Below are 57525 nucleotides of genomic sequence, written 5' to 3'. Positions count from 1 at the left end.
ACGATTTCAGACACACGCGTGGCAAGCCGTTTGCCGGTGCGGATGTAGAAGGGAACACCTGCCCAGCGCCAGTTGCCGATTTCCGCCTTGAGAGCGACGAAGGTCTCCGTGTTGGAAACGCCGCCTTCAAGCTCTTCCAGATAGCCCTTCACCGCGCCGCCTGCCGATGCGCCTGCGCGATATTGTCCGCGCACGGTGTTCTTTTCGACATTGGATTGGTTGATTGGCTTGAGCGCGCGCAACACTTTCAGTTTCTCGTCGCGCACCGCTTCGGCGTTCATAGAGGAAGGGGGCTCCATTGCCACAAGGCAAAGCAGCTGAAGAATATGGTTCTGCACCATATCGCGAAGCGCGCCAGCCTTGTCGTAGTAACCTGCGCGGCCTTCAAGCCCGACGGATTCCGCGACCGTGATCTGCACGTGGTCGATATGTGTGGAATTCCACAGCGGCTCGAACAGGGCGTTGGCAAAGCGCAGAACCATCAGGTTCTGAACGGTTTCCTTGCCGAGATAATGGTCGATACGGAAGATCTGCTCTTCCTTGAATACGTTGCCGAGCGTGTCGTTCAACTCCAGCGCGGAAGCCAGGTCGCGACCAATCGGCTTTTCCACCACGATGCGAGTGGATTTGGTGATCAGCTTGTGGTCACGGATCTTGGACGCGATATCGCCGAAAATTCCCGGTGCGACTGCAAGGTAGAATGCACGGATGCGATCCTTGCCTTCGTCAAGAAGCTTCTTCAGCTTGTCCCAGCCATCGTCTGACTTGGCATCGACCGGAATATAGAAGAGGCGCGCGCAAAACTTGGCAACCTGCTCCTCATCATATTCGCCAGACTTCAGATGCTCCTTCAGAGCGTCCTGTGCGAATTTGCGATATTCCTCATGTGTCATGACAGAGCGGGAGGCGCCGATGATGCGGGTCGGCTCAGTCAACTGCCCTTCCACCTGGCGGTGGTAAAGGGCAGGCAGAAGCTTGCGTTCTGCCAGATCGCCAGTGCCGCCGAAGACGACGCAATCAAAGGGGTCAACGGGAATAATTTGACTGCTCATGTCGATTCTCTCGATCTCTACACGTTAGGGGCATCCATAATCTAATCGATTTAAAAATGCCAGAGTTGATGTAACAAATAATGAATTTTGCCGCTGGCCAGTTATTCCACTGAGGGGTCCAACCGGCACTTTTGCACAATGCGGAGGCAGACCAGTTTAAAACCTGTCTCTCAACGCATACCACGTCAGTGCCAGGAACAGGAGTGGCGCCCTCAGCGATGCCCCACCCGGAAACGATGGTACGTCGAGCGCGGCAAACTGATCCAGCGCCTTGTCCTTGTTGATCACCATATCGGCGTAAAGCTTGCCGCAATAGTTGGACAGCATTACCCCATGGCCGGAATAGCCGCCAATGGAGAGCACGCCGGGCATGACTTCGCGCACGAATGGCTGGCGTGTCATGGTTATTCCGACGGAGCCACCCCAGGCGTGGGTCATCTCGACATTGCCAAGTGCCGGATAGATTTCTGCAATCTGCTTGCGGATGTGCTTGGAGATGTCGCGCGGCGAATCGGCCGTGTATGCTTCACGCCCGCCGAAGAGCAGGCGGTTGTCCGGCGTCTTGCGGAAGTATCGCACGACGAAGCGCGAATCGGCGACCGCTTCCTTGTCCGGAATGATGGATGGGAACTCGTCGAGCGGTGCCGTTGCCCCGATGAAGGAGCGGATCGGCATAACATGTGCTGCGGTGACAGGCTCCAGATTGCCGATATAGGCATTGGTCGCGATCAATACCCGGGTTGCGGTGATCGTGCCGGTACGTGTCTCGATCAGCGTCTTGCCGCCCGACTGGCGGATCGCCGTGGCCGGCGTCATTTCGAAAATGTCGGCGCCCGCCGCCTTTGCGGCCCTCGCCAGTCCGACCAGCAGTTTCAATGGGTGAATATGGCCGGTGCCGGTATCGCGCACACCGCAATGATAGTGGGACGACCCCAAGCGATCTGCAGTTTCCGCCTTCTCCATGAAGGCAATCTGCTCATAGCCATAACGGCCTGTCATGGCATCAACGCTGTCGCGATAGCTCTTCTCGTAGGCGCGCTTGTGCGACACGTTCAACTGGCCGGGCAGAAACTCCATGTCGATCTGGTTGTCACGGGCAAAATCCAGCACATAGTGCTTGGCGTTTTCTGCAAGATCGAAGAGCGCCTTGGAGCGCTCGAAGCCGATCTTCTCTTCAAGCTCATCCGGCCAAGCGCGCTGCCCGGTGCCGAACTGCCCGCCATTGCGACCAGAGGCGCCATCGCCAAACCGATGCGCTTCGATCAGCGTGACGGAAATGCCTGCACGCGCCAGAGTGTAGGCCGCCTGAAGACCGGTGAAGCCGCCGCCGATAATGGCGACGTCCGCAGTCCGCGAACCATCCATCGCCGGATAGGTCGGCCTTTCGGCAACCGTATGCTGATACCATGAAACGCCCGGCGCTATCGGGCTCTGCCATGCCATATCGTTCACCTCAAACGTTCAGCAGTAGGAACTCGCGCTCCCAAGGACTGATCACCTGCATGAAGGTTTCGAATTCGCCACGCTTCAGGCCAGCGTAAAGACCGACGAATTCGTTGCCGAAGATGCGCTCGAACTGCTGCTCCTGCTCGAGCAACGCAACAGCCTCGAGCAGACCACGCGGAAGCTCGATCGAGCCTTCATTCGCCGTCTCGTAGGTCGGCTCGGTCGGCTCGATATTGTTCATGATGCCGAGCCAACCGCAGCCGAGCGAGGCCGCGAGCGCGAGATACGGATTGGCGTCCGAACTTGGCAAGCGGTTTTCCACGCGCCGCGCCTGCGGGCCCGAGATCGGCACGCGAAAAGCGGTGGTACGGTTGTCGTAACCCCAGGCATTGTTGACCGGGCAGGCCATGTCCGGCGTCAGGCGTCGATAGGAATTCACATAGGGGGCAAGCATCACCAGCGCGTTGGGAACGTAGCGCTGCATTCCACCGACGAAGGAGAAGAACTCTTTCGATGGGCTGCCGTCCTTGTTGGAAAACACGTTTTGTCCGGTCTCGATATCGATGACGGACTGGTGAATATGCATGGCCGAACCGGGCTGGGCCTGCATAGGCTTGGCCATGAAGGTCGCGTAGATCCCGTGTTTAAGCGCCGCCTCGCGAATGGTGCGCTTGAAGAGAAACACCTGATCGGCAAGCTCGACCGGATCGCCATGGCGAAGGTTGATTTCCAGCTGTGCCGGACCCTCTTCGTGGATGAGGGTGTCGATCTCCAACCCCTGCTTCTCGGAGAAGTGATAGATGTCATCGATCAACTCGTCGAATTCGTTGATGCCGGCGATCGAATAGCTCTGTCCGCCGACGATGGAGCGGCCTGAACGGCCCTTCGGCGGATGCAGTGGGTAATCGGGGTCGTCGTTCATTGCCACGAGATAGAATTCGATTTCCGGCGCAACGACCGGCTTCCAGCCCTTCTCCTGATAAAGAGCGAGCACGTTCTTCAAGACGTTGCGAGGCGTATAGGAAACGGGTTTGCCTTCCTGATCCACCACGTCGCAGATGACCTGCGCAGTCGGATCGCTCTCCCATGGAACGACCGAGAGCGTGGAGAGATCGGGGACCAGCTTCAGGTCACTGTCACGTGGCTCGTAGCGGAAATTCGCGGTCTCGTCCGGATAATCGCCGGAAATCGTATGGCGATAAAGTGCGGATGGGAGTGCAAGAGATGTGTCACCGGTGAACTTCGCCGTCGGCATCATCTTGCCGCGTGGCACGCCAGCGAGGTCGGGGGTGATGCATTCAATGTCTTCGATGCCGCGTGCCTTCAGCCATTGCGCCGCTTCGCGCCAGGTGGAGACGCCGCGGGTAGAGGAGAGCTCAACGGTTGGTTTCTTCGCCATGGTTGCCGGTTTCTTCGGGCGGAGCATGGTTTTCTTGGGGGGCATAAATCACCGGGGTCTGTTTCGACTGGGGCCATAATAGTCAGACTTTGACAATTGGCGAGAGGGGAATGCGCATTGACAAGAAGCCTGACTTCGAAAAGAGGAAGTGCAACAAGGATAAGGAAAATCCATGACGGAAAAATGTGATGTGCTGATTTTGGGGGCGGGCGCCGCAGGCATGATGTGCGCTATCCGCGCCGGTCAGCGCGGCCGCTCCGTCATCATTCTCGACCACGCCAAGGCGCCAGGCGAGAAAATCCGCATCTCCGGCGGCGGGCGCTGCAACTTCACCAACATCCATGCAGGACCTAAGAACTACCTGTCGCAAAACCCCCACTTCGCCAAATCGGCGCTCGCCCGCTATACGCCGCGTGACTTTCTAGATCTGGTCGAGAAGCACAAGATCGCGTGGCACGAGAAGACACTTGGTCAGCTTTTCTGCGACGACAGCGCCAAAGACATTATCCGCATGTTGCTGACGGAGATGCAGGCGGTGAATGCCAAGCTGCGGCTCCAGTGCGAGATCACATTGGTAGAAGGTATGGCAACGGGCGGTTTCCGCGTGACGACGTCGCAGGGAGCGATCGAGGCGAAAAGCCTCGTCGTCGCCACGGGCGGGAAATCCATACCCAAGATGGGCTCCACCGGTTTCGCCTATCGTCTCGCCGAGCAATTCGGTCTCTCGCTGGTCGAGCCGCGCCCTGGTCTTGTGCCACTGACGCTCGATCCGGCACAGTTGGAACGGCTGTCGCCTCTCTCTGGCGTTGCGGTCCCGGCAGATGTCTCGCACGGGAAAACGGAGTTTCGCGAGGCGCTACTCTTTACCCATCGCGGCTTGAGCGGCCCGGCCATTTTGCAGATCTCCTCTTATTGGCGAGAAGGGGATACGGTTCGCCTGAAGCTTGAGCCGGAACAGGACATTGCCGAAAAGCTCAAAGCCGCCAAGAAAGCCAATGGGCGTCAATCCGCCCAGACGGCGCTTGGAGAGATTTTGCCAAAGCGGCTTGCGCAGTATCTCGTAGAGCAATCGAGCCTCACCAAACCTCTTGCCGATCTTTCGGACAAGATGCTGAGCGCTCTTGCGGCAAGCGCACAGGATTGGCAGATCACGCCCTCCGGTTCAGAAGGATATCGCACTGCCGAAGTTACCCTCGGCGGCGTCGATACCAGCGACCTCGACTCCAGGACCATGCAGGCAAAATCGGTGCCCGGGCTCTATTTCGTCGGCGAGGGTGTGGATGTGACTGGCTGGCTTGGAGGCTATAATTTTCAGTGGGCATGGGCGTCCGGTTACGCCGCAGGAGAGACCGTCTAGCGGCAATTCCAGTCAGCCTGCGTCCAGGGAATTGCTCGAACGCCTTTCTCTGACGCATCCATAATGTAGAGCGAAAACCACTTTCGCCAGAATTGCTGCAGTGCCGCGATCCTTTAACATCTTGTTAAGAGGCCCGAGTCATGCTGACCTCTATGCCAGCACAACGCGAGTTGGAACATGAGGTCTCGCTGGACGCCGGAACCCGGCATTGAACGGTCAAGTTTTTCGTTGGAAGCCGCTCATGATGATGTCCAGAAATCGCGCTCGCGCCGTCGCTATTGCCCGTGCCCGCAATGACAACCTCCTTTTTGCCTTTCGTCTCAGCCTGATCGCGGCTGGTGCTGTCGCGGCATTGCTGGCCATTGCGTTTTAAGGCTTCAAGGCAAGACGTCAGTGCTGCAAATGCGCGCCGGATGATGCCTGGTGCGCAGGTTTCAGCGTAAAATTTTTCCTCTGCTTCCCGTCTTGCTTTCTGACCTTCAGGTGCTGGCACCTTGATGAGGGCAAAGGCCACAAAAATATGCTGCATGATGAACTCCTTCCGATGAGCTTCATCATGTTGCACCGCCATTTCTGCTTTATCTGCCGCCGAAAGCGCCTTATGTTTTTCATTTATGAAAAACATTGGATGGGACACGTTTCAGCTTTTTCTTGACGTTGCACGGGGAGGCGGGCTGACTGGCGCGGCAAGCACCTCGGGCTTTAGCCCTGCGACGATCGGTCGCAAAATGCTTGAGCTTGAGCAGAAGCTTGGTAAGGCACTCTTCGTCAGGAGCCAGACGGGATATGCGCTGACGGGCGACGGTCGCACTCTTTTCGATAGTCTCCTTGCTATGGAGGAGGCCGCCGGAACGATCGATGGCTGGCTAAAATCGAGCGTCGCCACGTCTCTCGTCCGGATCGCGCTTGGCACATGGAATGCGCAGCTGATGATGAGCAACTTCGCAGCCATTTGCAGCGAACGAGATAGCTTTCGCATCGACCTCTTCATTGCCGAGCAAAGAGCGACGCTCGCACACCGCGAAAACGATATCGGCATCCGCGCTTTTGAGCCGCATGAGCGCAATCTGGCGGCGATCAAGACCGGTGATGTGGCTTATGCGGCCTATCGGTTGCGCAATGCGCCTCAATCGGTCGGGGATCGCTGGATTGCGGTCGACAAGGAGAATGCGATTTCCGCCTACCTGCGGTGGCCGCATGAGGCTGCGCTAGACAAGATCCTGGTAACGGTAAACCGCCCCTCAGCGCTGCGGGAACTCATTCTGTCCGGGGCAGGCTCTGCTGTCCTGCCGTGCTTCATCGGCGATGCGGATGCACGGCTGGTGCGGGAGGGTGCTGAAATTGAGGAGCTCCGTCATCAGCAGTGGGTGGTGATGAACAATGAGGACCGCCACCGCCGCGATATACGGACGGTGGCGGATCGAATGATCAAGTTGATCAGGCAGAATTCAGACCTTTACGCCGGTCGGACTGCTGGGCGTTGAAGCGGATCGCGATCTCTCAGTTGCGCTTTAACGCTTCAGGTCCTTCTTCAGCCGCCTGTCGTTTTCGCTAAAGCCGCTCCCTATATATGCGCGACGTGCTTTAGGCCGCAGCCTTGTTTTGCGCGACGATGACCGGGATCAGCAGATCGCCCCAGTTCCCGTCGCCGCCGTGATGGCGGGCAGAGCGGACAAGCTCGACGGAGATTCCCGCCTCGACCGCATTCATGACCGCCTGATTGAGGCGGTGGAGATCGTTCGCCAGCATGCGGATGGCAGCCTGCTGGTCCTGCGTCATGGCAGAGGACTGTTCTTCTGCCCGTTCTCTAACTCTCGAAATCGAAGCCATTGTCTTTCCTCCTCAAAGAGCATGCCGCAAACTGGCTGAATGACGGCATGCGTTAAAACAAGATCTAAAGCGTCTAAGCTTCAGCGGTTATTCTGCGGCCGGGCGGAACTGGTCGTGCTCGGTCGATTCCTTCATGGCAGTGGTGGATGAGGTGCCGCCGGAAATTGCGACGGAGACCGCATCGAAGTAGCCTGTGCCGACTTCCCGCTGATGCTTTGTTGCGGTGTAGCCGTTGATTTCGGCTGCAAATTCCGCTTCCTGAAGCTCCGAATAGGCGGCCATCTGGCGATCCTTGTAGCCGCGTGCCAATTCGAACATGCCGTAATTCAGCTGGTGGAAACCGGCAAGCGTAATGAACTGGAACTTGTAGCCCATGGCGCCAAGTTCGCGCTGGAACTTGGCAATCGTCGCATCGTCCAGGTTTTTCTTCCAGTTGAAAGATGGCGAACAATTATACGCAAGCTTTTTGCCGGGATGAACCTTGTGAACGCCTTCGGCGAATTTGCGGGCCTGCTCCAGATCCGGCTTGGACGTTTCGCACCAGATCAGGTCGCAATAGGGCGCGTAGGCATTGGCGCGGGCGATGCAGGGCTCAAGCCCGTTCTTCACCTGATAGAAACCTTCGACCGTGCGACCGGCATCGTAATCGACGAAGGGGCGGTCCCGCTCGTCGATATCGGATGTCAGAAGCTTTGCTGCTTCCGCGTCTGTTCTGGCGATGACGAGGGTCGGAACGCCCATGACATCTGCTGCAAGACGCGCTGCCGTCAGATTGCGGATATGCGCTGCCGTGGGGATCAGAACCTTGCCGCCCAGATGACCGCACTTCTTTTCCGATGCCAGCTGGTCTTCATAGTGAACGCCCGCCGCACCCGCCTCGATGAAGGCCTTCATGATTTCGAAGGCGTTGAGCGGACCGCCGAAGCCGGCTTCGGCATCGGCAACGATCGGCGCGAACCATGTGTCGACCGAAAGACCTTTGCCTTCGGCGGTCTCGATCTGGTCGGCGCGCTGAAGCGTGCGGTTGATGCGCTTGGCAAGTTCAGGTGCGGCATTCGCCGGATAGAGCGACTGGTCCGGATACATAGCCGATGCCGTGTTTGCATCGGCAGCGACTTGCCAACCCGACAGGTAGATCGCCTTCAACCCGGCGCGAACCATCTGCATGGCCTGATTGCCGGAGAGCGCGCCGAGAGCATTGACGAAGCTTTCCTCGTTGATGAGCTTCCAAAGGCGGTTCGCGCCCATTTCGGCCAGCGAGTAGCGGATGTCGATCGAGCCGCGCAGCTTCAAAACGTCTTGCGCCGTATAGGTGCGCTCGACGCCATCGAAGCGTCCCTGTGGAGCGTTTGGAACAAGCTTGTAAAAATCAGTCATATCTCTCTCCCATGTCTATGTGCTGTCGATCTTCGTCGCCGCTACTTATCTTGAGCTGCATCGATCTGATGTAACAGAATTTACATCTCTCGATTTCGAATGGCTATATGAAAAGGAAAAACAGTGACTTGAAACGAGTTATGATGTATTGTCTTTGACAGAAGGCACGTGTAAAATTGTAAATTTAGTAAATATGATCTGTGCCGTAACGTTGTTAGCTTTTGTCAAAAGTGGGGGATGATGGCAGAGACCAAGATATTCGCGGGGCCGCGGGTGCGACGGGTGCGCAACGGCTTGGGGCTGACGCAGACTGCCATGGCGGAGGCATTGTCCATTTCTCCGTCTTATCTCAATCTCATCGAACGAAATCAGCGGCCGCTCACGGTGCAGCTGCTGTTGAAGCTCGCATCCGTCTACAAGGTCGATCTCGACGATTTGCAAGGCGAAAGCGGTGGCATTACCAGCCAGCTGCGGGAAGTCTTTGCAGATCCGTTGCTTGCGGATGAGATCCCTTCACCCCAGGAGCTGGTTGAAGTTGCGGAAGCCGCGCCAAATGCTGCCATAGGTGTCGTCAAGCTTTACAGAGCCTATAGCGAGCAGGCGAAGCGTTTAAGCGATCTCTCCGAACTCTTGGCGCGCGAGGGGCATCAGACGACCCTATCGGCTGCCCGCCTGCCCATTGATGAGGTCCGGCAAGTCTTCGAAAGCAGGCCCGGACATTTCCCTGTCATCGACACGGCGGCAGAGGCTTTCCACGCCACGCTCGGCGCTGGCGACGATCTGACCTCGGCGTTGAGGTCGTGGTTGCAGAAAAACCATGGCATCGTCGTGCGTAGTCTGCCCGTGCATGCCATGCCGAACCTTAGACGCCGCTATGACCGGCACTCCATGCGTCTGTTTCTCTCCGAGCGGCTCTCCGGCCACGATCAGCTTCGCGAACTGGCCATGGAGGTCTCGCTGCTCGCGCTGACTTCGGAAATAGCGCAGGAGCTGGAGGGGCTTGCGCTTTCCGGTGAGGAAGCCCGGCGCATTGCCCGGTTCGAGCTGGCGCGCTATGCCGCACATGCCTTGATGATGCCCTATGCGCCCTATCTGGCTGCGGCCCAACGGGCGCGCTACGATATCGATGTGCTGCGCGGGCGCTTCAATGTGTCTTTTGAACAGGCGGCCAATCGCCTCGTTACCCTGGCAAAACCGGGGTCGCACGCGCTACCGTTCTTCATGATGGAAACCGACAGTTCAGGGAACCGCTTCCGCAAGGCTGGGGCGCAAGGCTTTCCGCAGGCAAAATTCGGGGGCCTCTGTCCCCGTCTGAATATTCATGCCGCTTTTGCTCAGCCGGGACAGGTTCTGGTCGAAAGCGTGCAGATGCCGGATCGTGAAACCTATGTGACCATTTCGCGCACACTTGAAGGACCGCAGGCGGGCTTCGGCGAGCGGGTGCGCCGTACTGCATTGATGTTGGTGGTTGAGATGGCGCATGCCAAAGATATCGTCTATGGCGATGCCGCCGGCGCGTCGGGCCTTGCCATCGCTATTGGGCCGTCGTGCAGGCTTTGCGAGAGGCAGGGATGTCTGTCGCGTGCGGAGGCGCCTTTGACGCGCCCGCTTGGTCTCGACGAAATGGTGACCGGTCTCAGCGTCTTCGATTTCCAATAGAACGCCGTGTCTTCTGCTGGACACATTAACGACGCCCGACCCTTTTGGATCGACTTATGGGCGCAAAAATAGGGCCCCGGCTTTCGCAACGATACCATCGGGTGGCCCGGCAAAACCGGCGCCGCGGGGCTTTTGCGGTGATGGGTGGTGGGTCGTGCATATTTGCTCCACAGCGTCCTTTGCTCGAAATTTTCGCACTGCACATTTCTGCTTGCCGAGGCAGCTTTTCCTTTTTAGTCTCACGACAAAACAAAGGGGTTTGCGCAGTTTCTCGTCATGCGCCACATCAGGAGAAATCATGAGTTACCGATCGCTTCGTTTCACTCTGGCTTTTGCCACGGCCGTTCTCTCTGCCGGCGCTGCCTTTGCCCAGGAAAAGGTCGTCCACGTCTATAACTGGTCGGACTACATCGACCCTTCGATCCTTGAGGACTTCACCAAGGAGACTGGCATTAAGGTCGTCTATGACGTGTATGATGGTAACGAGGTGCTGGAAACGAAGCTCCTGGCAGGCAATTCCGGCTACGATGTCGTAGCCCCCACGTCGCCCTTTCTTGCACGCCAGATCAAGGCCGGTGTCTATCAGAAGCTCGACAAGTCGAAGCTTCCGAACCTGAAGAACATGTGGCCGGAAATCACCACGCGTCTTGCGCAGTACGACCCCGGCAATGAATATGCCGTCAACTATATGTGGGGCACCACCGGCATCGGCTATAATGTCGCCAAGGTGAAGGCCGCATTGGGTGACGTGAAGATCGACAGCTGGGACGTCCTGTTCAAGCCGGAAAATGCCAAGAAGCTGCAATCCTGCGGCATCAATATTCTCGACGCTTCCGACGAGACCTTTGCGATCGCCATGAACTACATCGGCAAGAATCCCGACAGCAAGGACACTGCCGATCTCGAGGCTGGCGGCGATGTCTACAAAGCGATCCGCCCTTACGTGAAGACGTTCAACTCATCGGCCTATATCGATGAACTGGCTAATGGCGATAGCTGCATCACCATCGGCTGGTCCGGCGACATCCTGCAGGCCAAGACCCGTGCAGAAGAAGCCAAGAACGGTGTCGAGGTCAATTATGTGATTCCGAAGGAAGGCACCTATATCTGGATGGATTCCTTCGCAATTCCCGCTGATGCCAAGAATGTCGAGGCGGCACACACCTTCATCAACTATATGATGAAGCCGGAAGTGGCTGCCAAGGCTTCCGATTTCGTCCAGTATGCAAACGGCAACCTAGCCTCGCAGGCGGTGATGAATCAAGCGGTTGCGAAAAACCCTTCCGTCTATCCAGACGAGGCGACGATGAAGAAGCTCTTCACCATCTCGCCCTATGGGCCGCGTGAGCAGCGCGTTCTGAACCGCGTCTGGACCCAGATAAAAACCGGAAGCTGATCCGTATTTGGACAGAAGGGGCAGGCAGTGAAAGCCTGCCCCTTTGACGTTCCGCCCTTTTCGCGAAACAACACAGAGCAGGTCATGGCGAAATCACTCGGTCCGGTAAAACGCAAATTCTCTCCCTGGACAGACCCTTCCTCGGTACCTTTCATCCGGTTCGAAAACGTGACCAAGCGGTTTGGTGATTTCACCGCCGTCGATAATCTGACGCTTGACATTTACGAGCGCGAATTCTTCTCGCTGCTGGGACCATCGGGTTGCGGCAAGACCACGCTGATGCGCATGCTGGCAGGCTTCGAGGAGCCGACGTCTGGTCGCATTCTGCTGCAGGGCAAGGACATTTCCGGCGTGCCGCCCTATAAGCGTCCGACCAATATGATGTTCCAGTCCTATGCACTCTTCCCTCACATGTCGGTGGAGAAGAATATCGCCTTCGGCCTGGAGCAGGATGGTCTGCCGAAAGCCGACATCGCTGCGCGCGTCGACGAAATGTTGCGCCTCGTCAAGCTCACCGAATTTGCCAAGCGCAAGCCGAGCCAGCTTTCGGGTGGTCAGCGACAGCGTGTGGCTCTTGCGCGGTCGCTTGCCAAGCGGCCAAAGGTTCTTCTTCTGGACGAACCGCTTGGTGCGCTGGACAAGAAGCTGCGTGAAGAAACCCAGTTCGAGATCATGGATCTGCAGCAGACGCTCGGCCTCACCTTCCTGATCGTCACCCACGATCAAGAGGAAGCCATGACGGTTTCGGACCGGATCGCGGTTATGGACAAGGGTATTGTAGTTCAGGTTGCAACACCTGCCGAAATATATGAGGCGCCGAATAGCCGCTACGTGGCCGACTTCATCGGTGACATCAATATTTTCGAAGCCAAAGTCGAGAGCAAAACGCCTGCCGAAGCCAAGCCCGCGCAGGTAATGTTGGATTGCGAAGGCCTGAAGGTGATGGTGGAGCAGGATTGCGCCGCCGGCGTTGGCAGCCCGGTCGCTTTTGCGGTTCGCCCGGAGAAGGTTCGCATCTCGCTCGATGCGCCTGCCGATGGAACGATGAATGTCGCACATGGCGAGGTTTGGGATATCGGCTATCTCGGGGATTTCTCCATCTTCATCGTCAAGCTGGATGATGGTCGCATCATGCGCGCCGCCCAGGCCAATGTCTCGCGCCTCGTCGATCGCCCCATCACATTCGACGACAAAGTCTGGCTAACCTGGAAAACCGATTCCGGCCTTGTTCTGACCCGATAGGAGAGTGACAGATGGCGATCCCTTCTCCTGAAAGCCGCCGGAATCCACTGCAATGGCTGGTGGTGGCTGTTCCCTATTTCTGGCTCCTGCTGTTCTTTGCGGCCCCCTTCTTCATCATCGTCAAGATATCGCTCTCCGATACGGCTATTGCCATGCCGCCCTATGTGCCGGTCTTCGAAGGCTTTAGCCGGATCGGGGAGTTCTTCTCGCAACTCGATTTCGACAATTACCTGTTTTTGACCGAAGACCCGCTCTATATCGAGGCCTATCTGTCCTCGTTGCGGATTGCGGTCATTTCGACGCTGCTGCTTCTTTTGATCGGCTACCCCATGGCGCTCGCCATGGCGCGGGCACCGAGCCACATTCGCCCGACTTTGGTCATGCTTGTCATCCTGCCGTTCTGGACGTCGTTTCTGATCCGCGTCTACGCCTGGATCGGCATTTTGAAGCCGGAAGGGCTTTTGACGGTTCTGTTCCAAACGCTTGGAATTCTCGGCCCGGACGAGCAGGTCAACATTTTCCGCACCGAGATTTCCGTCTTCATCGGCATCGTCTATTCCTATCTTCCCTTCATGGTGCTGCCGCTCTATTCGGCTCTGGAGAAACTCGACAACACGCTTCTGGAAGCTGCCGCCGATCTTGGCTGCCCGCCCTGGAAGGCCTTCTGGAAAATTACCTTCCCATTATCATTGCCAGGTGTGGTGGCAGGCTCGATGATCTGCTTCATTCCGATCACCGGTGAGTTCGTCATTCCCGATCTTCTCGGCGGCGCTCAGACGCTGATGATCGGCAAGACACTCTGGACCGAATTCTTCGGCAATCGCGATTGGCCGCTTGCCTCGGCGGTAGCCGTCCTGCTCTTGCTGTTGCTGGTCGTGCCGATAGCCATCTTCCAGAACCAGCAGAAAAAGGCGGGATGAGCGATGAAACGCGGTAAGTTCGACACGACTATCCTCACCCTCTGCTTCGCCTTTCTCTACATCCCGATCCTGATCCTGGTGATCTATTCCTTCAATGCCTCGAAGCTGGTGACCGTCTGGGGCGGGTTTTCATTTCACTGGTATCAAGCCATGTGGTCGAATGAAGGGCTGATGGATGCGGCATGGATCACCGTGCGCGTGGCAGTTCTGAGCGCTACCATCGGAACGATCCTTGGGACGCTAGCCGCCCTGTCGCTGACACGCTTTGCGCGCTTCCCGGGACGCATATTGTTTTCCGGAATGATTTATGCGCCGCTCGTCATGCCGGAAGTTATCACCGGCCTGTCTCTCTTGCTTCTCTTCGTGTCTATTGGTGTCGATCGCGGTTTCTGGACGGTGGTCATCGCTCACACGACCTTCACCATGTGCTACGTAGCGATCGTCGTTCAGTCCAGGCTTCTGACGTTCGACCGTAGCCTCGAAGAGGCAGCGCTCGATCTCGGCTGCCCGCCGGTAAAGACCTTCTTCCGCATCACTCTGCCTCTCATTCTGCCAGCGGTCGTTGCAGGCTGGATGCTGGCATTTTCCCTGTCGCTGGACGATCTCGTGATCGCAAGCTTCACCACGGGGCCTGGCGCTACAACGCTGCCGATCAAGATCTATTCGCAGGTCCGACTGGGGGTGACACCGGAAATCAACGCGATCTGCACCATCCTCATTGCGTTGGTGACGATAGGGGTGATCTGCGCTTCGATCACATCCAAGCGGAACGAGCTCCAGCGTATGAGAGATGAGCATGCCGCTGCCAAAGGCTGAATGATATTCAGCATGCCCTACAAAGGCGTATCGTGACTGGGGCGGGAGGAGGCCACCAATGACTGATACAAATCCACTCTGGCTGCCCTCGGCCGAGCGTATTGCGCAATCGCCCATGACGCAATTCATGCAATGGTGCGCCGATCGATACGCATCGAGCTTCGCAAATTATGATTCCTTTCACCGTTGGTCAGTGGATGAGCCTGAAGCCTTCTGGAGCGCTGTTTGGGCCTATTGCGGTGTCATCGGAGAGCCGGGATCACGCGTTCTGATTGAACGCGGGGATATCTTGAAGGCGCGCTTCTTCCCGGATGCCGAGCTGAATTTCGCCGAAAATCTCTTGATCCGCAGCGGGCCTGAAGATGCCACTATCTTTCGTGGCGAAGATAAGGCCGACGAGCGCTGGTCCTGGGATCGGCTAAGCGAGGAAGTCTCGCGGTTGCAGCAAGCGCTTAGCGATAGGGGCATCGCGCCCGGCGATCGGATCGCCGCCATGATGCCAAACATGCCGCAAACGGTCGCGCTGATGCTGGCAGCCACATCGCTCGGTGCGGTCTGGTCGTCATGTTCGCCCGATTTCGGCGAGCAGGGTGTGCTGGACCGTTTCGGCCAGATCGGCCCGAAACTCTTCATCGCCTGTGACGGCTACTGGTACAATGGCAAACGTCAGGAGGTCGTCGGTAAGGCGAAAGCCGTGGCTGAGAAACTTGGCGTGACGCTACTTCTCGTGCCCTATGCAGGTTCTGCCGCCGATGCAGATCGGACGGATGAGCCGGGCCTTGTTCGATATGACGATTTCATTCGGGCCTATCGCGGTAGAAAGCTGCGCTATAGCCGTCAGCCCTTCAACCACCCGCTCTACATTCTCTTTTCTTCCGGCACCACCGGAGTGCCGAAATGCATCGTGCATTCGGCCGGCGGAACGCTTTTGCAGCACCTGAAGGAACATCGTTTCCACTGTGAATTGAAGGAGGGGGAGCGGCTGTTCTACTTCACCACCTGCGGCTGGATGATGTGGAACTGGCTTGTAACCGGGCTTGCCTCCGGCGCCACGCTCTGTCTTTACGACGGTTCGCCTTTCGCACCCGACGGCAACGTGCTGTTCGACTATGCGGAGAAGGAACAGTTTGCGGTCTTCGGCACCTCAGCCAAGTATATCGACGCGGTGCGCAAGGCCGGTCTTGAGCCTGGAAAGACGCATGATCTTTCGGCGCTCAGGCTCGTCACGTCTACGGGGTCGCCGCTATCGCCGGAAGGCTTCTCGTTCGTGTATGATGGTATCAAAAGCGATATACAGCTTGCATCGATCTCGGGCGGAACCGACATCGTCTCCTGCTTCGTGCTCGGCAATCCGGTAAAGGCGGTCTGGAAAGGTGAGATCCAGGGTCCGGGACTTGGTCTTGCTGTGGACGTCTGGGACGACGAGGGCCAGTCTGTTCACGGCGAAAAAGGCGAACTCGTCTGCACCGCTCCCTTTCCCTGCCAGCCCATCATGTTCTGGAACGACGCGGATGGAGAGAAATACCGCGCAGCCTACTTCAGCCGTTTCGAGAATGTCTGGTGCCATGGCGACTTCGCCGAATGGACGGCCCACGGCGGGCTGATTATTCACGGACGCTCGGACGCGACCCTGAACCCGGGCGGCGTGCGCATCGGTACAGCCGAAATCTACAACCAGGTCGAGACGATCGATGAGGTGCTGGAAGCGTTGTGCATCGGCCAGGATTGGGATGGCGATGTGCGCGTGGTACTCTTTGTTCGCCTGAAAGAAGGCGTGGCGCTCGATGATGCCCTCACTGCACGGATCAAGAACCGTATCAGAACGGGCGCTTCGCCGCGACATGTTCCGGCGAAGATCATTGCCGTTGCCGATATCCCGCGAACCAAATCCGGTAAGATCGTTGAACTTGCGGTTCGCGATATTGTCCATGGACGCCCGGTCAAGAACAAGGAAGCGCTGGCCAATCCGGAAGCGCTTTCGCATTTCGAAAACATCGCTGTGCTGCAGAGCTGATGAAGCTTGAAGCTTCGCAAATATTCGATAGATCCACTCTGTTCGCGGCGATTTGGCACTCGCTAGGATTTGTTGCCCGTCAATGGTTGGCTGTGCTTTTAACCTTCTCTTAAATTGAATTGTCCAAAACTGGGTTCAACGCGGGTCCATTCAATGAGCGGATGGAGAGCCGGTGGCTCCAAAAAACATGATGTATTTTTAGATCCTACTCTCGTTGAAAGCACAAATTCAGTGGCAGCGTCAGCTGCCTCTTTTTTGCGCGTCAGTATCCAGAGCGCTCGAAACGAAAACGACCGGGACAAGTCCAGCAGCGATGATGACGAGCGCCGGAAGTGCCGCATCCTGGACGCGCGCGCGCGAAGCGCTTTCATAGACCAGCGTTGCCAGCGTATTGAAGTTGAACGGCCGCAGCATCATCGTGGCGGGAAGTTCCTTCAGCGACTCGATGAAAACCAGAAGAGATGCGGTGATTGCGGCGGGCCGGATGTTGGGAAGCAGTACACCCAACAATGTTTGAAGCCGCGTGCGACCAAGTGTTCGCGATGCCATGTCGAGATGCGGCGACAGTTTCTGGAAGCCGGCATCGACCGTGCCTTCTGCAAGCGTCATGAAACGCACTCCATGGGCATAGATAATGGCAAAGGCCGTGCCGGATAGGAGAAGGCCGGTCGAAATGCCAAGATCGGCGCGCATCAGTCCGTCCACGGCATTGTCCAGACCGGCAAGTGGGATCAATACGCCGATCGCCAGTACCGTGCCGGGAATGCCGTATCCGAGCGAGCCGAGGCGAACCGCAAAACGTGTTGGCCATGCGGGACGCTCCCGTTGCGCATAGGCCAACAGAAATCCGCCCAAAAGAGTGAGAAGCGCGACGGGAATGGAAACCTCGAAACTATGGAGGAGCGCTTTGAACAGTTTCGGATCGGTGATGCTATCCAGGCGTTTGAGCGCATAGCTGCCGAGAACGAGAACGGGAACCGCAAAGCCTGAAAGGAAGGGCAGGGTGCAGGCGAGGCTGGCGAGACACGCTTTCATGGGCGCGAGCTTAACTCTGGCCGCCCGCTGATGCATCGTTGTCGCCTTGCCGGCGGCGAAGCGCTGTTGTCTGCGGGCTCTGCGCTCGATGACGATCAAAGCCGCGACGATGAGGACGAGGCAGGAAGCGATCTGCGCTGCACCTGCAAGATTGCCGCGATTCAGCCACGTCTCGTAAATCGTAAACGTCAGCGTATGGACACCGAGATACTCCACGGCACCAATATCGTTCAGCGTTTCCATCATCACCAGCGCGAGGCCGATGATGATCGCAGGGCGTGCCATCGGCAACTGCACCGATAGAAAAAGCCGTAGCGGCCCCACACCAAGTGTCCTTGCCGCATCTGTTGCGAACCGCCCCTGCAACCCGAAGGCCGCACGCGCCGACAGGTAGATGTAAGGATAAAGCACGGAGCCCAGCACCAGCACGGCCCCACCGAGCGAGCGGATATCGGGAAACCAGTAATCCCGGATGGTCTGATAGCCGAGAAGTGCGCGCAGACCGTTTTGCACCGGTCCGGCAAAATCCAGAAACTCGCCGAAGGCATAAGCTGCGAGGTAGGATGGGATCGCAAGCGGCAACACCAGAGCAAACGACAGCAGCCGCCGGAAGGGAAAGTCGAACATGGTGACGAGCCAGGCCGTCGTCACGCCGACAATCGTGGTGAAGGCACCGGTCATCGCCAGCAGGAGAAGCGTCTGTGCACCCGACCGAGGCAGCACGTTGACGAGCAGATGCTGCCAGCCAACGCAGCCGCCCGTAAGGGCGATGACGATAATGGCGATGAGCGGCATTGCGACCAGCGCAGAGAGAAGCATCGCCGCGATCGTCAGCGGGCTGAAACGCGGTCCACTCCGCATCGATGCGAGGGTTGAATGTTCGGATGGCTGCAAGGCGTTTGTCCCTCCGTGGTCGTGCATTCGTCGACCACGGATGTTGCTAGTCGCTCACCGTGTCAATTCGCAAGAACCCGCTGCGATGGAAAGCTGATTTCCACCAGAGTTCCTTCATTCGGCGTCGAGGTGATGGCGAAATTGGCGCGATTGGCATCCACCATCGCTTTTGTCAGAGGGAGCCCGAGCCCCGTGCCGTCGCCGCGCACCCGGCTGCTGGATGCCGACACCTGACGGAACGGTTTCATGGCGTGTTCCAGTTCCGAGCGCGTCATGCCTATGCCTGTATCGCGGACGCGCAGGACCACGCTGCCATTTGCCTCATAGGCTGTGGACACGACGATCTGGCCGCCGGACGGCGTGAACTTGATAGCGTTCGACAGGATGTTGAGCAGAATCTGCTTGATTGAGCGCAGGTCGGCCACGACAGGCGGTACCGATTGCGACAATGCCGTGCGGATGATCACACGCTGATTGTTGGCTTGTGGCTGAACAAGAGAAACCGCTTCTGCTATGGTTTCGTTGAGGACCACCGCCTTGAAGTCCACATCCATCTGCCCGGCTTCGATCTTGGAGATGTCCAGGAGATCGTTGACGATATCGAGGACGTGGCGGCCAGACCTCACGATGTCGTTCGAATACTCGATATAGCGCGGATTGCCGATCGATCCGAACCGCTCGGTCGCCATCATGTCGGCAAAGCCGATGATGGCATTCAACGGTGTGCGGATTTCATGGCTGACGCGGGCCAGGAAATCGGTCTTGTGCGCATTGGCGGTTTCCGCAGCGCGCTTTGCGTTGCGCAGGTCTTCCTCTGTGCGCTTCCATTGCGTGATGTCGCGGATGACTGCGCAATATCCGTTGGTGGATTTGAGCCTACCGATCGTCATAAACAATGGCAGGAAGCCACCGGAGGCTTCGCGGCCAATGACTTCGCGACCATCATTCAGCACACTGGCGACACCGTTATTGGCAAGGCCAGAAAGATAATCCAAAATGGCGCGCTGGCTTTCATGCGCAAACAGCGTAACGAATGGCCTGTTGGCGATTTCGGCATTGTCGTAATTGAAGAGGGCGCTGGCAGAGCGGTTGAGCGAGCGAATATTGCCGTCTTCGCCCACCAGAACCACGCCGTCCGTCGCCGTTTCGAGGATGGAGTGAAGCTCCTCGATTTCTCCCTTCATCCGCGCCGCATCATGTGCCTCTTCAGGCGCAGAAGCCTCGAGCGGGGTGACGGAATCACGCGCGCCTTCAAACGGGATGAGAGACAGCATCAGGGCGCTGGCGTTTTCCCACCGGACCGACTGGAGCTTTGCCCTCACAGGGATGAGTTCGTTCTCGGCACTAACGGCCACCATGCCACCGCTCTGGTCGGAAAACGTTTCCAGTTCATCCCGCTGAAGAAGCGCATCCAGGCCGCCGAGCGCCGCCAGTTCCTCAACATCTCCATAGCCGGTTAGACGCAGAAATTCCGGATTGGCGTGGATCAACTGATCGCCGCTGTGGATGAGAAGAGCAACCGGCATCTGGTCGACGGTTTCGGCCGTTAATCCCGTCGTCAAACGAGAGGATAGCGCGACTGCTACTTCATCTTCGCCATGGCCTTGCTCTTCATTGTCTGGCGCGACCTGCGCTTCCTCGCTGTCGCCATCCTTGCCGATCATGCGGTTTCCGATTGGCGGATGAGTAAAAGCGAGAGGCGCGTCGCCGCGCGTGTAGTCCTTGAACGCATCGTCATCGGTCTTCGTCGCTGCCTCTTCGTCGGCAATGACGTCGATGGGCGCGTTATCATCCGCCTCGATATGCGGCTCTTCGACCTCTGGCGACGCTGCGACGGCGTCGTCAACAGCTGCTTCGACCGCATTTTCGCTCAGAGGAGAATCCGACTTTGCCGCTTGGGAAACAGAAGTTTTATCGTCCTCAGCCTCGACGGGCTTCAAGGTCCGTCCGATTTCACGAAACGCTGCCTCTTCGCTGGCACTCAGACCATCGCGGCGATTGCGGTGCTCCTCGATGCGCACGACCTTGTCGGAATAGCGCCGGCCCTGTGTCTCAGCTATTTTCAGCACCGGAACCTCATGCTCCGGCGGTTGGTGAAAACGCTTCTGCTGCGTGGCTTGAACAGGGTGCCCGGTTTCCGCTTCAGCCGAAACGTCATCTGCTTCTCTCTCGAAAGAGGAAGGAACGGTTTCAGGCTGAGCTGGTGACTCAACGGTTTCAGATGCACCCGTATCGACCGTGCGCTCCTCGGTCTCCTCACTTTCCTGATCTTCCGGATAGGGTTCTCCACTCAAGGCAAGCCCTGCCGCATGCGGATCTTCGACCGCATCCGCGACACGAACGATACCAAATCCTCTGAAGCCATCGAACTCGCGCGTGCGAGTATAGGTTGGAAGCGCTGCTAGATCGATGGGGACCGCGAGGGAAGTGCCTTCCACCGGCCAAAAGATCGTCTTGCCCGACCACGTGTCGCGACGCTTCAGTAACTCGGCAATCTTGCCTTCCGGATCAAGATTGAAGAGCGCGGCGAGATCGGAAAAGCTCATGCCTTCGACGGCAGCCGCCTTCGGTCCGACGGCTTCTGCAAATTCATGCGAAATGGAACTGAAGCATCCGGCTGCGTCGATTTTCCAGACGAAGCGACTTGCTCGACCGTTGGGGTCAAACTCGAAGCGCGAAGAGCTCGCCGGACCTTTGTCATCGACTTGCGTTTCGGCCCGCGCACCCGTAGGCGGCACATCTTCAACCGCCTTGTCATTCTCCGATTGAGAAGAGCCTTCTTCCGGCGTCCGCATATCCTCGTCGACACTGACAGGCTCGCTGTAGCTGGAACCTTCGTCGGGTGTCGGAGCCACTTGCCGCTCGTCATCGTCTACCGTCGCAACATCGTCTGCGGAGGAAGCTCTCTCAGACACCTCCAACTCTTCGTCCGTATCCTGCTTGTAGGCCAGTGAAACCGACAGGTCGTCCTCGTCAAAAAGCGCGTCGGCAATACCGTCATCATCCGCGTCCTGCCGCGCTTCGTCCGTTTCTTCGATCTGCTGGACTGCATCGAGAACGCTTTCGAACGCCAGTTGCTGCGCGAGGGATGGTTCCGGCGATGGTTCTGGCGCTCTTTCCGCTCTCTCTTCGGCAACCTCGATCTGGGGTTCGGGCCGCACCTCCATAAAATCGGAGGACGGGTCGAGCGTGCCGAGCGCGGTTTCAACCACGAAGACCAGATTGAGGGCCGGGTCCTGTGTCAACTGCGCGGTCGCTGCGGGCATATATCCCTTGCCGGTAGGGACGGGACGCTTCACCAGGTTACTCCCGTGGCGCGCCGCCATGGAGATCAGCGTTCGGGCGGTCTGCGGCGCGATCGCAAGATCGCCGAACCTGGGCGAGGCAGCGATCGTCGCCCCGGTATCATCCATCACCGCCATATGAATATCGGGATCGTCGAAACCCTCGATCATCCGTCTCGCGCGATCTTCGAGCGACGAAATCGACTGGTCCAGCACGGCCGAAAACAGCAATAGCGGCTGCTTCGGCCCCACTTCGATGACTTCGAGAGCCGCAGACACCGCCACGCTGCGGAAGCCGGATAGAATGCGGATCATGAATTGTTGACGATCACCGATCGCATGCAGCCTGCTTGCCGCACCGGCGACCTGCCGGAACGCCACGTCCTGCACCTTCGGCCCATGCTCGATGAAATCATAGATCATCGCTGCGCCGAAAAGAGCAGCACCGCGTCCATTGGCCCAAAGCGCATTTTTGAGGTCCATGGAGAACAGCGCAAGCGCCTCGCCATTGGCGAACTTTTCCCGTACGCGCTCATGCACGGCTATGTCGATAAACGGGTACTGAACGGCGGGCATGTCGGAACCTACTTTGGCACTACGTGACCTTCGCTGCCGCACGGCCTCCTCATGAGGCACAACACAGCCTGCATCGGCGTGACGTTAACAGAATCTTAAATAACTTCACAGGGCCGCTGGGTCCATAATCGCCGCTGGGAATTGGGAAATAGAGTTAATATCACATGGACCGGAGCTCCACCGTTACGGGTGATGGCCCAACCCGGGAAAACAGACTTGCTTTCCATGGGTTTTTTCGCAAAAATTAGAGAAGGACTTGCAAAAGGGAAAAACTCCCCGTATGTGAGCCCCGTAACGCGAAAGCGTCTCTTGTGCGGTTGTAGCTCAGTTGGTTAGAGCGCAGGTTTGTGGCACCTGAGGTCGGTGGTTCGACCCCACTCAACCGTACCATTCTCTTCTCCCCGTTAGTCATTTCGTCACACCGACTTGCGGGGAGAAGAGAATTTTTCTTTTTGATCTATCCCCTGCAGACTGTTCATCCTTGTCCGAAATGACATGCACGATTTTGCGCGCGACCAAAAATCGGTTGGCTAGAATGTCACATACTGGTAAGGTCTCTCCAACGTAACCTTATGAACGCCAGCGGCATGCCTTCGGGCTTTTGCGCGGCGGAGTGGAAAAAACAGTGATTGACCCCGGCAACGGCTCAAAGCCGTCGGAACCAGGGGGGTCGGTGGCAGAAAAAGGGAAAGCGAAGCGTTCCCGTCGTGGCAAGGGCAAGCGAGGCGGCAAGAACCGTTCCGCGTCTGCTTTGCCGCAGCTGCATATTGCCGACTCCCGTCAGGATGCTCCACCACCAGGCGGTATCGAGCCTGGAACGGAGCCGGGCAAACGCAAACGCCGCCGGCGTTCCGGCGGGCAGGGCGCTCAGAAAGCACATCCAGGCATTGCGGCAGACGGTTTGAAGCCGGACCTATCGTCGCGTACCGACCAGTTTCCATCCGGAAAGAAAAAATCGCGCAATCGCAAGCGCCCGCATCGTGATCCGCAGGGAAGGCCACTGGTGCCGAGCCAGGCGCCCCGGCCTGTTGCGAAGCAGAATGGCGCAGGCGCTAATGGTGCAGCGGTGGCAGTCGAGCACACAGGCTTTGCGCATTCGCGGCATGCGGGCGGACGCGAGGCCTTCGAACCCAGCGCGGATATGTATGCCGCGCTCGATCTTGGCACCAACAACTGCCGCCTTCTGATTGCGCAGCCGACACGCCCGGGCCAGTTCCGCGTGGTCGATGCTTTTTCGAGGATCGTTCGCCTCGGGGAAGGGCTGGTTTCCACCGGTCGCCTTTCCGATGACGCGATGGATCGGGCTGTTGAAGCCTTGAAGGTCTGCGCGTCAAAGCTTGCCGGACGGCCCATCCGTCGCATGCGGCTGATTGCCACCGAAGCCTGCCGTGCGGCGACGAATGGCGAAGAGTTTCTCGAACGTGTCACGCGTGAGACAGGCCTCAACCTCGAAATTATCAGCCGTGAGACGGAAGCGCGCCTTGCCGTCTCCGGCTGCTCTTCCCTGGTGGGACGTGAAGCCCGCTCCGTCGTCCTGTTCGATATTGGCGGCGGCTCGTCGGAAATAGCCGTCATTCGGTTGAACGAAAACCGCTCGAACCGGCTTGCCAACCACATCACCCACTGGACCTCATTGCCGGTCGGCGTGGTGACGCTCTCGGAGCGCCATGGTGGTCGCGATGTGACCCCTCAGGTCTTTGAGGCGATGGTAACGGAAGTCGAAGGACTGCTCGGCGCATTTCACTGCCCGCCGCTTTCAGATCAGTCGACGCCTGATGACTTCCATCTGATCGGTACGTCCGGCACGGTGACGACGCTTGCCGGTGTTCACCTCGACTTGCCGCGTTACGACCGCCGCAAGGTCGATGGGCTGTGGCTATCCGATGCCGAAGTCACGGCCATGCAGGAAAAACTCTTGGCCTGGGACTTCGCCGGTCGCGCTGCCAATGCCTGCATCGGGCCGGATCGTGCAGACCTCGTTCTGGCCGGTTGCGCAATCCTGGAAGCGATCCGCAGACGCTGGCCCGCCCGGCGCATGCGGGTTGCAGATCGCGGGCTGCGCGAAGGCCTGTTGACCGATATGATGGCAGATGATGGCGCATGGCGCCGTAACAGGTTACGCCGTATACAGACGCATGGCAAAACAGAGCGGAAGGGTTGATATGAGCAAGGCGCCCACGAGCACCAATCGTACCGGACGCAAGATCGGCCAGAAGGTGAAGAAGACGAAGCTGAAGGCCTCGTCTCGCCGCTGGCTGGAGCGTCATATCAATGACCCTTACGTACAGCGCGCCAAGCTTGAAGGCTACCGCGCGCGCGCGGCTTTCAAGCTGTTGGAAATCAACGATAAGCATCAGATCCTGAAGGATGCGCGTCGCATCATCGATCTGGGTGCAGCGCCGGGCAGCTGGTCGCAGATCGCTGCCAAGGTGACTGATTCCACCGAGGATGATATCCGTGTTGCCGCGATCGACTTTCTGGAACTCGATCCCATACCTGGCGTAAAGATTCTGCAACTCGACTTCCTCGATCCGAAAGCACCGGAGCTTTTGATGGAAGCCGTCGGCGGCACGCCAGATCTCGTGCTTTCCGATATGGCAGCGCCCACCACCGGCCACCAGAAGACCGACCACATCCGCACCATGCATCTGTGCGAGGTCGCAGCCGATTTCGCCGTTCAGGTTCTGGCCGAAGGCGGGCATTTTCTTGCCAAGACCTTTCAGGGCGGCACGGAGAAGCAGCTGCTCGATATGCTGAAGCAGAACTTCAAGCAGGTCATCCACATCAAGCCCGCCTCGTCGCGGTCCGAATCGGTGGAGATGTTTCTGCTCGCCAAGCACTTCAAGGGCCGCAAGACGGTCACGTCAGAGGCGACGGACGCTTAGAATTATTCTGCAGGCTGTGAGACTTTGCGTCTGTGGCCTGACACTTCAGAGCCCGCCCCTTTATCCATCGCCATAAGCGGCAGTGTGGCAAACAGCGATACCAGCGCGACAACCATGAATGCCAGATGGAAGTTGGCAAGCTCGAGGTGGCGACCTGAGAAGTAGGCACTGACCTCAAGGATCGATGCCGCAAAGGCTACGCCAAGCGCCAGGCTGATCTGTTGCAACACGGACGCCATCGATGTCGCTTGGCTGGCTTGACGATCGTCGATATCGGAATAGCTGAGCGCATTGGTGCCAGTGAAGAAGAACGACCGAGCAAAACCTGCTGTTACCAGACAGATCATGATCAGCGAATAAGGCGTCTCGGGCGTGAAAAAGCTGTTGGCAAGCGTTGTACAGGCGCCGACGATGCCAGCGCTGAGCAGGGTTCCCTTGAAGCCGGTTGCGGCGAAAACACGCCGTGCCATGAACTTGGTGGTGATCGCGCCGATGGCGCCCGCGAAGGTGATCATGCCCGATTGAAACGGGTTAAGGCCAAACCCGATCTGCAACATCAGCGGCATCAGGAACGGGATAGCCCCGGTCGAAATGCGAAACACTGTGCCGCTGATCGAGGCGGTTCTGAATGTGGCGTTGCGAAAGATCTTGAAATCCAGGATCGGCGCGGGATGGATTTTTGCATGGCGAACATAAAGCGCGCCGCAGACGAAGCCGATGATGATGGAGGCAATGCCCACAAAGGGCGGCAGAGCGGGGAGGCTGACCACAGAAAGGCCGAACACAACCCCGGAGGCCGCAAGGCCGGACAGCACGAAGCCGGCGATATCCATCGGTGGCGGATTGGTAGTTTCGATTTCCGGCAGGTAGATCGTCGCAAGCCAGATTCCGATAATGCCGATCGGGACATTGATCAGGAAAATCCAGTGCCAAGAAAAGTACGTGGTGATGAAGCCACCGACGGGTGGTCCCGTTAGCGGGCCGACTAGACCCGGAATGGTCAGAAGCGCCATGGCGGAAACGAGATCGGTGCGCTTGGTGGTTCGCAGCAGAACGAGACGACCGACCGGCGTCATCATCGCGCCGCCCATGCCTTGCAGGAAACGTGATACGACGAATTCGACGACAGAGCCTGAGACCGCACAACAGATCGAGCCGACCACGAAGATTGCGATGGCAAAACGGAAAATCTTCTTTGCGCCGAACTTGTCGGCCATCCACCCGCTGATGGGAATGAAAATAGCAAGCGAAACCATATAAGCGGTCAGTGCGAGCTTCAGCGTGATGGGGCCGACATTCAGATCCTTGGCAATTGCAGGCAGTGAGGTCGCAATGACAGTGGAATCCATCTGCTCCATGAAAAGGGCGACGGCAAGGATTAGCGGAATGATTCTGTTCATGGCTTGATTGCGGCCCACCCCGCACCGGCAAAAGTTCGAACCACTTACTACTCCTGGTATCTCGACTTGCCAACTAAACATTTGGCAAGGATTGGCACGCTACCGCCTTCACGAGGCTGTGAGAGCTTGCCACTGAACCGAAATACCTAGACGCTCGTTAAGCTCCTTGGACCCCACAAGCGGAGACTTTCACGATGGACAGGATGAATATCAGCCGACGCACACTTCTGGGAACGGCAGGGGCGGGCGCCGTCGCGCCGTTCGTATTGAGCGGAGCAGCGGTTGCTCAGACTTCACAGCCCCAGACATCTATGGAGATCAATCACGCGATGCCGCCGGAAACCAACCGTTTCAAGCTGGGAGAATTTGAAGTTCTGGTTGTCAAGGATGGTGCTCGTCCTTCCGGCAAGCCGGGTGAAACATTCGGAACGAACCAGAGCCCGGAAACTGTAGCGGAGTTGCTGGAAAAGAATTTCCTGCCCACCGACCAGTTCGTCAACAGCTTTTCTCCTGCCATGATCAATACGGGCAAGGACCTTGTGCTCTTCGATACCGGCTTCGGCGAACAGGGCCGCGAAGCCGGCAATGGCCGTCTGCTCGAGGGTCTTGCTGCTGCGGGATATACGCCGGACGACGTCACCGTCGTGGTCCTGACCCACATGCACGGAGATCACATCGGCGGACTGATGGAGAAGGGCAAGCCAGCCTTTCCGAAGGCCCGTTATGTCTTCGGCCAGAAAGAGTATGATTTCTGGACGGATGAAAAGCGTGCCGGCACGCCCGCTGAAAGTGGTCACAAGGCGGTCCTCGCTAACGTGAAGCCGCTGGCGGAAAAGGCGACATTCATCGATGACGGCGCTGAGGTGGTTCCTGGCATCACCGCCATCGCAGCCTTTGGCCACTCGCCGGGCCATATGATTTTCAACGTGGAATCCGGCAGCAAGCGGCTGATCCTGACGGCTGACACGGCAAACCACTTTGTCCTGTCGCTTCAGCGGCCAGATTGGGAAGTCCGCTTCGATATGGATAAAGCCGCCGCTGCGGCGACCCGCAAGAAAGTCTTCGATATGGTGTCGACCGATCGCGTCCCGTTCCTCGGCTATCACATGCCGTTCCCGTCTGTCGGCTATGCAGAGAAGCTCGAGACTGGATACAGGTTCGTGCCCAAATCCTACCAGTTCGACATCTGATCGGCAGACGCAGCTGAGAGACATCCTAAGCCGCGGTCGATAAAGCTGCGGCTTATCGGCAACATGGTGCATCGCACATGTTTCCCGGTTTTCTCTATTCCCTTCCCGTCATAACCGTGTTACCAGCCCTCGCCAACTTCCAAGCAATCCTTTGCAGGACCGTCGGGGTGAAAATTCGTTCCGGATCGGCCATGCATTTCATACTGAAGGAATTTGGCCATGGCACGCATCATTGAAACTCCCACTGGTCTCGACGCGCTGACGTTCGATGACGTTCTCCTCCAGCCGGGGCACTCCGAAGTCATGCCCGGCCAGACGAATATCGCGACCCGCATTGCGCACGATATCGAGCTCAACCTTCCCATTCTATCTTCCGCGATGGACACGGTCACCGAAAGCCGCCTGGCGATCGCCATGGCGCAAGCCGGCGGCATTGGCGTCATTCATCGTAACCTGACCCCGATCGAACAGGCCGAAGAAGTTCGTCAGGTTAAAAAGTTCGAAAGCGGCATGGTCGTAAATCCCGTGACCATCGGCCCGGATGCAACGCTGGCTGAAGCCCAGTTGCTGATGAAGGCACACGGCATTTCCGGCATTCCGGTCGTGGAAAATGGTGGCAGCGGCGGCCATAAGATTGGTCGTCTCGTCGGCATCCTGACCAACCGCGACGTGCGTTTTGCTTCCGACCCTGCGCAGAAGATTTACGAATTGATGACGCGCGAAAACCTGGTCACCGTCAAGGAAAGCAGCGTCGACCAGCAGGAAGCTCGCCGCCTTCTGCACAAGCACCGCATCGAAAAGCTGCTTGTGGTGGACGGCAAGGGCAACTGCGTTGGCCTCATCACCGTCAAGGATATCGAGAAGTCGCAGTTGAACCCAAATGCCACGAAGGATGCGCAGGGCCGCCTTCGTGCCGCAGCAGCCATCAGCGTCGGTGACGATGCCATCGAGCGCGCCGAGCGTCTGATCGAGGTAGGCGTTGACGTTCTCGTGGTCGACACGGCGCATGGTCACTCGCAGCGCGTTCTCGATGCGGTGAGCCACGTCAAGAAGATGTCGAACTCGGTTCGCGTCATCGCCGGCAACGTTGCGACATCGGCTGGCACCAAAGCGCTGATCGATGCGGGTGCGGATGCCGTCAAGGTCGGTATCGGCCCAGGCTCGATCTGCACAACGCGCATCGTCGCAGGCGTTGGCGTTCCGCAACTGGCGGCCATCATGTCCGCCGTCGAAGCGGCGCATGCGGCAGACATTCCGGTGATCGCCGATGGTGGCATCAAGTTCTCCGGCGACCTTGCCAAGGCAATAGCGGCAGGCGCATCCGCCGTGATGATCGGCTCGCTGCTGGCGGGTACGGATGAAAGCCCAGGCGAAGTGTTCCTATATCAGGGCCGCTCGTTCAAGGCCTATCGTGGCATGGGTTCCGTCGGTGCCATGGCGCGTGGTTCGGCAGACCGTTACTTCCAGGCAGAAGTGCGTGATACGCTGAAGCTCGTGCCGGAGGGCATCGAAGGCCAGGTTCCTTACAAGGGTCCGGTCTCCGGCGTTCTGCACCAGCTGGCCGGTGGCCTGAAGGCGGCGATGGGCTATGTCGGCGGTGGCACAATCAAGGATTTCCAGGAGCGCGCCACTTTCGTGCGCATCTCCGGCGCCGGCCTGCGTGAAAGCCACGCGCATGATGTGACCATCACCCGCGAAAGCCCGAACTACCCGGGTGCCGTTTGATCTGCTGCCTGCTTCAGGTAAAAGCCTGAGATGATTTGAACGCTCTCCAAACGCCGTTTGGAGAGCGTCTTTGTTGATAGGAGAAGAAGTATGTCGCCCACGACTGCCATGTTCTGGCCAATGATCGCTCACGCATTTCTGGTGTTCTGGCTCTATGGGCTGCTGGCATATCGCCGCAAGAAATTTACCTTTGTCGATGGCGACGCCGTGCGCCGTTTCCGTGATGCGGGCGAGGAGGCGCCGGAAAGCAAGCTGGTCAACAAGAACATTGCCAACCAGTTCGAGCTGCCGATGCTCTTCCACGCGGCGTGCCTGCTGCTCTATATCACGGATGCGGACAATATCGTTACCATCGTGCTCGCCTGGATTTTCGTTCTGTCGCGCATTTTCCATTCCTACATCCACGTCACCAGCAACCGTCTGCGCTACCGCGGTCCGGCCTTCATCACAGGTTTCGTGGCATTGCTTCTGATGTGGGGATGGCTCTTCATCTGGCTCGCGCTAGAGTAGGAATTGCGAGCCTAGCGGATAGATTGCCTGATGGCATCGGCAAGAGCGGCGATGTCGCCTTTGCGTCCGCTCGCCATGCGCCAGACAAGGCCGATCTCCCTTGCTGGGGCCGGATCGGCAAAGGGAACGATGCGGAGATTGTTTCGCATCGTCTCCGTGGGAATGGCAATTTCCGGAATCAGCGTCATTCCCATGTCATGCGACACCATCTGCAGCAATGTCGCCATCGAGGTTGCGCCGTAGTTGACGAGGCTGCGCTTGCCCGCGGTGCCGCAGACCGCCAGTGCCTGATCGCGAAGGCAGTGCCCTTCCTCCAGCAGCAGCAGCCGGTCCATGTCGACCTGTCCCTCATTGACGGGGGAGACAAGAACCTTGTCGTCGCTCTTTGCTGTCGCCATGAAGAAGCGATCGGTGAACAGGTGACACGTCTCCAGCCCTTCCCCTTCCACCGGAATTGCGGCAATCACCGCATCGAGCTTGCGAGCGGAAAGATCCGATAAAAGACGGTCGGTGACGGTCTCCTTCAGTTCGATCTCGATCAGGGAATGATGCGCGCGAAGATGCGGTACGAGTTTCGGCACGAGATAGGGCGCTATGGTAGGAATGATCCCAATTCGAACCAATCCTTCCAGGGCGCCTGAGGTTTTTCGCGCCGCTTCTTCCAGCCGTTCCACCTCCAGAAGAATGGCCCGCACGTGCTGCAAGACCTCGTCGCCTTTGGGGGTGATGGTGATATCGCCGCGACTGCGCTCCACAAGTTTGACACCGAGATGCTCCTCCATATCCATGATCTGCACGGAAAGCGCCGGCTGGCTGATATGGGCTTCGGCCGCCGCCTTGCCGAAATGCAGGGTGCGTGCGAGGCAGTCGAAATATCGCATCTGTCTAAGCGTAAGCATGATAGGAGTTTCCTATCAATAAAAGCTCATCTTCGAAAGCTGGAATTATCAACCAAGAAAGAGGCGCGAGAGCTTACCAGCCCGGTGCGACGTAGGTGGATTTGAGCTTTTGCATACCGGGCAGCATCTTCACGCGTGAGTCCAACTCCTCAGGGAGAGGGCTGAGCGTGATATTGTCGAGGCACGCAGTGATGTGATCGGTGATGGCATTGATGAGCGAGGGCGACAGCCCGGGACGCTTCATCAGGCCGATCTGTACCGGCGGCAGAGGCGGAAAGCCATCGGCCGACGTCAGCACCCGCATGCCCGTTCGAAGTGTTGATTCCGGCAAAACCGAGACCGCCATGCCGGCAAGGACGGCAGCGGCAATCACGGTGGAAGACCAACTGGTGAACAGGACTTGATAATCCCGGCCATCAGCATCGAGAGCCGAGCAGGCAAGCTGCCGCCAGTGGCAATCGCGTCGCCCGACAGCGAGCGGCACGGGCGCATCATCGCGCAAGGGATGGTTTGCCGACGTGACCCAGCAAAGAGGCTCGGTACGTACGATATCCGATACTCGCGTCCGTGGATTATGCGTCACCAGCGCGATGTCGAGTTCGCCTCGCGCCATCTTCTCCGCAAGGCTGATCGACGGCTCGCAAACGATGTAGAGCTCGACATTCGGATGCGTCTTGGCAAAGCGTCCTATGATCTCGGGCATGTAGCGGTCGGCATAATCATCAGGCGTGCCAATGCGTAACGTCCCTTCCAGCCGGTTGTCATCGAAGGCTGCAACCGCCTCGTTGTTAAGGCGGATAATACGGCGAGCATAATGCATCAGCTTCTCACCCTCCGCCGTCAGCCTGTTGCCACGCCCGTCCTTGGCGAAAAGCTGCTTGCCTAGCCGCTCTTCGAGCCTTCGCATCTGCATCGAGACTGCCGATTGTGTCTTGAATACCCTGTCCGCAGCCTTGGTGAAGCTGCCCGTATCAACAATGGCGATGAACGTATGAAGCTGGTCAATATCGAGCGGAGCGGTCAAAGCGGCCATCCATAAGAGCAATTGATATCTGACATTAGAAACATTCGTTGGACTGATCAATAGACTTGCGACATTTTGACGCTCAAGACATCCGATCAACCCGGTCAACGCTTTCGAGCGGCGGCCTCAACCTCACCAGTGTCTTCGTGCGAGAGCATGAAGCAATATATTTACGTGCCCAATCGGAAGGACCTTGTCATGCGCACGGCAGAACGGAAAATGGAATTGCAGATTGTCGCCCCCGGAGTCTCGATTGAGACGCGTTGGAACGTGGCTCTCAATCGCGTGGCGAAACTCGCGCGTTCCATCATGAACCGTATGGCCGTGAACAAGCTGACGGACATGACCGATCAGCAGCTCACAGATATCGGACTGACTAGTGGCGATGTGGTGAGCGCGCTGGAGGCCGGCTTTCTAGATGATCCAAGTATGCATCTGGCGCGGGCGGCCAGGACCCATTCAGGTACGCGATTTACGCGGCTTCGCAAGCCGTGACGTCCCATGCCGAGAACGGGATCCCGGCATCAAGTTTCCCCGCAGGGTGATTGCCAATAGCCCTGCCTTTGCCCGGTGTCAGGTCCCAAGCCGCACCGGGCTTTTTTTCGTCCGGATCGTGAATGTCGCGCCGCTGCCCGTGAGGGCAGCGCACTTAATACTGATAGTCTTCGAATACGGGCAGAACCGACTGCTGCCAGCGGCCATGGTAGAGCGCCAGCATGTCGTCTGCGAGCGTCGCCTTTTTGGCAAGAACCTCTTCCAGCGGTGAGAGGAAGACGCTTTCATCCTGTCCATCACGGTTCAGTCGCGCCCGGCTTTGCAAGCCCTTGCGGGATATCGCTACAACGTCGCGTGCCACGTCCAGCAGGTCGCGTCCCGCGATCGTCGCCTTCAGGCCTGCCGTTGGAACGGCATCGCGAAGCGCGATCACATCATCCACTTTCCAGTCCGCGGTGAACTGGTCGGCTGCAGCCAAAGCATCGTCGTCGTAGAGGAGGCCGACCCAGAAGGCCGGCAGCGCACAGATGCGCCGCCATGGACCGCCATCGGCGCCGCGCATTTCGAGGAAACGCTTGAGACGCACGTCCGGGAACAGCGTGGAGAGATGGTTCGTCCAGTCACCCAGATTGGGTTCCCAGTCGGCAATCACACCCTTCAGCGCGCCCGCCATGAACTGGCGGAAGGTGATGTCGGTACAGTCGCGATATTTGCCGTCGCGCACGATGAAGTACATCGGCACGTCCAGCGCCCATTCGACATAGTCCTTGAAGCCGAAATCCGGCTTGAACGTGAAAGGAAGAACGCCGGAACGCTGGTTGTCGGTGTCGCGCCAGATATCGCCGCGCCAGGAGAGCAGCCCGTTCGGCTTGCCTTCGGTAAAGGGCGACGAGGCAAAAAGCGCGGTTGCAAGTGGCTGAAGCTTCATCGAAACGCGCATCTTGCGGCGCATGTCCTCTTCCGAGGAGAAGTCCAAATTAACCTGGATGGTGCAGGTCCGGTACATCATGTCCAGACCCTTGGTGCCGACCTTGGGCATGTAGTTGGTCATGATCGCATAGCGCGACTTCGGCATCTGCGGTGTTTCACCATATGTCCAGAGCGGGCTGCCGCCCACGCCGAGGAATCGAATGCCCATCGGTTCGGCGATCTCGCGCAAGGTCGCCAGGTGCTGGTTGGATTCCCGACAGGTCTCGTGCAGATTTTCCAACGGCGCGCCGGACAGCTCGAACTGGCCGCCGGGCTCGATGGAAATTGCGCCCATGCCGCTCGGTTCGCCAAGGCCGATGATATTGTGCCCATCCATGATCGGCTCCCAGCCGAGCTTTTCCTGCATGCCCTTCAGCAGTGCGGAGATGCTGGCCTCACCGAAATAGGGTACTGGCTTGTTGCCATCACGGAAAAAGGCAAACTTCTCGTGCTCCGTACCGATCCGGAATTTCTCTTTCGGCTTGCAGCCTTCGGCCAGATAGTCTGTCAGTTCCTGTACGGAGGAAATCGGCGTCTGGTCAGTGGTGTCGCGGGCCATGAAATTACCTTGTTGTCTTTGCCGCCTGCGCAGCGATGTTGCCATCGCTGATAGGGTGCCGCCACGGTGCAAGCAAATGAATTTCTTTTAAGCATGAATTCATGCCGGAAATTTGTACGAGCGCGACATCTTCCGCTGGATTATTCCCAGTCGCCGATGCTTGCCTGAATGACTGCAAGCGCTGCGACCGCTGCCGTATCGGCCCGCAATATGCGGGGTCCGAGTGGTATGGGCGTCACCCAGGCCTTGCTGCGCAGCAACTGCCTTTCCTCCTCTGAAAAGCCGCCCTCCGGTCCGACGAGAAGGGCCAGTTGCTTTTCGTTGATCGCTCGAAGCGCGGGCAGGGGATTTTGCCCGGTATCGCCTTCATCGCAATAGATGATACGGCGGTGAGGCGACCAGCTTTCAAGCAGGTCTTTCAGCCGGACAGGTTCTTCGACCTCCGGCACGGCCAGAATACCGCATTGTTCCGCAGCTTCGATGACGTTTGCCCTGAGCTTGTCGAGATTGGTGATCTTGCCCTGTACATGCTGAGTGAAAACCGGCCTCAGAACGCCGGCACCCATTTCCACCGCTTTCTGCACGAGATAGTCCATGCGTCCGGTCTTCAGCGGCGCAAAGATATAATGCAGGTCGGGTGTTTCCGGCTGAGGCCGTGTCTCTTCGAAAGGTCTCAGCACGATCTTCTTGCGCGTTGGGAATGACAGGCTGGCCTTCCATTCTCCATCGCGACCGTTGAAGAGGAGGATTTCTGAGCCATCGCCCATGCGCAGTACATTAGCGAGGTAGTTGAACTGGTAGCTGTCTGCTTCCACGGGCTCGCCGAGCCGCAAGGACTGGCTGACGAAAAGCCGCTGCATTCTGAAATTGGCGCGCATGTTGGTACTTCGATAGGTTGATGATCTGTCCGCTCATATAAACAGAAGATGCATGATTGCGTAGAGCGTTGCTGCCAAGGCCGCACTTGCTGGCAGCGTTACGACCCAGGCGGCGATGATCGTCATAAAATGCGACCGGCGGACAAGATAACGCCGCCGCGTCTCCGAGGTGTTTTCGTCTGGTTCGTCCGCGGAAGAATTGGCTGGCGCAAGGCTCTTTCGCAGCGCTTCCTGTTGCTTTCGGCCCTGCTGCGTATACCACTCGCGAAAGAAGCCGACCCCGAAGACAGCGCCAATTGCAGTATGCGTTGTGCTGACCGGCATGCCGAAATGCGAGGCTGTGAGAACGGTGAGTGCCGTCGAGGTGGACACGCAGAAGGCACGCATCGGGTTGAGCTTGGTGATCTGCTCGCCGACGAGCCTGATCAGGCGCGGTCCAAACAGCAGGATGCCGCAGGACAGCCCGAAAGCACCAATCAGCATGACCCATTGCGGTGCCGGTGCAAAAACCTCGGTGAGGTTGCCATAATCCGCACGCACGATAGCGACCACTGGCCCGATAGCGTTGGAGACATCATTGGCGCCGTGACCGAAGGACATAAGTGCTGCTGCGAAAATCAGCGGCCATTGAAACAGCGTGCGAAGCGATTGATTGCGATTTTCCAGACCCTCGGATTGGTTGCGGATGAGCGGAATACAAAGGCGCCAGCCGATGAGGCCAACGGCGAAGCCTGCTGCGAGCGATACGCCGGTTGGAACATCGATGACCCGATGCAGCCCGAAGCGCATCAGATATGAGGTCATCACTCCTCCCATCACGCCAAGCAGCACCGGTACCCATTTGCGGGCTGCGGCGATCTTGTCATCGCGATAGATGATGAACTCCTTGATGAATGCGAGGAGAGCGATGGCAAAGAAGGCGCTGATAAATGGGGTGAGCACCCAGGTCAGCGCAATGCCGAGCAGCGACGTCCAGTCCACCGCACCAATGCCGAAGGCTGCGGTGCCGGCACCTGCCACCGCGCCAACGATGCTGTGCGTGGTAGAAATTGGCGCCTTGAGCAGGTTGGAAATATTGACCAAAAGAGCGGCTGCTAGGATGGCTCCGAGCATCGCCCAGGCAAAGACATGCGGGTCTGGTACGGTTCTGACATCGACGATGCCGCTGGCAATCGTCTCGACAACATTACCACCGGTGACGAGCGCACCGAAGATTTCACAGATTGCGGCAATGATAAGAGCAGCGGTCAGCGGCAGTGCCTTTGAGCCGACGGCCGGTCCCACATTGTTGGCAACGTCCTTGGCGCCGATATTCATCGCCATATAGGCGCCGATGATGGCTGCGGCGAGCGTGATGACCGCGCCTGGCGTACTGCCGGCATAGGAACTGGCGACCAGCGCGGTCACGACCAGGAACAGAAGTGCAGCGCCCGGTGCTACCAATCGCTGGCCAAGATGATTAACCGCCTCCTCGACGCGGGTCATCTTGTCGAGATCCTTGTCGAGCGTTGGTTTTTTGCGATTTTCAGGTGATTGCGCCATGGAAACGCTCTATGGCGCCAATGGTCGCGAGTGCCTGTCGTAGTGGCACCACATCGTCGTCATTGAGAGCCGACAGCGTGTTGCAGGGCCGACGGCGTTCCCCGAGCCATCTGTTTGCCAAATACGACGAAAAGCTGCTTCAGCTCGGTCTCGTTGACCCGCTTTTGCGCCTCCTCAGGCGAAACCCACTCGAGTGTCCGGCTTTCCTTCTCGGGAAAGTTTTTGATAAGATCCGTCACTTCCAGAAGGTGAACCTGAACAAGACAGGTAACCTTCACACCGTTTTTCAGCTTCTTCTCATAGTGGAAAAATCCGAAAGGCTCTTTCTGTGTGTTGCCCCGGACGCCAGCCTCTTCGAAGGCCTCGCGCTCGGCAACTGCATGAGCCTTCTTGCCCTGCATTGGCCAACCCTTGGGGATAACCCACCGACCTGTGTCCCGGCTGGTCAGCAACAGCACCTCCACATCGCCATTGTGTTTGTTACGGCGGTGGCAGATGGCGCCATATTGCTGGCGTGGGGGACGACGCAGCATCAAGCTGACATCTTTGGCCAATCGGCTCAGGAGCTTCAACGCTAAGTATTCCTTTCGAAGAACGTGAATGAAATCTCAAGCCGATCCGTGTTCGGCAAGTTTCATTTTCTCTTTCCGAAGGAGTCGGGTCAATGCGGATTTGCTGCTCTTGCACCAGTATTTTTGTAATTACTGATGCATGGTGGCAGGGTTCATCCAGTGTTTTAGTCCCGATATAACGCCATCCGCTTCTTCTTCAACCGAAATCACTACATTGTGTCTTCCGGTTGCGTAGGATTTGAGTTCAGGAAGCGCGTTGCCGACAGCGATGCCTCTGGCTTGAGGGAGTTCGAACATCGCACGGTCGTTTCCCGTATCGCCTGCTACGACGGTCTCACCAAGCTCGAAGCCGAGACGATCGCAAAGCCAGCGAATTGCCGCTCCCTTGTCCGCTGCGCGCGGCAGGATGTCGAGGTCGCGACCGCTAGAATAGACGATACGTGCCATGATCCCATTGTCACCCAAACGCCGGTCGATCTCGGACAACAACGCTTGATCGGCGTCGTGTAGATACCAACTCGACTTCAGGCCATGTTGATACTGATCAGGCTGTCGACGGATCTCGGGCACACCTTGCATCACGCGGGCAATTTCATGCGGATCGAACCCCGATCCGAGGAAAGACACATAATCTTTCGACAGTGTCGGGTCATTGGAGCAGAACAGCATCGTGCCCACGCCGCCGATAATGTAGTCGGGGCGGGGCAGCGGCACTGTCTCGATCAGATCGAGTTGATCATCGATCAGTCGACCGCTGTTGAAAACCAACAGCGGGCGTTCGGCATCCGGAAGAGAATGCCAGTAATCGCGAAAGCGTGCCGTCGCCTCGTTATTGCCGACGAGCGTTCCGTCGAGATCGGAGGAAAAAAGCCTTACAGGTTTCAATCGCCATCATTCCATGGTTCGGCCCAATCGGACTCTTCCAGCACGGGCATTATCGGACGCCCTTCGATGACCGAGAGCAACTGTTGGGCAATGCCCGTCCAGGTAAACAGACTGCGGGCCTTGTGCGCGCCCATGCGTGACAGTCGTCCGTAAAGGCGTTCATGCTTGAACGGCTTCATCATGGTAATGCCGAGATCTTCCTTGTCGAAGGGGTCGGCGAAAAGTGCATGACGCCCGTAGCTTACGGCGCGAAACAGTCCGCCGTGGATCGTGACGACCGTGGGTGTTCCACTCGCCATCGCCTCTATCGCCGTCATGCCGAAAGGTTCGTAGCGGCTCGACAGAACGAAGAGATCGGCTGCTCGATAGATATCGGGCAAATCCTCGTCTGAGACGTAACCGGAGAAATCGACCTTCTCCTCAAGTCCGAGTTCATTCACTCGCTCCCTGAGCTGATTGAGGATCGTAGTTTCCTGGTTGTCCATATTCTCGCCGCCGACGGCAAGATGGAGGCGCGCATCGGGTTCACGCTCGGCCAAAACTGAAAAGCCGTCGATCAGTAGGTCGTAACCCTTGTTTGTCGCAAGCCTTCCCAATGCCAGCACCGTCTTGCCCCTGAAGCCGAAGCGCTGGCGCAGCATCTGCCGTGAGGCTTCCGATACGGGGAAGAACCGATTGTCGTCATATCCCGGTGGGATCATGTGGACCTGCTTGCGCTTTAGTCCATAGTCTTCGAGTAGCACGTCGAGCTGCACCGGCGTCGTGGCGATCACCATATCGCAGCTACGGTAGATGATCAGCTCGTGCTGGATGCGTTCCTTGAAGTTGAATTCGAGTTCGAACGTATCCGCCTTCTCGGGGTAGTCGGTTTCCATCTGGCGCTTTTTCCAGATACCGAGCGAGTGGGGCGTGTGAAGGTGCGGGATCTTCAGCGCTTCAGACAGCCTCTGGCCGGCCACGCCCGCATCCCAGTAGTGGCTGTTGATAAAGGAGTAGGTGAGGGCGTTTTTCTTGATGAAGCGCAGCGCGTTCTCGCACCACTCCAGAAGGTGGCGGTGGAGATACTCCTTTGGAATGAATTCCTTTCCGCCGCAGGGAATGCGCACGACGCGAACGCGTTCGTCCACCTCATCAATCTCTGGCTGGTCCTCAAAGCGGCGGGTGTATAGATCGACCGTGTAGCCGAGTTGACCGAGTTTTTTTGCGAGTTCGAGGACATAGACGACCTGTCCTCCCGTGTCGGCTGCGCCAAGCGGCGGGTGTGCGGCGACGTAGCCATGTGTCGATATGAGTGCTATCCGGGGATAGCGTTCAGTTTCGCTCGTGGTAGTCATAGCGTCCCATCTTGGTAGAATTTTCCAATAACCCGTCAAGAACGTCTCAAAGTTGATAAAGTTCCCGGAAAAATTGCGTTAATAGGATTTTCTTTCTTCAGGCGCCAACGACTATATCTCTGGGCAAGGGGTGTTTTAGCAATTTGCCTGCGGCAACTCGGCATCTGCCCATGCGGCTTGCGATTTGATAAATCTGTATGATTGAGACGGAGAGGGCTGATGGCCAGGGGACGATTTGCATTTGCCAGTGCGCCGGAGAGGTCATTGGCGCTAGGGGAAATTCATGCGAGGCCGACCGTATTGCTCGGCTCGTCACGCATTATCATCCAACTGGCCTTCATGATGGATGGTGGCGCCTCCGTACATCATTCGGCGATTGCGGAAATGTCGCGTAGCCGTGGTGTCGCGCCACCGGAACGCGATGCCCGTCACCACGCCATGCCTTGCGGCCTAGGCACGCTCAGATGGGAAAGACACACCGAGTTCTCTACCTGGTTCTGGGATGGGCCGGCGCCGGAAAAGGTTGGCGGCGAGATCGTTGGCGATCCTTTTGGAGATGGCTTTTCGCCGCCCGGCTCGCTGATCTCTGCGGTCAGGCTCGAAATTCGTGACGATGGACCGGAAACCGCCAACGCAGAAAGCCATTTCGATCCGATCAGTCTATGCCACAGCACCGTTCGCGAAGGGCAGGCGTCCATCCTTACGGACTTCCGCCAGGATCGCGATGGGCTGACGCAGTTTCTTCTGCTCGACCGGGGCCTCACCGATTCGGCGCGTGGAGGTATCGTGCAGCGTCTGCTGGACATCGAAACCTACCGGACGCTCGCCATGCTCGGATTGCCGTTGGCCCAGACACTGTCGCCGGAAATCCGTCGTATCGAAGACGGTTTGACCGCGATCACGCAGCGGATGAAGAACGGTGCGCGAGAAGAAGCCGATGCGCTTCTGGCCGAAATGACCCGCCTTGCCGCAGAACTGGAGGCCAACGCGGCGCTTAGCCTCTATCGCTTCGGCGCAAGCCGCGCCTATGACGTCATTGTCCGCGAGCGCATTCGCACACTGGCTGAAACGCCGATCCATGGACACGAAACCATGGCCACCTTTCTGGAACGGCGGCTGGCGCCTGCCATGCGCACCTGCCAGTCGGTTGAGGAACGCCAGGCCAACCTGTCTCGAAAGCTGTATCGTGCCACATCGCTGGTGCGCAGTTGGATCGATGTCGAGCTCGAGCGGCAGAACAGCGTGCTTTTAAACAATATGAACAGGCGTGCTGCCATGCAATTGCGGCTGCAGCAAACAGTCGAAGGCCTTTCTGTCGCTGCCATATCCTATTACGTCGTCGGGCTGATCGGCTATCTCACCAAGGCAGTGACGCATGACCTGCTGCCGATCGATCCGGCCGTGATCACCGGCGCATCGGTTCCCATTGCCGTGATCGGCGTATGGTGGGTGGTGCGCAATATCCGCAAGCACCACGCGGCGGACGCTCCGCATTAGACCGAGATTCCTATTCTGATCAGGTTTTGACCCTAGAATGCATCCGTGTCCCAGTAGGGAACGGGACCATAGAGGTTCGCCAGATAATCGATGAAGAGACGAACCTTCGCTGGCAGGAACCGGCGACTGGAATAGACCGCCGAGAGTGCCACGTTCTTCGATCCTTCATAGGCCGGAAGCACCTGAATGAGCGCGCCGCATTTCAACTCCGGCCCGATATCCCAGGTGGATCGCAGCGCAATGCCAAGCCCGGAAATTACCGCCTCGCGTATCACCTCCGACGAATTGGTCACAAGCAGGCCTTCAGGGCGCAAATTGAACGCTCCGTCCGGTCCTTCCAGCCGCCAAAGATCGTTGTTGTGTGCTGGTAGGCAGCGATGGTTCTTCAAATCCTCAATGGTGTCGGGCAGTCCATGTTCCTCAACATAGGATCGCGAGGCGCACAGCACGCGGCGGACCGGCGCAAGCCGTCGTGCGACAAGGCTGGAATCCGAGAGATCGGCAATGCGGATGGCGAGATCGTAGCCACCCGCGACGATATCGATGAAGTCGTCGCTGAGCGTCAGATTGATGGAGAGCGATGGATGCCTGTCCATGAAGCCTTTGAGATGCGGTGCCACATGCATGCGGCCGAAGGAGGTGGAGGCTGACACCTTCAACGTTCCGGTCAGAGAGTTTGACCGGCCTGAGACGAAGTCTTCCGCCTCTTCCAGCCCCTCCAGGACGGATAGAATTCTCTGATGAAATCCCTGGCCTGCCTCTGTTAACGAGATTTGGCGTGTCGTGCGCTGAAACAGCCGCGCGCCGAGTTTTTCCTCCAGCCGCTTGATGCGCTTCGAAATCACGGCGGGCGAGTAGCCGAGTTCCTTCGCTGCCACCGACATGCTGCCGGAGGCAGCAACGCTGGCAAAGACCTCGAGATCACCAAGATTTGTCATCGGTCCCAGCCATTCTTTCCAAATTGGAAATAATCTCTAGCATTTGCGCAGCTTGCCACCAAGGCCTAAACTCCGCATAGGATGGGTGAGATGAGGGAGGCATCGGCAAATCATGTCGCAAGCAATAGAATTCTTGACGCCACGCGCCTCGGTGCTCTCCAGCCGGGGAAGGATCATTGCCGATCTTGCCGATCTGCTTCCCCCCGAGTGTCTCGTCCACGAGCCGAGAGAGCTCGTACCTTTCGAGACGGACGCCTTTGTTTCCTATCGCAGACTGCCATTGGCTGTAGCGCTTCCAAGAAACACGGCGCAGGTCTCCGCTGTTTTGAAATACTGTCATCGCTACGGCATACCCGTAGTTCCAAGAGGTGCCGGTACGTCGCTCTCCGGCGGTGCGATCCCGCAGGAAGATGCGGTGGTGATCGGCCTCTCGAAAATGTCTTCGATCCTTGAACTGGACTTGTTCAACCGCACCGCAACCGTCCAAGCAGGTGTCACCAACCTCTCCATTTCCGATGCAGCCAGTCCGCAAGGGTTCTTCTACGCGCCCGATCCGAGTTCGCAATTGGCCTGCACTATCGGCGGCAATATCGGCATGAATTCCGGTGGAGCGCATTGCCTGAAATATGGTGTCACCACCAACAATCTGCTTGGGGTGAAAATGGTGCTGGTGGATGGCACGGTGCTGGAACTTGGCGGTAAGCATCTCGACGCATCAGGCTATGATCTTTTGGGTCTCGTCTGTGGCTCGGAAGGTCAACTCGGCATCGTCACCGAAGCCAAGGTGCGCCTGATCGCCAAGCCCGAAGGCGCGCGCCCGGTGCTCTTCGGTTTCGAAAGCTCGGAAGAGGCTGGTTCCTGCGTGGCCGACATTATCGGTTCCGGGATCATTCCAGTGGCGATCGAGTTCATGGACAAGCCGGCCATCGAAATCTGTGAGGCTTTTGCCCACGCAGGTTATCCGCTCGATGTCGGCGCGCTCTTGATCGTCGAGGTTGAGGGCTCTGAAGATGAGATGGATGCCATGCTGGCCGATATCGTCGCAATTGCTCGCCAGCATGCAGTGAAGACCGTGCGCGAGTGTCAGTCGGCGATGGAGGCGGCTGCGATCTGGAAGGGCCGGAAATCCGCTTTCGGTGCAACTGGCCGGATTGCCGATTACATCTGCATGGATGGCACGGTGCCGCTCAGCCAGCTTTCTCATGTGCTGAAGAAGACGAGCGAGATCACCGACGCGCTCGGCCTTCGCGTCGCCAACGTTTTCCATGCCGGTGATGGCAACATGCATCCACTGATCCTGTTCAACGCCAATGATCCAGACGATGCGGCGCGCGCCGAAGAGGCGGGCAACCAGATACTGAAACTCTGCGTCGATGCAGGCGGCTGTCTGACCGGGGAGCATGGTGTCGGCATCGAGAAGCGCGATTTGATGCGGCATCAATATTCAGACGCCGATCTGGCGCAGCAGATGGCAGTCCGCGCCGCCTTTGACGAAGACTGGATATTGAACCCGTCCAAGGTCTTTCCTTTGGAGAGCAGAGCTTGATGGACACCGCATACCCCATTTTCACGCCCCAATCGGAATTAGAGGCGGCAGCTATCATTGGTGAACGCGCAGAAGCAGGACGTCCGATCGCCATCATCGGTGGCAATACGCGTGCTGGCTTTGGCAATTCCGTACAGGCAGATGCGGCATTATCGTCGCGAGCCTTGAGCGGCATCGTTTCTTATAATCCCGCCGAGATGGTGATGACCGTCAAGGCCGGGACGCCAACCGCCGACGTGCAGGCCGCTTTGACCGAGGCCAGGCAGATGATGGCCTTCGAGCCCATGGATCATCGCGCTATCATGGGCACGACAGGCGAACCCACCATTGGCGGCGTTTTTGCAGCCAACGTCTCTGGTCCGCGCCGTTATGTGGCCGGTGCTGCGCGAGACAGTCTGCTCGGCATCCGCTTCGTCAATGGCAGCGGCGAGGCGATCAAGGCCGGTGGGCGCGTGATGAAGAATGTCACCGGTCTAGACCTCGTCAAGCTTCTTGCGGGCTCCTACGGCACGCTCGGTTTGCTGACGGAGGTGACCTTCCGCGTGTTGCCGGTTCCGCCTGCTGAAGTGACGCTTGTTATTTCGGGGCTGGAAGATGAGACAGCGGCCAATGCTATGGCAGCGGCGATGGCAACCAGCCTCGAAATCTCCGGAGCGGCGCATCTGCCGGAAAGTGTTAAGTCCCGCTTCCTCAATGGGCAACTTCCCGAAGGTGCCGCGACCGTGCTTCGACTAGAGGGGCTTGCAGCCTCGGTCGAGGCGAGATCGCAAAAGCTGAAGACGCTTCTGGCATCCTTCGGCACAATGACTTCTCTTGAGCGCGGCGAGAGCCGCACACTCTGGCAGGAAATCCGCGATGTAGCGCCGTACGCGGGCAACGCGTCCAAGCCGCTCTGGCGCGTGTCGATTGCGCCCTCACAGGGCCACAAGCTGGTCGCCGCGCTCCGTCTGGAGGCAGGCATTGATGCCTTCTATGACTGGCAGGGTGGGCTTGTGTGGATGCAGATGGAAGCCGATCCGGAGGCGCAACTGCTGCGCGGTTACATCCGTTCGCTCGGCGGTGGTCACGCCACGCTTCTTCGTGCAGCGGATAATGTGCGACGAACGGTTCCGGCTTTCGAGCCCTTGAATGCGGTCGAATCAGCGCTGTCTCAACGTATCAAGCACAAGCTCGATCCGGCGGGGCTCTTCAATCCAGGCAGAATGGGGATCTGATCATGCAAACCTCCTTCACGGCTGAACAACTGGCCGATCCGCATGTTGCCGAGTCTGAAAAGATCCTGCGTAAATGCGTGCATTGTGGCTTCTGCACGGCCACCTGTCCCACCTATGTCACGCTCGGCAACGAGCTTGATAGCCCGCGCGGGCGCATCTATCTCATCAAGGATATGCTGGAGAATGACCGTCCCGCCGACCGCGAGGTGGTGACACATATCGACCGGTGCCTGTCCTGTCTTGCCTGCACCACCACCTGTCCGTCGGGTGTGGATTACATGCATCTGGTGGATCACGCGCGCGTCCATATCGAAAAGACCTATCGGCGCCCGCTGATGGACCGGTTGATCCGCGGCCTGCTGGCCGCCATCCTGCCCTATCCCGCACGCTTCAGGCTGGCTTTGAAGCTTGCGAAAATCGGGCGCCCGCTGTCACCGCTCCTGCGCAAGGTCTCGGCATTGAAGCCGCTCGCCGCCATGCTCGATCTCGCACCCAATTCGATTTCCGCGCCACCTGTCGCTTGGCATTCCGCTCCCGCCGCTGAAGGGCAGAAGCGAGGCCGGGTCGCAATCCTGACCGGCTGTGCTCAGCCGGTTCTCGACCCGGGCATCAACGAGGCCACTGTCAGGCTCCTGACCCGTCTGGGTATCGAGGTGGTCGCACCGAAAGGGGAGGGCTGTTGCGGTGCGCTGGTCCATCACATGGGGCGCGAAGAACAGGCGCTCGCTTTCGCCCGCCAAAACGTCGATATCTGGATCCGCGAGGTGGAAGAGGGCGGGCTCGATGCGATCGTCATCACGGCATCCGGCTGCGGCACAACGATCAAGGATTATGGCCATATGCTGCGGCTCGATCCGGACTATGTGGAGAAGGCAGCGCGTGTTTCCGCTCTGGCAAAGGACATAACGGAATATCTGTCGACACTCGATTTGCCGGTGTTGGAACGTAACGGGCTATCGGTGGCCTATCACTCTGCTTGCTCAATGCAACATGGCCAGAAAATCACGATGGCGCCGAAGCTATTGTTGAAAAATGCGGGCTTCGTCGTGCGTGATCCCGCAGAGGGACATCTCTGCTGTGGCTCTGCCGGGACCTACAACATCATGCAGCCGGAGATTTCTGGCCAGTTGAAGGCGCGCAAGATTAAGAACATCGAGGCCACCAAGGCCGATATCATCGCAACTGGCAATATTGGCTGCATGACGCAGATCGCCACCGGCACTCCGATGCCGATCCTGCATACGGTCGAGCTGCTGGACTGGGCCTATGGCGGTCAAAAGCCACCGAAGTTAAGCCTGAAACAAAAAACGAGCGGCTGAGCCGCTCGTTTTTCTTCGGTTGCTGCTAAAAGCGCTTACCGTTCCCCCTGGCATCCCCCGCCAAGCTCGTGAAATCAATTTAGCCGTTCCGCCAAAGCTCGCAAGTAGAAGTGTGAAGCGTGATGGTGTCTTGAATCAAACTTACAGCCAGGCGTTGCTATCAGATCACAATAACCCTCGTGCCGACCTTCACGCGCTCGTAAAGGTCAGTGACATCTTCGTTGCGCATGCGGATGCAGCCGGACGAATTGTTGCTGCCGATGGTCCATGGCTGGTTGGTGCCGTGGATGCGGTAGAGCGTCGAGCCCAGATACATTGCGCGCGCGCCCATCGGGTTTTCCGGTCCGCCTTCCATGAAGGCCGGAAGATAATGACCCTTGGCGGCTTCCCGCGTGATCATTTCCTTCGGTGGAGTCCAGGTCGGCCACTCCGTCTTGCGGGTGATTGCGTGCGTTCCCGCCCACTCGAAGCCCGGCTTGCCGACGCCCACACCGTAACGGCGTGCCTTGCCACCCTCCATGACGAGATAGAGCAGTCGGTTCGGCGTATCGATGACGATCGTGCCGGGTGCTTCTTTCGTGTCGTAATTAACGATCTGCGGCAGGAACTGCGGGTCGATCCTCACACGCGGCGCATTGGGTCGTGCAGCCACGGCCTGAGGACGCTGCTGCACGCCGCGGCGCTGGAAAAGCGGCTGGCGCTGTGGCGGTTGCGGATAGACGACCGGACGCACATCGCCACGACCCATCTGTGTTACCCACGGCGCTGTCAGATCAGGGCTGACGACGATCGGCGGGCGCTCGCGGTAACGGTCATTTGCCATTGCCGGAGTGAGAGCGGCAAACACGGCGCTCAACGCTAGAAAGACGGTTTTCATCGACATCGGGTGGACTCTTTTACATGACACCGGAAAATGATCGTCACGTTCGCACGTGCAGACCAGCGAATGGTAAAGAGACCTCAGTCGAAATCGCTATTTCGCTGAAACCTTTCGATAAGGTTAGCAGGCGGTTTTAAAACAGGGTGAATCAATGGTAAGAACCGGGCTGAAAGAGACGGTGCCGCATGAGTGAAGACGGGTTGTTGACGGGCGAGGATGGCAAGGTCCGCTGCTTCTGGCAGCAGGGACTGGAAGATTACCGCCGCTACCACGATGACGAGTGGGGCCACCCTGTCACCGACGACAAGCGATTGTTTGAGAAGATCTGTCTTGAAGGATTTCAGTCCGGTCTTTCCTGGCTGACGATTCTGCGCAAGCGCGAGAGCTTTCGCGCCGCCTTCGCTGGCTTCGACTTCGAGAAGGTCGCAGCCTTCACCGACGCCGATGTAGAGCGCTGCCTTGCCGACAAGGGCATCGTGCGTCATCGCGGCAAGATCGTTTCAACCATCAACAATGCCAAGCGCGCCGTCGCCCTTCGCGATGAATTCGGCACGCTGGCGCGCTATTTCTGGAGCTTCGAGCCCAAGCAGGACGAGCGCCCGGATGTCTTCGACTACGCAACCCTGCGCGCCAACCCGACGACGCCAGCCTCCATTCGACTGTCGAAGGACCTGAAGAAGCGTGGCTGGAGTTTTGTCGGGCCCACCACCGTCTATGCTTTCATGCAGGCCATGGGCATGGTCAACGACCACATAGAGGGCTGCCATTGTCGCCCCCGAATCGAAGCGCTGCGGCAGGAGTTCGTACGGCCTTGAAGACATTTATCAAATGCGCCCTTGCCAGCCTTCTTTTCTTTTCTGTTGCGGCGCCCGTCGTCGCCGAGCAGCGGAACGTCGACGGCATGTGGCTCGATGATGGGGAGCAGTTGAAGGCCGTCGAAATGCCGGCCTCTGGCAATCTGAGCCTGAACGGCTGGACCCGCCAGGGCAGGGGTGAAGTCTATCGTCTCAAGGTGAAAGCCGGCGAAACGCTGAAGGTGTCGCTCGCTAGCCGCAGCGAGTTCGTCGTCATGGCGATTTTTGATTTCGGCAAACCGGACGACGATGCGATCTTCTTCAGCGACACCGGCAACAACACAACGGTGATCACACCGAAAGAAGACACCGAGTGGCTGATCCGGCCCATCCTGGTCTTGAGTTCATCGCGTCGTGGTCTCGGCGCCAATTATACGATCACTGTCGAACGCCAACCGTAAGCGGCTTATCCTGCGATCGCGATCAGCCCGACCGATAGTGCGCAGAGAAGTAGCAGCGATGCCGTGGCAGCCAGGATGACCTTGCCGCCCGCATGACGCAGGGAGCGGATATCCACCGAAAGACCGAGGGCTGCCATCGACATGATGGTGAGCACATTGGCAAGGCCGCTGATGGGTGCCAGCGCAATATTTGGGATCAGGCCAAAGGAACGGGCCATGATCATCAACACGAAACCGATGATGAACCAGGGCACCATCCTTTGTAGATCGAGCCGACCGCTCGCACCACGGCCATGGATGATCGAAAGCGTGGTGACGACGGGCCCCAGCATCAGCACGCGGATGAGTTTGACCACCGTACCGGTCTGAACCGCAACCGCGCCCATCGGTGCGGTTGCAGCCAGAACCTGCGGTACGGCGTAGACGGTCATACCCGCAAACATGCCATAATGGATCGCATCCATCGAGAGGAGAGCGGGAAGTGCCGGCATGATGACGACTGCTGCGACGCCAAGGACGGCGGTAAAGGCGATGGCTGCGGTCACGTCCTGAGCCTTCGCGCCGATGGCGGGTGCAGCGGCCGCAATGGCGGAGTTGCCGCAAATCGAATTGCCGCAGGCGACGAGGATGGCAAGCTTGGAGTCAAGACCGATCATCCGGCTGATGGCGTAGCTACCGGCGAGCGACAATGCAACGATGATGGCGATACCGAAAATCAGCAAGCCGCCAGCGCCTTTGAGAATTGAGAGGCTGAGCGAAGCGCCAAGAAGCACAACGGCGATCTCCAGCAGCGTCTTGGCGCTGAACTTTATACCAACCGTCGTCGCTTCCGGAAGCCTGGTAAAGCTTTTGAGCAGCACGCCGAACACGATCGCAATCACCAGATCTCCAAGCCAGGCATGGCCGGCTACGCGTACCTGCGCCTCCTGCGCAATGATCGCAGCGACGCTGATGGCGCCGCATAAAAATATGCCAGGGAGCAACCGAATTGACGGGAAGCGGGACAGGGACAGAGATGAGGTCAGTGAACGATGATTTGCCATATGATCATCATCTTACGAACGTCCGTTCCATTCCATCAAATAATATGGCATATTTTATTCGACAAAATCGAATGATAGAAAATGACGTTTGAGCAATTGAGAATTTTCGTTGCTGTCGCGGAAAGACAGCATCTGACGCGTGCTGCGGAAGCACTCGGGCTGACGCCCTCGGCCGTCAGCTCCGCGATCAAAACGCTTGAGGCTTACTACAATGTCGAACTATTCCACCGCGTCGGTCGTGGTATCGAGTTGACGGAGAGCGGTCGCGTCTTTCTGGACGAAGCGCGCTCTACCTTGAACCGCGTGCGCAGCGCCGAACTGATCCTTTCTGAAATGGGCGGTCTGACGCGTGGTGAAATCCGCGTCTTCGCCAGCCAGACAATTGCCAGCTACTGGCTTCCATCCATTCTCATGCAGTTCAAGCAGCTCTATCCCGGCGTGACGGTCACGCTTGAGGTCGGCAATACACGCACGGTGACGGAGGCAGTCCTGAAGGGTGTAGCCGAGATCGGCTTCATCGAGGGCGATATCGATGAGCCGGCGCTCTCCGTCCGCCCCATCGTGTCCGACAAACTGCTCGTCGTGGTCGGGCCGCTGCATCCTTTCTCGGACGGTCGGCAATTGAAAGCGCAGGATATTCGCTCAACGACATGGGTGCTGCGCGAGCAGGGCTCGGGTACGCGCTCCGCCTTCGAAGCCGCGTTGAAGGCCATGGGCATGTCTCTTGCCGATCTGCAGGTAACGCTGGAACTGCCATCCAACGAGGCTGTGGTTGCGGCAGCGCGCGCAGGCGGCGCGGCTGCGGTGGTGTCGGCGTCCGTCGCGGCACTGATGCTGCGACAGGGGTTGCTCACCCGCGTCGGCATCGACCTGCCTGCACGCCAATTTTCGCTTCTCATGCACAAGGAGCGGCACCCAAGCCGCGCATCGCTGGAGTTGGAGCGTCTGAGCCGGGAGTTTGCCGGAAGCTACAAGGCGGGTCTGACGGGCCTTTGACCACGGGTCGCCGAGAAGAGGAAGCGCCCGATGACGCTCCCTCCAAACATACCTACTTTGTGATCAGTAACCCTTCGACTTCAGCCATTCTTTCATCATGGCGATTTCCGCTTCCTGCGCCTTGATCACTTCTTCGGCGAGTTTACGGATTTCCGGGTCCTTGCCATATTGCAATTGGACCTTTGCCATATCGATCGCACCCTGATGATGCGGGATCATGCCTCGGACGAAATCGACATCGGCATTGCCGGTATAGTCCTGCTGCATGGCGGTGTGCATTTTTTTGGAAACCTCCATGAAGGCCTTTGTCGAGGCGCTGTCCGTGGCTTCCTGCTTGGGCATAGTGTGGCCAGCATGAACGGAGTGGTCCTGCGCAAGCGCGGGCAGGACCATGAACGCGCCGAAGGCGACGGCGATGGAAATGATCTTGATAGACATGGGATATCCTTCCTCTGTCGGAAATTTCGATTGAAACGTGAATCTCGAAATCGGATCAGACTCGGGGAGGGGGAAGAGGTGGCGCGGGAGCATCACCAATGAGGCTTGCTTGCAGGCCCGGCATCGGAGTGGCGTGGGGCGATCGGCCTTTTTCCGGAATGGTTAGGTCCGGCAGAAGAACGAGACAGGCAGGACAGAAGGGCGCGTGCGTCATGCTCTTTTCATGCGGGCACGGAGCGCTTTGGGCTCCCGTGTCTTCGGAAGCATCCGCCATGTCGTGATCGACAGGACTCTTGGCCATGCCGGATGAGTGGTTCTCGCTCGCAGGCATGGACATATCCATCGCCGCCGTAGCCGGCATGGCGCCGTAGATCAGGCAAGCAAGAAACATCAAGGTACGAACCATCAAGCGCATACGGTTACTTTAGAGCGTTTCCTTGTTAAATGGAAACAGTTCTGTTGGTTCAAACGGGATCGACTGATTGTCCGGGCGGCGCGTGCCGTAGCCAACGCATACGGCCAAGCCGTCCGGGCAAGCAGGTGGCCCGTTTCAACCAACCCGAAGGGCCGGTCATCTTTCCGCCAGGCTCAAAGGCGATCGGCTCGACCGTACCTTTGGGTATGCCCTTCGCCAATCGCCTTTGCCCTGACGAAAACCTGCTCCGGCAGAACGTTACCATTTAACAAGGAAACGCTCTAACGCATCAATCGCGGTCAGAAAATGGCGCTCATCTCACTTCGCTGGCAACGACGCTGTGAAGGATCTGATAGTCCTTGCTTTCCTCGCCGAAGGGCGCAACGGGCCAGTCCCATTGATGCGCGACATTCGGAACAGTCACCCCATGCAGCAGGTCTTCCTGCTGATGCAGTCTGCCGCTTTTGTCGATGATGTCGAAACTCGTATCGGTGAGAAGACAGACCTTGCAGGGCAGGCCGGAGAGACCGTCGATATGCGCCTGGATCAGGCGTTGGAGCGTGTCCTGCGGCATGCGGCTTGCCCCGTCCTGCTCCATCCTGTGACGCGCGCCGGTGCCGATTTGCGACAGCAGATTAGCGGAGACGACGAGATCGAGATATGGCACTTGCCGCAGAAAGCTCAACGGCTCGATCAGGCCGCTCGTCTTCAGCGCATCATAGCCAGAGAGATCGCGGCTATTGAGAACGACATTGCGGTATTTTCGGCCATAGAGCTTCATCCGCACGCTCGCCAGATGCACCAGATCGACCAGCACTAGCGTATCGAACCCTGCCGCAAGCTGCCGCCACGGCACATCCCGCAACAGGCCGGAACCAAGAATGACGGCGGTACGTCGTTGTTTCAGTTTCGAGGCCGTCGATAGGATGAAGCGCTTGCAGTTCTCCTCATGCTCTCCCCACGGCTTCTCGCATCTATTGGCGCGCGCCCACAAATTGACGGAGTAGCGGATATGCGGACGAAATTCCGGCGCTGTTTTCCAGTATGTGCCAGCATAGTTCAGGGCTTCGAGGATCATGGATTAACGGTAGACTTCCCGGCGATGACCGATTTCGACCACGAGAACGACAAGCTTCTGATCCTGAATGTCACAGATGATACGATAGTCGCCGACGCGGTAGCGCCAGAAATTGCCGAGTTCGGAGCCTTGCAAGGCTTCACCCGTTTGCCTCGGACTGTTGAGTTGCAGCAGCCGGTCGTGTAAAAATGACCGAATGCGACGTCGCGTTTGTGGATCGAGTTTCTTGATCTGTTTCTGAACGAGAATGTCGTATTCAATTGTCCAGGTCACGCCAAAACTCCTCGGCGCTCACAACCTTCGACTCGCCGCGCTGTATACGTCGCATCGCCTCTTCCGCCAGATACAGATCTTCCATATCCTCGATATGTTTTTCTATCGCCTCGCGGATGTAAAAGGCCGACGTTCGTCCGGTGCGCTCGGAAAGCGCCTTAAGGCGTTCATAGGTCTCGTCCGGTAGACGGATGGCGGTTTGCTTGCTCATGCGGTTCTCTCCCGAAGAGATTGGGATGCGTGTATCCCGTTTAGCAGTTTTTCGCGCCAAAGGCCAGCAAATCCGAGGACCTCCGGCCTTGCCGCATGGGGCGTCATCCTCTAAGACACCGGCTTGATTTCAAGAGACAATTGGACTGGCATCATGAGCGAAAAAGCAAAAAAGCCTCAGAAACTGAAAGCACGCCTGCCGCGCGGCTTCGTGGATCGTTCGGCTGCCGATATCCATGCCACCAATGAGATGATCGAAAAGATCCGCAAGGTCTATGAGTTGTATGGCTTCGATCCGGTCGAAACCCCGCTGTTCGAATATACCGATGCGCTGGGCAAGTTCCTGCCGGATAGCGACCGCCCGAATGAAGGCGTGTTTTCGCTTCAAGACGATGACGACCAGTGGATGAGTCTTCGCTACGATCTGACCGCGCCGCTCGCCCGTCACGTCGCGGAAAACTTCAACGAAATCCAGCTGCCTTACCGCACCTATCGAGCGGGCTACGTCTTCCGCAATGAAAAGCCCGGCCCCGGCCGTTTCCGCCAGTTCATGCAATTCGATGCCGATACCGCCGGTGCTGCAGGCGTTCAGGCGGATGCGGAAATGTGCATGATGATGGCCGATACGCTGGAAGCGCTCGGCATCAAGCGCGGCGATTACGTCATTCGCGTCAACAACCGAAAGGTTCTGGATGGCGTGATGGAAGCCATCGGTCTCGGCGGTCAAGAGAATGCCGGCCGTCGTCTCAACGTGTTGCGCGCCATCGATAAGCTCGACAAGTTCGGCCCGGAAGGCGTGAAGCTCTTGCTCGGTCCCGGTCGCAAGGATGAGTCCGGCGACTTTACCAAGGGTGCTGGGCTGGACGAGGCGCAGGTCGACAAGGTTCTCTTCTTCGTCGGCATCAAGGATTATGCGGCAAGTGCGGACGATCTGGCAAAGCTTGTCGCCGGCACCTCCAAAGGCGAAGAAGGTGTCGACGAACTCAATGTCATCGGCGCGCTCGTTGCAAGCGCCGGTTACGAGGCAGATCGCATCAAGATCGATCCGTCGGTCGTTCGCGGCCTCGAATATTACACCGGCCCGGTTTACGAGGCCGAGCTGACATTCGATGTCACCAACGAAAAGGGCGAGAAGGTCGTTTTCGGCTCGGTCGGCGGCGGTGGGCGCTACGATGGTCTCGTGTCGCGGTTCATGGGCCAGCCGGTTCCGGCAACCGGTTTCTCCATCGGTGTCTCGCGCCTGATGACGGCGTTGAAGAACCTTGGCAAGCTCGGTCAGGCAAAGGTGCTCGCGCCTGTTCTCATCACCGTTATGGATGGCGATGTGGACAGCATGGGGCGCTACCAGCGCTTCACGCAGGCACTGCGAGCGGAAGGCATTCGCGCCGAAATGTATCAGGGCAACTGGAAGAAGTTCGGCAATCAGCTGAAATATGCCGACCGCATGGGCGCCCCCATCGCCATCATCCAGGGTGGCGATGAGCGTGCCGAAGGCGTGGTTCAGATCAAGGACCTGATCGAAGGCAAGCGCCTCTCCGGAGAGATCGAGGACAATGCGACATGGCGCGAAGCGCGTGTCGCGCAAGAGGTCGTCGCCGAGTCTGAACTGGTTGCCAAGGTCAAGGAAATCCTGGCCGCCCAGGCCGAAGACCGGCGTCGGGCAGAAGGCTGATCGGCCATGACCATTCTCCGCCTGGATCACGTCCAACTGGCAATGCCTGAAGGTGGAGAAGACAAGGCGCGGACGTTTTATGCGGGCCTCCTCGGTCTTCAGGAGGTTGCAAAGCCTGCCAATCTTGCGGGCCGCGGCGGATGCTGGTTTGCGCGTGGCGATGTCCGCGTGCATCTCGGCGTCGCGAAAGATTTCATCGCCGCCACCAAGGCCCATCCCGCCTTTGTAGTAGATGATCTGTTTGGACTTCTAAAAAGACTTGAAACGGCAGGCTGCCCTGTGGTTGAGGATGAGCCACTGGAAGGGTATGACCGCTTCTACGTGAATGATCCCTTCGGAAACCGCATCGAGATGATGCAACCGCTCGAACCGTGACGAAAAGTATCGCTTCATGCCCCTGATCGACATGCCGGAATTTTCCGGAGAGCTGCTGGACGAGTTTGCGGCGCGCAAAACGGTGCGGGTCAACACACCCGTTATCCAGCCAGCTGCCCCCTTTCTGGATATGGCCGGCGAGGATTTGCGCCGTCGTATTTTCCTGACCGAAAGCGAAACGGGCGAGAGCCTGTGCCTACGACCGGAATTTACGATCCCCGTCTGCCTGCGCCATATCGAAACGGCAACCGGCACGCCGAAACGTTACGCCTATCTCGGCGAAGTGTTTCGCCAGCGGCGCGAGGGCGGCAATGAGTTCTATCAGGCCGGCATCGAAGATCTGGGCGATGGCGATGTCGCCGCTGCCGATGCCCGCGCGATTGGCGACGCTTTCGGCATTCTGAAGCGCTTGCTGCCGGGCCGCTCGCTCTCGGCGCGGCTGGGGGACCAGAAGGTCTTCGAGGCGGTGATCGCAGCACTTGGCCTGCCGCTCGGCTGGCAGAAGCGTCTGGTTCAGGCCTTTGGCGACACGGTTCAACTCGATGCGCTGCTGGAAAGCCTCGTCAGCCCAAAGCCGATGACCGGGCTCGACGCTCGCGTGGCCGGACTGCTTGCGACCGGCGAGGAGAAGGTTCTGGTCGATTATATTGACAGCGTCATGCAAGAGACCGGCTATTCCACCAATGCCAGCCGTTCCCCGCAGGAGATCGCGCGACGCCTTCGCGAAAAGTTGGCGCTTGCCGCCACCCGCCTGCCGGACGACAGCTTCCAACTGCTGAAGCAGTTTTTAAGCCTTCAGGCACCTTTGTCGGAGGCATCTAAGACGCTTTCCGACTTTGCCGAAAAGGCAAAGCTGAAACTTGGGCCAGCACTGTCCGATTTCGGTTCCCGCGTGGCAGCCCTTGCCAATAGCGGCGTCGATTTGCAGGCCGTGACTTATGGCGCGGCTTTCGGTCGCCCGCTCGATTACTATACCGGCCTGGTCTTCGAAATCACACAACAGGGGCAAACCGCGGTGCTGGCAGGCGGTGGACGCTTCGATCGCCTGATGACGCTGCTTGGCGCCACCGACACCATTCCTGCCGTCGGTTTCTCGCTCTGGCTGGACCGTATCGAAGCTGCGAGGGCCGCTGCATGACAATCACCATAGCGCTGCCCTCCAAGGGACGCATGAAGGACGATTCCTCCGCCATTCTCGAACGCGCCGGGCTGAAAATCACCGCTATCGGCAGCGATCGCTCCTATCGCGGCCGGATCGAAGGGCGTGACGATATCGAGATCGCCTATCTCTCGGCATCCGAGATCGCCCGTGAGATTGGCAACGGCACCGTCGATTTCGGCGTGACGGGCGAAGATCTCGTGCGCGAAGATCTGAGCAACGTCGATGCACGCGTGGAGTTCTGCGCGCGTCTCGGCTTCGGCCACGCGGATGTGGTGGTCGCCGTGCCGGAAATCTGGCTCGATGTCGATAGCATGGCCGATCTCGGCGACGTCGCCTCCGAATTTCGCGCCCGCCATGGCCGCCGTCTGGCAATCGCCACCAAATACTGGCGGCTGACGCAGCAATTCTTTTCCCGCCAGCACGGCATTCAGCTCTACCGCATTGTCGAAAGCCTCGGTGCGACAGAGGGCGCGCCTGCGGCAGGCCAGGCGGATATCATCGTTGATATCACCTCCACGGGTTCGACGCTGAAGGCCAATCACCTGAAAATCCTGACGGACGGCATCATTCTGAAATCCGAAGCCTGCTTTGTTCGCGCCAGAAAGGCGGAGCACGAGGGCGATTCGGTCGTCCGAGAGATCGTCTCGCGCGTCAAGACGGCGCTTGGCTGACGACATATTTTGTCTATGCCGTTCTCCTTATGAAGGAGAGTGTCATGCGCATCACAGGCCAGTGCCACTGCGGCAACGTTCGGTATGAAGCGGAAGCCGATCCGGAGCATGTGGTCATCTGCCACTGCACGGATTGCCAGCGGCTGACGGGTTCCCCCTATCGCGTGACCTTGCGAGCGAAGCGCCAGGACATCAGCCTGACCGGCGCTGAGCCCAAGCTCTACAGAAAAAAAGCGGAGAACGGGAATGTCCGTCTGATGCATTTCTGTAGCGACTGCGCCGCGCCGCTCTTCAGCAGTGCGGAGCAGGAGACCGGCACCTGGGGCATCCGCTGGGGCTCGATCAATGAGCGTGCCGCTTTAGAGCCGCATGTGCAGATATGGGCGCGATCAAGGGCCAAGTGGGTCGATGACCTCAAAGAAATCCCTGCGCATCCCAAGGACCCCCCGAAATAAAGAAAGCCGCCGGATCGCTCCGACGGCCTCTGGAGGAATAGCATTCGATCTCAGGCGTGGGCAAGCTTGCCGCCGCGCATCGCGTCGACGGAGTATGCACCGGCGCCGAAGGCTCCAAGAAGGATATAGGCGCCAGCCAGCGTGATGTTCTTCATCAGCATGATTCCATTCAGCGTGTTAATCCAGCCGAGAGCCGCATCTGGCCAGCCGGGAACGGCAACAGTGCCGCTGTGGAAGACGAGGCCGGTGAAGACGCAGAATGCGGCCAGTGCGAAAGCGGCAATCTTGGTCTGGAAGCCAACCAGAACGGCAAGCCCGGTCAGGAGCTCAAACAGACCGGCAAGGTAAGCAAGCGCGGTTGCCGCAGGCAGGCCAGCGCCGGTGATCATGCCAGCTGTGCCGGCAGGGTCCATCAGCTTGCCAAAGCCGGAGTAGACGAAGATGAAGGAAAGAAGGATGCGTGCGACGAGCACGAGAGCGTTCTGACTGCTGGACATTGCGGTGTCTCCGTTTAGGCTTTCGTTCAAGCCGTTGAGTGAAAATCTGGAGACAGTTCTGGCGGATTTTTTTAATTGACGAAAGATAAACGAGAGAAGACTGTTCGTCTTCAAAAAGTGAACAATGGATGAGCTACATCCTAGCTTTCAGAGCGCCAAAACAAAAGGGCGGTCCGAAGACCGCCCTTTCTAAACCCCAGAGGGAATGGACTGATTAGAAGTCCATGCCGCCCATGCCGCCGCCCGGCATTGCCGGCATTGCAGCTTCCTTCTTCGGAAGCTCGGCGATCATGGCTTCGGTGGTGATCAGCAGAGAAGCAACCGAAGCTGCGTTCTGCAGAGCCGTGCGAACAACCTTGACCGGGTCGACGATGCCGAGCTGGATCAGGTCGCCATATTCGCCGGTCTGGGCGTTGTAGCCGTAGTT

Annotated in this window: 52 protein-coding genes and 1 tRNA gene (1 of these 53 only partly in view); 27 read left to right on the top strand and 26 right to left on the bottom strand. The window is 58.1% G+C overall.

What is annotated here, in order from left to right; genetic code table 11:
* From zwf to QZ862_RS03995, 3 genes are all read right to left on the bottom strand, one after another.
* Positions 1-1052, bottom strand: the 5' portion of a protein-coding gene (gene zwf, locus QZ862_RS04005; protein WP_296097684.1) for a glucose-6-phosphate dehydrogenase. 424 nt of this gene lie to the left of the window's left edge; the window shows 1052 of its 1476 coding nt (coding positions 1-1052); the start codon lies at positions 1050-1052; its stop codon lies off the left edge, out of view.
* A 156-nt stretch (positions 1053-1208) separates the two neighbouring features.
* Positions 1209-2495, bottom strand: coding sequence for an FAD-binding oxidoreductase (locus QZ862_RS04000; RefSeq protein WP_296097682.1), 1287 nt, complete (start codon positions 2493-2495; stop codon positions 1209-1211).
* Between the two features lie 10 nt (positions 2496-2505).
* Positions 2506-3942 carry a glutamine synthetase family protein gene (locus QZ862_RS03995; RefSeq protein WP_296097680.1) on the bottom strand — a complete coding sequence of 479 codons (1437 nt, stop codon included), beginning with the start codon at positions 3940-3942 and terminating at the stop codon, positions 2506-2508.
* Between the two features lie 127 nt (positions 3943-4069).
* Between QZ862_RS03995 and QZ862_RS03990 the strand changes: the two genes are divergently transcribed.
* Positions 4070-5254, top strand: coding sequence for an NAD(P)/FAD-dependent oxidoreductase (locus tag QZ862_RS03990; protein WP_296097679.1), 1185 nt, complete (start codon positions 4070-4072; stop codon positions 5252-5254).
* Between the two features lie 124 nt (positions 5255-5378).
* Here the strand turns inward: QZ862_RS03990 and QZ862_RS03985 are convergent, their stop codons facing one another.
* Complete coding sequence (locus QZ862_RS03985) at positions 5379-5879, bottom strand: hypothetical protein (RefSeq protein ID WP_296039051.1); 501 nt, start codon at positions 5877-5879, stop codon at positions 5379-5381.
* Here QZ862_RS03985 and QZ862_RS03980 point away from each other — a divergent pair.
* Complete coding sequence (locus QZ862_RS03980; protein WP_296097677.1) at positions 5869-6738, top strand: LysR family transcriptional regulator; 870 nt, start codon at positions 5869-5871, stop codon at positions 6736-6738. The two genes, QZ862_RS03985 and QZ862_RS03980, sit on opposite strands and share 11 nt — an antisense overlap.
* 100 nt (positions 6739-6838) lie before the next feature.
* Here QZ862_RS03980 and QZ862_RS03975 read toward each other — a convergent pair whose 3' ends face one another.
* Positions 6839-7084, bottom strand: a complete 246-nt coding sequence (locus QZ862_RS03975) for a hypothetical protein (protein WP_296015665.1) — start codon at positions 7082-7084, stop codon at positions 6839-6841.
* Positions 7085-7171: 87 nt separating this feature from the next.
* Complete coding sequence (aceA, locus tag QZ862_RS03970; protein ID WP_296039048.1) at positions 7172-8461, bottom strand: isocitrate lyase; 1290 nt, start codon at positions 8459-8461, stop codon at positions 7172-7174.
* 240 nt (positions 8462-8701) lie between these two features.
* Between aceA and QZ862_RS03965 the strand changes: the two genes are divergently transcribed.
* The 6 genes from QZ862_RS03965 (at position 8702) to QZ862_RS03940 (ending at position 16508) form a co-directional block, all read left to right on the top strand.
* A complete protein-coding gene (locus QZ862_RS03965) occupies positions 8702-10120 on the top strand; it encodes a short-chain fatty acyl-CoA regulator family protein (RefSeq protein WP_296097675.1) in 1419 nt (472 codons plus the stop codon).
* 298 nt (positions 10121-10418) lie between these two features.
* Positions 10419-11516, top strand: a complete 1098-nt coding sequence (locus QZ862_RS03960) for a polyamine ABC transporter substrate-binding protein (protein ID WP_296039045.1) — start codon at positions 10419-10421, stop codon at positions 11514-11516.
* A gap of 84 nt (positions 11517-11600) precedes the next feature.
* Entirely contained in the window at positions 11601-12758 is a 1158-nt protein-coding gene (locus QZ862_RS03955; RefSeq protein WP_296015658.1) for an ABC transporter ATP-binding protein, read from the top strand.
* 11 nt (positions 12759-12769) lie between these two features.
* A complete protein-coding gene (locus QZ862_RS03950) occupies positions 12770-13678 on the top strand; it encodes an ABC transporter permease subunit (protein ID WP_296015656.1) in 909 nt (302 codons plus the stop codon).
* Positions 13679-13681: 3 nt separating this feature from the next.
* Complete coding sequence (locus QZ862_RS03945) at positions 13682-14494, top strand: ABC transporter permease subunit (protein ID WP_296039041.1); 813 nt, start codon at positions 13682-13684, stop codon at positions 14492-14494.
* 58 nt (positions 14495-14552) lie between these two features.
* Positions 14553-16508 carry an acetoacetate--CoA ligase gene (locus QZ862_RS03940; RefSeq protein WP_296097673.1) on the top strand — a complete coding sequence of 652 codons (1956 nt, stop codon included), beginning with the start codon at positions 14553-14555 and terminating at the stop codon, positions 16506-16508.
* A 240-nt stretch (positions 16509-16748) separates the two neighbouring features.
* Here QZ862_RS03940 and QZ862_RS03935 read toward each other — a convergent pair whose 3' ends face one another.
* Complete coding sequence (locus QZ862_RS03935) at positions 16749-18404, bottom strand: iron ABC transporter permease (RefSeq protein WP_296097756.1); 1656 nt, start codon at positions 18402-18404, stop codon at positions 16749-16751.
* A gap of 95 nt (positions 18405-18499) precedes the next feature.
* Entirely contained in the window at positions 18500-22297 is a 3798-nt protein-coding gene (locus QZ862_RS03930) for an ATP-binding protein (protein ID WP_296097671.1), read from the bottom strand.
* 313 nt (positions 22298-22610) lie between these two features.
* Here QZ862_RS03930 and QZ862_RS03925 point away from each other — a divergent pair.
* From QZ862_RS03925 to QZ862_RS03915, 3 genes are all read left to right on the top strand, one after another.
* Positions 22611-22687 (top strand) — tRNA-His (locus tag QZ862_RS03925).
* Between the two features lie 223 nt (positions 22688-22910).
* Positions 22911-24458 (top strand): Ppx/GppA phosphatase family protein, encoded by a 1548-nt coding sequence (locus QZ862_RS03920; RefSeq protein ID WP_296097669.1) that lies wholly within the window; start codon positions 22911-22913, stop codon positions 24456-24458.
* Position 24459: 1 nt separating this feature from the next.
* The gene (locus QZ862_RS03915) at positions 24460-25182 is read left to right on the top strand and encodes an RlmE family RNA methyltransferase (protein ID WP_296015647.1); all 723 of its coding nucleotides are present in this window, start codon (positions 24460-24462) and stop codon (positions 25180-25182) included.
* A 2-nt stretch (positions 25183-25184) separates the two neighbouring features.
* Here the strand turns inward: QZ862_RS03915 and QZ862_RS03910 are convergent, their stop codons facing one another.
* The gene (locus tag QZ862_RS03910) at positions 25185-26582 is read right to left on the bottom strand and encodes an MFS transporter (protein ID WP_296097667.1); all 1398 of its coding nucleotides are present in this window, start codon (positions 26580-26582) and stop codon (positions 25185-25187) included.
* A gap of 194 nt (positions 26583-26776) precedes the next feature.
* Here QZ862_RS03910 and QZ862_RS03905 point away from each other — a divergent pair, with 194 nt between their 5' ends.
* From QZ862_RS03905 to QZ862_RS03895, 3 genes are all read left to right on the top strand, one after another.
* Positions 26777-27772: an MBL fold metallo-hydrolase gene (locus QZ862_RS03905; protein ID WP_296097665.1), complete on the top strand. Its 996-nt coding sequence runs from the start codon at positions 26777-26779 to the stop codon at positions 27770-27772.
* A gap of 219 nt (positions 27773-27991) precedes the next feature.
* A complete protein-coding gene (guaB, locus tag QZ862_RS03900) occupies positions 27992-29497 on the top strand; it encodes an IMP dehydrogenase (protein ID WP_296015641.1) in 1506 nt (501 codons plus the stop codon).
* Between the two features lie 108 nt (positions 29498-29605).
* Entirely contained in the window at positions 29606-30007 is a 402-nt protein-coding gene (locus tag QZ862_RS03895) for an MAPEG family protein (protein ID WP_296097754.1), read from the top strand.
* Positions 30008-30018: 11 nt separating this feature from the next.
* Here QZ862_RS03895 and QZ862_RS03890 read toward each other — a convergent pair whose 3' ends face one another.
* Both QZ862_RS03890 and QZ862_RS03885 read right to left on the bottom strand, forming a co-directional pair.
* The gene (locus QZ862_RS03890; protein ID WP_296074939.1) at positions 30019-30906 is read right to left on the bottom strand and encodes a hydrogen peroxide-inducible genes activator; all 888 of its coding nucleotides are present in this window, start codon (positions 30904-30906) and stop codon (positions 30019-30021) included.
* 73 nt (positions 30907-30979) lie between these two features.
* Positions 30980-31930: a LysR substrate-binding domain-containing protein gene (locus QZ862_RS03885; RefSeq protein ID WP_296074942.1), complete on the bottom strand. Its 951-nt coding sequence runs from the start codon at positions 31928-31930 to the stop codon at positions 30980-30982.
* A 198-nt stretch (positions 31931-32128) separates the two neighbouring features.
* Here QZ862_RS03885 and QZ862_RS03880 point away from each other — a divergent pair, with 198 nt between their 5' ends.
* Complete coding sequence (locus QZ862_RS03880; protein ID WP_296097662.1) at positions 32129-32425, top strand: DUF1127 domain-containing protein; 297 nt, start codon at positions 32129-32131, stop codon at positions 32423-32425.
* Between the two features lie 154 nt (positions 32426-32579).
* Here QZ862_RS03880 and QZ862_RS03875 read toward each other — a convergent pair whose 3' ends face one another.
* The 6 genes from QZ862_RS03875 to QZ862_RS03850 all read right to left on the bottom strand — a co-directional run bounded on the left by QZ862_RS03875 (position 32580) and on the right by QZ862_RS03850 (position 39164).
* Positions 32580-33953 (bottom strand): glutamate--cysteine ligase, encoded by a 1374-nt coding sequence (locus tag QZ862_RS03875; RefSeq protein WP_296097661.1) that lies wholly within the window; start codon positions 33951-33953, stop codon positions 32580-32582.
* A 140-nt stretch (positions 33954-34093) separates the two neighbouring features.
* Entirely contained in the window at positions 34094-34831 is a 738-nt protein-coding gene (locus tag QZ862_RS03870; protein WP_296074950.1) for a 16S rRNA (uracil(1498)-N(3))-methyltransferase, read from the bottom strand.
* Between the two features lie 33 nt (positions 34832-34864).
* The gene (locus tag QZ862_RS03865; RefSeq protein WP_296039026.1) at positions 34865-36373 is read right to left on the bottom strand and encodes an inorganic phosphate transporter; all 1509 of its coding nucleotides are present in this window, start codon (positions 36371-36373) and stop codon (positions 34865-34867) included.
* A gap of 59 nt (positions 36374-36432) precedes the next feature.
* A complete protein-coding gene (locus QZ862_RS03860; RefSeq protein ID WP_296016928.1) occupies positions 36433-36906 on the bottom strand; it encodes an NUDIX hydrolase in 474 nt (157 codons plus the stop codon).
* A 168-nt stretch (positions 36907-37074) separates the two neighbouring features.
* On the bottom strand, positions 37075-37830 hold the full coding sequence (locus QZ862_RS03855; RefSeq protein ID WP_296097658.1) for an HAD-IIB family hydrolase: 756 nt from the start codon (positions 37828-37830) through the stop codon (positions 37075-37077).
* Entirely contained in the window at positions 37827-39164 is a 1338-nt protein-coding gene (locus QZ862_RS03850) for a glycosyltransferase family 1 protein (RefSeq protein ID WP_296097656.1), read from the bottom strand. Before QZ862_RS03850 ends, QZ862_RS03855 begins: the two co-directional genes overlap by 4 nt.
* A 219-nt stretch (positions 39165-39383) precedes the next feature.
* Here QZ862_RS03850 and QZ862_RS03845 point away from each other — a divergent pair, with 219 nt between their 5' ends.
* On the top strand, positions 39384-40661 hold the full coding sequence (locus QZ862_RS03845) for a DUF3422 family protein (RefSeq protein ID WP_296097653.1): 1278 nt from the start codon (positions 39384-39386) through the stop codon (positions 40659-40661).
* A 32-nt stretch (positions 40662-40693) separates the two neighbouring features.
* On the opposite strand, the gene QZ862_RS03840 is transcribed toward QZ862_RS03845, so the two are convergent.
* Positions 40694-41599 carry a LysR family transcriptional regulator gene (locus tag QZ862_RS03840; RefSeq protein ID WP_296016919.1) on the bottom strand — a complete coding sequence of 302 codons (906 nt, stop codon included), beginning with the start codon at positions 41597-41599 and terminating at the stop codon, positions 40694-40696.
* 112 nt (positions 41600-41711) lie between these two features.
* On the opposite strand from QZ862_RS03840, the gene QZ862_RS03835 reads away from it, so the two are divergent.
* From QZ862_RS03835 to glcF, 3 genes are read left to right on the top strand one after another with little or no spacing between them, the layout of a single operon-like run.
* Positions 41712-43145 carry an FAD-linked oxidase C-terminal domain-containing protein gene (locus QZ862_RS03835; RefSeq protein ID WP_296097651.1) on the top strand — a complete coding sequence of 478 codons (1434 nt, stop codon included), beginning with the start codon at positions 41712-41714 and terminating at the stop codon, positions 43143-43145.
* A complete protein-coding gene (gene glcE / locus QZ862_RS03830; RefSeq protein WP_296097649.1) occupies positions 43145-44359 on the top strand; it encodes a glycolate oxidase subunit GlcE in 1215 nt (404 codons plus the stop codon). Before QZ862_RS03835 ends, glcE begins: the two co-directional genes overlap by 1 nt.
* A gap of 2 nt (positions 44360-44361) precedes the next feature.
* Complete coding sequence (gene glcF / locus QZ862_RS03825) at positions 44362-45678, top strand: glycolate oxidase subunit GlcF (protein WP_296097647.1); 1317 nt, start codon at positions 44362-44364, stop codon at positions 45676-45678.
* A gap of 160 nt (positions 45679-45838) precedes the next feature.
* Here glcF and QZ862_RS03820 read toward each other — a convergent pair whose 3' ends face one another.
* Positions 45839-46561: a L,D-transpeptidase gene (locus QZ862_RS03820; RefSeq protein ID WP_296097645.1), complete on the bottom strand. Its 723-nt coding sequence runs from the start codon at positions 46559-46561 to the stop codon at positions 45839-45841.
* 182 nt (positions 46562-46743) lie between these two features.
* On the opposite strand from QZ862_RS03820, the gene QZ862_RS03815 reads away from it, so the two are divergent.
* Positions 46744-47373 carry a DNA-3-methyladenine glycosylase I gene (locus tag QZ862_RS03815; protein ID WP_296097643.1) on the top strand — a complete coding sequence of 210 codons (630 nt, stop codon included), beginning with the start codon at positions 46744-46746 and terminating at the stop codon, positions 47371-47373.
* A gap of 8 nt (positions 47374-47381) precedes the next feature.
* Entirely contained in the window at positions 47382-47813 is a 432-nt protein-coding gene (locus QZ862_RS03810) for a hypothetical protein (RefSeq protein ID WP_363315092.1), read from the top strand.
* 5 nt (positions 47814-47818) lie between these two features.
* Here QZ862_RS03810 and QZ862_RS03805 read toward each other — a convergent pair whose 3' ends face one another.
* A complete protein-coding gene (locus QZ862_RS03805; RefSeq protein WP_296016904.1) occupies positions 47819-48856 on the bottom strand; it encodes a putative sulfate exporter family transporter in 1038 nt (345 codons plus the stop codon).
* 81 nt (positions 48857-48937) lie between these two features.
* On the opposite strand from QZ862_RS03805, the gene QZ862_RS03800 reads away from it, so the two are divergent.
* Entirely contained in the window at positions 48938-49852 is a 915-nt protein-coding gene (locus QZ862_RS03800; protein WP_296016902.1) for a LysR family transcriptional regulator, read from the top strand.
* A 63-nt stretch (positions 49853-49915) separates the two neighbouring features.
* On the opposite strand, the gene QZ862_RS03795 is transcribed toward QZ862_RS03800, so the two are convergent.
* From QZ862_RS03795 to QZ862_RS03780, 4 genes are all read right to left on the bottom strand, one after another.
* Positions 49916-50290 (bottom strand): DUF305 domain-containing protein, encoded by a 375-nt coding sequence (locus tag QZ862_RS03795; RefSeq protein WP_296097642.1) that lies wholly within the window; start codon positions 50288-50290, stop codon positions 49916-49918.
* 728 nt (positions 50291-51018) lie between these two features.
* Positions 51019-51783 (bottom strand): hypothetical protein, encoded by a 765-nt coding sequence (locus QZ862_RS03790; RefSeq protein ID WP_296097640.1) that lies wholly within the window; start codon positions 51781-51783, stop codon positions 51019-51021.
* A 3-nt stretch (positions 51784-51786) separates the two neighbouring features.
* The gene (locus tag QZ862_RS03785; RefSeq protein WP_296016898.1) at positions 51787-52056 is read right to left on the bottom strand and encodes a type II toxin-antitoxin system RelE/ParE family toxin; all 270 of its coding nucleotides are present in this window, start codon (positions 52054-52056) and stop codon (positions 51787-51789) included.
* Positions 52040-52267 carry a DUF6290 family protein gene (locus QZ862_RS03780; protein WP_296016896.1) on the bottom strand — a complete coding sequence of 76 codons (228 nt, stop codon included), beginning with the start codon at positions 52265-52267 and terminating at the stop codon, positions 52040-52042. The genes QZ862_RS03785 and QZ862_RS03780 overlap by 17 nt, the downstream gene beginning before the upstream one ends.
* A gap of 153 nt (positions 52268-52420) precedes the next feature.
* Between QZ862_RS03780 and hisS the strand changes: the two genes are divergently transcribed.
* The 5 genes from hisS to QZ862_RS03755 are packed head-to-tail and all read left to right on the top strand — an operon-like array spanning position 52421 to position 56601.
* The gene (gene hisS / locus QZ862_RS03775) at positions 52421-53938 is read left to right on the top strand and encodes a histidine--tRNA ligase (RefSeq protein WP_296097638.1); all 1518 of its coding nucleotides are present in this window, start codon (positions 52421-52423) and stop codon (positions 53936-53938) included.
* A 6-nt stretch (positions 53939-53944) separates the two neighbouring features.
* Positions 53945-54313, top strand: coding sequence for a VOC family protein (locus tag QZ862_RS03770; protein WP_296097636.1), 369 nt, complete (start codon positions 53945-53947; stop codon positions 54311-54313).
* Positions 54314-54329: 16 nt separating this feature from the next.
* Complete coding sequence (locus tag QZ862_RS03765; protein ID WP_296016890.1) at positions 54330-55451, top strand: ATP phosphoribosyltransferase regulatory subunit; 1122 nt, start codon at positions 54330-54332, stop codon at positions 55449-55451.
* Positions 55448-56146, top strand: coding sequence for an ATP phosphoribosyltransferase (gene hisG / locus QZ862_RS03760; RefSeq protein WP_296097633.1), 699 nt, complete (start codon positions 55448-55450; stop codon positions 56144-56146). Before QZ862_RS03765 ends, hisG begins: the two co-directional genes overlap by 4 nt.
* Positions 56147-56190: 44 nt before the next feature.
* Complete coding sequence (locus QZ862_RS03755; RefSeq protein WP_296097631.1) at positions 56191-56601, top strand: GFA family protein; 411 nt, start codon at positions 56191-56193, stop codon at positions 56599-56601.
* Positions 56602-56651: 50 nt separating this feature from the next.
* On the opposite strand, the gene QZ862_RS03750 is transcribed toward QZ862_RS03755, so the two are convergent.
* Together QZ862_RS03750 and QZ862_RS03745 are read right to left on the bottom strand one after the other, a co-directional pair.
* On the bottom strand, positions 56652-57098 hold the full coding sequence (locus tag QZ862_RS03750; protein ID WP_296038998.1) for a DoxX family protein: 447 nt from the start codon (positions 57096-57098) through the stop codon (positions 56652-56654).
* 214 nt (positions 57099-57312) lie between these two features.
* The coding region (locus QZ862_RS03745) for a TCP-1/cpn60 chaperonin family protein (RefSeq protein WP_296097629.1) at positions 57313-57525 on the bottom strand (213 nt) is incomplete at its 5' end.

The organism is uncultured Agrobacterium sp. (assembly GCA_913777615.1).
Classification (GTDB): Bacteria; Pseudomonadota; Alphaproteobacteria; order Rhizobiales; family Rhizobiaceae; genus Agrobacterium.
This window is presented reverse-complemented; position numbering and strand designations above follow the sequence as displayed.

Coding starts and splice junctions, on each gene's coding strand:
- QZ862_RS04000 (WP_296097682.1), bottom strand. CDS start 2,495: ATGGCATGGCAGAGCCCGATAGCGCCGGGCGTTTCATGGTATCAGCAT.
- QZ862_RS03995 (WP_296097680.1), bottom strand. CDS start 3,942: ATGCCCCCCAAGAAAACCATGCTCCGCCCGAAGAAACCGGCAACCATG.
- QZ862_RS03990 (WP_296097679.1), top strand. CDS start 4,070: ATGACGGAAAAATGTGATGTGCTGATTTTGGGGGCGGGCGCCGCAGGC.
- QZ862_RS03980 (WP_296097677.1), top strand. CDS start 5,869: ATGAAAAACATTGGATGGGACACGTTTCAGCTTTTTCTTGACGTTGCA.
- QZ862_RS03985 (WP_296039051.1), bottom strand. CDS start 5,879: ATGTTTTTCATAAATGAAAAACATAAGGCGCTTTCGGCGGCAGATAAA.
- QZ862_RS03975 (WP_296015665.1), bottom strand. CDS start 7,084: ATGGCTTCGATTTCGAGAGTTAGAGAACGGGCAGAAGAACAGTCCTCT.
- aceA (WP_296039048.1), bottom strand. CDS start 8,461: ATGACTGATTTTTACAAGCTTGTTCCAAACGCTCCACAGGGACGCTTC.
- QZ862_RS03965 (WP_296097675.1), top strand. CDS start 8,702: ATGGCAGAGACCAAGATATTCGCGGGGCCGCGGGTGCGACGGGTGCGC.
- QZ862_RS03960 (WP_296039045.1), top strand. CDS start 10,419: ATGAGTTACCGATCGCTTCGTTTCACTCTGGCTTTTGCCACGGCCGTT.
- QZ862_RS03955 (WP_296015658.1), top strand. CDS start 11,601: ATGGCGAAATCACTCGGTCCGGTAAAACGCAAATTCTCTCCCTGGACA.
- QZ862_RS03950 (WP_296015656.1), top strand. CDS start 12,770: ATGGCGATCCCTTCTCCTGAAAGCCGCCGGAATCCACTGCAATGGCTG.
- QZ862_RS03945 (WP_296039041.1), top strand. CDS start 13,682: ATGAAACGCGGTAAGTTCGACACGACTATCCTCACCCTCTGCTTCGCC.
- QZ862_RS03940 (WP_296097673.1), top strand. CDS start 14,553: ATGACTGATACAAATCCACTCTGGCTGCCCTCGGCCGAGCGTATTGCG.
- QZ862_RS03935 (WP_296097756.1), bottom strand. CDS start 18,404: ATGCGGAGTGGACCGCGTTTCAGCCCGCTGACGATCGCGGCGATGCTT.
- QZ862_RS03930 (WP_296097671.1), bottom strand. CDS start 22,297: ATGCCCGCCGTTCAGTACCCGTTTATCGACATAGCCGTGCATGAGCGC.
- QZ862_RS03915 (WP_296015647.1), top strand. CDS start 24,460: ATGAGCAAGGCGCCCACGAGCACCAATCGTACCGGACGCAAGATCGGC.
- QZ862_RS03910 (WP_296097667.1), bottom strand. CDS start 26,582: ATGAACAGAATCATTCCGCTAATCCTTGCCGTCGCCCTTTTCATGGAG.
- QZ862_RS03905 (WP_296097665.1), top strand. CDS start 26,777: ATGGACAGGATGAATATCAGCCGACGCACACTTCTGGGAACGGCAGGG.
- guaB (WP_296015641.1), top strand. CDS start 27,992: ATGGCACGCATCATTGAAACTCCCACTGGTCTCGACGCGCTGACGTTC.
- QZ862_RS03895 (WP_296097754.1), top strand. CDS start 29,606: ATGTTCTGGCCAATGATCGCTCACGCATTTCTGGTGTTCTGGCTCTAT.
- QZ862_RS03890 (WP_296074939.1), bottom strand. CDS start 30,906: ATGCTTACGCTTAGACAGATGCGATATTTCGACTGCCTCGCACGCACC.
- QZ862_RS03880 (WP_296097662.1), top strand. CDS start 32,129: ATGCGCACGGCAGAACGGAAAATGGAATTGCAGATTGTCGCCCCCGGA.
- QZ862_RS03875 (WP_296097661.1), bottom strand. CDS start 33,953: ATGGCCCGCGACACCACTGACCAGACGCCGATTTCCTCCGTACAGGAA.
- QZ862_RS03870 (WP_296074950.1), bottom strand. CDS start 34,831: ATGCGCGCCAATTTCAGAATGCAGCGGCTTTTCGTCAGCCAGTCCTTG.
- QZ862_RS03865 (WP_296039026.1), bottom strand. CDS start 36,373: ATGGCGCAATCACCTGAAAATCGCAAAAAACCAACGCTCGACAAGGAT.
- QZ862_RS03860 (WP_296016928.1), bottom strand. CDS start 36,906: ATGCTGCGTCGTCCCCCACGCCAGCAATATGGCGCCATCTGCCACCGC.
- QZ862_RS03850 (WP_296097656.1), bottom strand. CDS start 39,164: ATGACTACCACGAGCGAAACTGAACGCTATCCCCGGATAGCACTCATA.
- QZ862_RS03845 (WP_296097653.1), top strand. CDS start 39,384: ATGGCCAGGGGACGATTTGCATTTGCCAGTGCGCCGGAGAGGTCATTG.
- QZ862_RS03840 (WP_296016919.1), bottom strand. CDS start 41,599: ATGACAAATCTTGGTGATCTCGAGGTCTTTGCCAGCGTTGCTGCCTCC.
- QZ862_RS03835 (WP_296097651.1), top strand. CDS start 41,712: ATGTCGCAAGCAATAGAATTCTTGACGCCACGCGCCTCGGTGCTCTCC.
- glcE (WP_296097649.1), top strand. CDS start 43,145: ATGGACACCGCATACCCCATTTTCACGCCCCAATCGGAATTAGAGGCG.
- glcF (WP_296097647.1), top strand. CDS start 44,362: ATGCAAACCTCCTTCACGGCTGAACAACTGGCCGATCCGCATGTTGCC.
- QZ862_RS03820 (WP_296097645.1), bottom strand. CDS start 46,561: ATGTCGATGAAAACCGTCTTTCTAGCGTTGAGCGCCGTGTTTGCCGCT.
- QZ862_RS03815 (WP_296097643.1), top strand. CDS start 46,744: ATGAGTGAAGACGGGTTGTTGACGGGCGAGGATGGCAAGGTCCGCTGC.
- QZ862_RS03805 (WP_296016904.1), bottom strand. CDS start 48,856: ATGGCAAATCATCGTTCACTGACCTCATCTCTGTCCCTGTCCCGCTTC.
- QZ862_RS03800 (WP_296016902.1), top strand. CDS start 48,938: ATGACGTTTGAGCAATTGAGAATTTTCGTTGCTGTCGCGGAAAGACAG.
- QZ862_RS03795 (WP_296097642.1), bottom strand. CDS start 50,290: ATGTCTATCAAGATCATTTCCATCGCCGTCGCCTTCGGCGCGTTCATG.
- QZ862_RS03790 (WP_296097640.1), bottom strand. CDS start 51,783: ATGATCCTCGAAGCCCTGAACTATGCTGGCACATACTGGAAAACAGCG.
- QZ862_RS03780 (WP_296016896.1), bottom strand. CDS start 52,267: ATGAGCAAGCAAACCGCCATCCGTCTACCGGACGAGACCTATGAACGC.
- hisS (WP_296097638.1), top strand. CDS start 52,421: ATGAGCGAAAAAGCAAAAAAGCCTCAGAAACTGAAAGCACGCCTGCCG.
- QZ862_RS03770 (WP_296097636.1), top strand. CDS start 53,945: ATGACCATTCTCCGCCTGGATCACGTCCAACTGGCAATGCCTGAAGGT.
- QZ862_RS03765 (WP_296016890.1), top strand. CDS start 54,330: ATGCCCCTGATCGACATGCCGGAATTTTCCGGAGAGCTGCTGGACGAG.
- hisG (WP_296097633.1), top strand. CDS start 55,448: ATGACAATCACCATAGCGCTGCCCTCCAAGGGACGCATGAAGGACGAT.
- QZ862_RS03755 (WP_296097631.1), top strand. CDS start 56,191: ATGCGCATCACAGGCCAGTGCCACTGCGGCAACGTTCGGTATGAAGCG.
- QZ862_RS03750 (WP_296038998.1), bottom strand. CDS start 57,098: ATGTCCAGCAGTCAGAACGCTCTCGTGCTCGTCGCACGCATCCTTCTT.